The 57671-nt window shown below is 72.5% G+C and carries 47 protein-coding genes, 1 tRNA gene and 1 pseudogene (2 of these 49 cut by a window edge); 9 read left to right on the forward strand and 40 right to left on the reverse strand.

Translation table 11 applies throughout. The features are described from left to right. Both A3IG_RS0106475 and rpsA read right to left on the reverse strand, forming a co-directional pair. Nucleotides 1-1126: the 5' portion of a glucarate dehydratase family protein gene (locus A3IG_RS0106475; protein ID WP_018382733.1), read on the reverse strand. It extends 152 nt beyond the left edge of the window; only the first 1126 of its 1278 coding nucleotides appear in the window; the start codon lies at nucleotides 1124-1126; its stop codon lies beyond the left edge, outside the window. Between the two features lie 354 nt (nucleotides 1127-1480). Beyond that, nucleotides 1481-2965: a 30S ribosomal protein S1 gene (gene rpsA / locus A3IG_RS0106480; protein ID WP_018382734.1), complete on the reverse strand. Its 1485-nt coding sequence runs from the start codon at nucleotides 2963-2965 to the stop codon at nucleotides 1481-1483. A 332-nt stretch (nucleotides 2966-3297) separates the two neighbouring features. Here rpsA and A3IG_RS0106485 point away from each other — a divergent pair, with 332 nt between their 5' ends. Continuing rightward, nucleotides 3298-4110, forward strand: a complete 813-nt coding sequence (locus tag A3IG_RS0106485; RefSeq protein WP_018382735.1) for a class I SAM-dependent methyltransferase — start codon at nucleotides 3298-3300, stop codon at nucleotides 4108-4110. A 72-nt stretch (nucleotides 4111-4182) separates the two neighbouring features. Here A3IG_RS0106485 and A3IG_RS28755 read toward each other — a convergent pair whose 3' ends face one another. Continuing rightward, nucleotides 4183-5505: a lytic transglycosylase domain-containing protein gene (locus A3IG_RS28755; RefSeq protein ID WP_018382736.1), complete on the reverse strand. Its 1323-nt coding sequence runs from the start codon at nucleotides 5503-5505 to the stop codon at nucleotides 4183-4185. Between the two features lie 226 nt (nucleotides 5506-5731). On the opposite strand from A3IG_RS28755, the gene A3IG_RS28760 reads away from it, so the two are divergent. Continuing rightward, entirely contained in the window at nucleotides 5732-6544 is an 813-nt protein-coding gene (locus A3IG_RS28760; RefSeq protein WP_018382737.1) for a DUF4184 family protein, read from the forward strand. Nucleotides 6545-6584: 40 nt separating this feature from the next. Here the strand turns inward: A3IG_RS28760 and A3IG_RS0106500 are convergent, their stop codons facing one another. After that, nucleotides 6585-7151 (reverse strand): GNAT family N-acetyltransferase, encoded by a 567-nt coding sequence (locus tag A3IG_RS0106500; RefSeq protein ID WP_018382738.1) that lies wholly within the window; start codon nucleotides 7149-7151, stop codon nucleotides 6585-6587. 32 nt (nucleotides 7152-7183) lie between these two features. After that, a complete protein-coding gene (gene polA, locus A3IG_RS0106505; protein WP_018382739.1) occupies nucleotides 7184-9877 on the reverse strand; it encodes a DNA polymerase I in 2694 nt (897 codons plus the stop codon). A 107-nt stretch (nucleotides 9878-9984) separates the two neighbouring features. Here polA and A3IG_RS28765 point away from each other — a divergent pair, with 107 nt between their 5' ends. Both A3IG_RS28765 and A3IG_RS0106515 read left to right on the forward strand, forming a co-directional pair. Next, nucleotides 9985-12348, forward strand: coding sequence for an FdhF/YdeP family oxidoreductase (locus tag A3IG_RS28765; protein WP_018382740.1), 2364 nt, complete (start codon nucleotides 9985-9987; stop codon nucleotides 12346-12348). Nucleotides 12349-12472: 124 nt separating this feature from the next. Next, a complete protein-coding gene (locus A3IG_RS0106515; RefSeq protein WP_026219960.1) occupies nucleotides 12473-12943 on the forward strand; it encodes a hotdog fold thioesterase in 471 nt (156 codons plus the stop codon). Between the two features lie 86 nt (nucleotides 12944-13029). Here the strand turns inward: A3IG_RS0106515 and A3IG_RS0106520 are convergent, their stop codons facing one another. From A3IG_RS0106520 to A3IG_RS0106545, 6 genes are all read right to left on the reverse strand, one after another. Next, nucleotides 13030-13797, reverse strand: coding sequence for an ABC transporter ATP-binding protein (locus tag A3IG_RS0106520; protein ID WP_026219961.1), 768 nt, complete (start codon nucleotides 13795-13797; stop codon nucleotides 13030-13032). Then, complete coding sequence (locus A3IG_RS0106525; RefSeq protein WP_018382743.1) at nucleotides 13790-14692, reverse strand: ABC transporter ATP-binding protein; 903 nt, start codon at nucleotides 14690-14692, stop codon at nucleotides 13790-13792. The genes A3IG_RS0106520 and A3IG_RS0106525 overlap by 8 nt, the downstream gene beginning before the upstream one ends. Next, complete coding sequence (locus tag A3IG_RS0106530) at nucleotides 14689-16068, reverse strand: branched-chain amino acid ABC transporter permease (RefSeq protein WP_018382744.1); 1380 nt, start codon at nucleotides 16066-16068, stop codon at nucleotides 14689-14691. The genes A3IG_RS0106525 and A3IG_RS0106530 overlap by 4 nt, the downstream gene beginning before the upstream one ends. Further along, nucleotides 16065-16988 carry a branched-chain amino acid ABC transporter permease gene (locus A3IG_RS0106535; RefSeq protein ID WP_026219962.1) on the reverse strand — a complete coding sequence of 308 codons (924 nt, stop codon included), beginning with the start codon at nucleotides 16986-16988 and terminating at the stop codon, nucleotides 16065-16067. The genes A3IG_RS0106530 and A3IG_RS0106535 overlap by 4 nt, the downstream gene beginning before the upstream one ends. A gap of 185 nt (nucleotides 16989-17173) precedes the next feature. Then, the gene (locus A3IG_RS0106540) at nucleotides 17174-18343 is read right to left on the reverse strand and encodes a branched-chain amino acid ABC transporter substrate-binding protein (RefSeq protein WP_018382746.1); all 1170 of its coding nucleotides are present in this window, start codon (nucleotides 18341-18343) and stop codon (nucleotides 17174-17176) included. 436 nt (nucleotides 18344-18779) lie between these two features. Next, nucleotides 18780-19412 (reverse strand): ANTAR domain-containing response regulator, encoded by a 633-nt coding sequence (locus A3IG_RS0106545; RefSeq protein ID WP_018382747.1) that lies wholly within the window; start codon nucleotides 19410-19412, stop codon nucleotides 18780-18782. An 87-nt stretch (nucleotides 19413-19499) separates the two neighbouring features. Here A3IG_RS0106545 and A3IG_RS0106550 point away from each other — a divergent pair. Then, nucleotides 19500-19583: transfer RNA gene (locus A3IG_RS0106550), tRNA-Leu, on the forward strand. 236 nt (nucleotides 19584-19819) lie between these two features. Here the strand turns inward: A3IG_RS0106550 and pyk are convergent. From pyk to hisI, 18 genes are all read right to left on the reverse strand, one after another. Then, the gene (gene pyk / locus A3IG_RS0106555; RefSeq protein ID WP_026219963.1) at nucleotides 19820-21244 is read right to left on the reverse strand and encodes a pyruvate kinase; all 1425 of its coding nucleotides are present in this window, start codon (nucleotides 21242-21244) and stop codon (nucleotides 19820-19822) included. Nucleotides 21245-21354: 110 nt separating this feature from the next. Further along, on the reverse strand, nucleotides 21355-22155 hold the full coding sequence (locus tag A3IG_RS0106560; RefSeq protein WP_018382749.1) for an SIMPL domain-containing protein: 801 nt from the start codon (nucleotides 22153-22155) through the stop codon (nucleotides 21355-21357). Nucleotides 22156-22325: 170 nt separating this feature from the next. After that, nucleotides 22326-23720, reverse strand: a complete 1395-nt coding sequence (locus tag A3IG_RS0106565; RefSeq protein WP_018382750.1) for a lysine N(6)-hydroxylase/L-ornithine N(5)-oxygenase family protein — start codon at nucleotides 23718-23720, stop codon at nucleotides 22326-22328. Beyond that, nucleotides 23717-25252 (reverse strand): pyridoxal phosphate-dependent decarboxylase family protein, encoded by a 1536-nt coding sequence (locus tag A3IG_RS0106570; protein ID WP_040910952.1) that lies wholly within the window; start codon nucleotides 25250-25252, stop codon nucleotides 23717-23719. Before A3IG_RS0106570 ends, A3IG_RS0106565 begins: the two co-directional genes overlap by 4 nt. Nucleotides 25253-25451: 199 nt before the next feature. After that, the gene (gene pepN / locus A3IG_RS0106575; RefSeq protein ID WP_018382752.1) at nucleotides 25452-27926 is read right to left on the reverse strand and encodes an aminopeptidase N; all 2475 of its coding nucleotides are present in this window, start codon (nucleotides 27924-27926) and stop codon (nucleotides 25452-25454) included. Nucleotides 27927-28093: 167 nt separating this feature from the next. Beyond that, nucleotides 28094-29557 carry a glutamate synthase subunit beta gene (locus tag A3IG_RS0106580; protein ID WP_018382753.1) on the reverse strand — a complete coding sequence of 488 codons (1464 nt, stop codon included), beginning with the start codon at nucleotides 29555-29557 and terminating at the stop codon, nucleotides 28094-28096. Continuing rightward, nucleotides 29550-34142, reverse strand: a complete 4593-nt coding sequence (gltB, locus tag A3IG_RS0106585) for a glutamate synthase large subunit (RefSeq protein ID WP_018382754.1) — start codon at nucleotides 34140-34142, stop codon at nucleotides 29550-29552. The genes A3IG_RS0106580 and gltB overlap by 8 nt, the downstream gene beginning before the upstream one ends. A gap of 477 nt (nucleotides 34143-34619) precedes the next feature. Beyond that, nucleotides 34620-35813, reverse strand: a complete 1194-nt coding sequence (gene lgt / locus A3IG_RS28770) for a prolipoprotein diacylglyceryl transferase (RefSeq protein WP_018382755.1) — start codon at nucleotides 35811-35813, stop codon at nucleotides 34620-34622. Between the two features lie 272 nt (nucleotides 35814-36085). Beyond that, entirely contained in the window at nucleotides 36086-36877 is a 792-nt protein-coding gene (locus tag A3IG_RS0106595) for a DsbA family protein (protein WP_018382756.1), read from the reverse strand. A 138-nt stretch (nucleotides 36878-37015) separates the two neighbouring features. Continuing rightward, on the reverse strand, nucleotides 37016-37822 hold the full coding sequence (trpA, locus tag A3IG_RS0106600; protein WP_018382757.1) for a tryptophan synthase subunit alpha: 807 nt from the start codon (nucleotides 37820-37822) through the stop codon (nucleotides 37016-37018). Continuing rightward, the gene (gene trpB, locus A3IG_RS0106605; RefSeq protein WP_026219964.1) at nucleotides 37819-39084 is read right to left on the reverse strand and encodes a tryptophan synthase subunit beta; all 1266 of its coding nucleotides are present in this window, start codon (nucleotides 39082-39084) and stop codon (nucleotides 37819-37821) included. The genes trpA and trpB overlap by 4 nt, the downstream gene beginning before the upstream one ends. Nucleotides 39085-39146: 62 nt before the next feature. After that, entirely contained in the window at nucleotides 39147-39383 is a 237-nt protein-coding gene (gene trpM, locus A3IG_RS35935) for a tryptophan biosynthesis modulator TrpM (RefSeq protein ID WP_078500100.1), read from the reverse strand. Nucleotides 39384-39421: 38 nt separating this feature from the next. Next, nucleotides 39422-40231, reverse strand: coding sequence for an indole-3-glycerol phosphate synthase TrpC (trpC, locus tag A3IG_RS0106610; RefSeq protein WP_018382759.1), 810 nt, complete (start codon nucleotides 40229-40231; stop codon nucleotides 39422-39424). 165 nt (nucleotides 40232-40396) lie between these two features. Continuing rightward, nucleotides 40397-40831, reverse strand: coding sequence for a DUF2752 domain-containing protein (locus A3IG_RS0106615; RefSeq protein ID WP_018382760.1), 435 nt, complete (start codon nucleotides 40829-40831; stop codon nucleotides 40397-40399). 102 nt (nucleotides 40832-40933) lie between these two features. Then, on the reverse strand, nucleotides 40934-41251 hold the full coding sequence (locus A3IG_RS35940) for an HGxxPAAW family protein (protein ID WP_078500102.1): 318 nt from the start codon (nucleotides 41249-41251) through the stop codon (nucleotides 40934-40936). A gap of 88 nt (nucleotides 41252-41339) precedes the next feature. Continuing rightward, nucleotides 41340-41921 (reverse strand): TIGR02234 family membrane protein, encoded by a 582-nt coding sequence (locus tag A3IG_RS0106625; RefSeq protein ID WP_026219965.1) that lies wholly within the window; start codon nucleotides 41919-41921, stop codon nucleotides 41340-41342. A gap of 200 nt (nucleotides 41922-42121) precedes the next feature. Next, nucleotides 42122-43654 carry an anthranilate synthase component I gene (locus tag A3IG_RS0106630; protein WP_018382763.1) on the reverse strand — a complete coding sequence of 511 codons (1533 nt, stop codon included), beginning with the start codon at nucleotides 43652-43654 and terminating at the stop codon, nucleotides 42122-42124. A gap of 11 nt (nucleotides 43655-43665) precedes the next feature. Beyond that, nucleotides 43666-44031: a phosphoribosyl-AMP cyclohydrolase gene (gene hisI / locus A3IG_RS0106635; protein ID WP_018382764.1), complete on the reverse strand. Its 366-nt coding sequence runs from the start codon at nucleotides 44029-44031 to the stop codon at nucleotides 43666-43668. Nucleotides 44032-44174: 143 nt separating this feature from the next. Here hisI and A3IG_RS35665 point away from each other — a divergent pair, with 143 nt between their 5' ends. The 3 genes from A3IG_RS35665 (at nucleotide 44175) to A3IG_RS0106650 (ending at nucleotide 47879) form a co-directional block, all read left to right on the forward strand. After that, nucleotides 44175-45176 carry a septum formation family protein gene (locus A3IG_RS35665; protein WP_157862251.1) on the forward strand — a complete coding sequence of 334 codons (1002 nt, stop codon included), beginning with the start codon at nucleotides 44175-44177 and terminating at the stop codon, nucleotides 45174-45176. 52 nt (nucleotides 45177-45228) lie between these two features. Next, on the forward strand, nucleotides 45229-45864 hold the full coding sequence (locus A3IG_RS0106645) for a TIGR03085 family metal-binding protein (RefSeq protein ID WP_018382765.1): 636 nt from the start codon (nucleotides 45229-45231) through the stop codon (nucleotides 45862-45864). 71 nt (nucleotides 45865-45935) lie between these two features. Continuing rightward, on the forward strand, nucleotides 45936-47879 hold the full coding sequence (locus A3IG_RS0106650; RefSeq protein ID WP_104530679.1) for an ABC transporter ATP-binding protein: 1944 nt from the start codon (nucleotides 45936-45938) through the stop codon (nucleotides 47877-47879). Between the two features lie 207 nt (nucleotides 47880-48086). Here A3IG_RS0106650 and hisF read toward each other — a convergent pair whose 3' ends face one another. The 8 genes and pseudogenes from hisF to hisD form a co-directional block, all read right to left on the reverse strand. Then, complete coding sequence (hisF, locus tag A3IG_RS0106655) at nucleotides 48087-48857, reverse strand: imidazole glycerol phosphate synthase subunit HisF (RefSeq protein WP_018382767.1); 771 nt, start codon at nucleotides 48855-48857, stop codon at nucleotides 48087-48089. A 131-nt stretch (nucleotides 48858-48988) separates the two neighbouring features. Beyond that, a pseudogene (locus tag A3IG_RS28785) lies at nucleotides 48989-49375 on the reverse strand (RidA family protein); the annotation flags it as partial. Then, nucleotides 49372-50103 (reverse strand): bifunctional 1-(5-phosphoribosyl)-5-((5-phosphoribosylamino)methylideneamino)imidazole-4-carboxamide isomerase/phosphoribosylanthranilate isomerase PriA, encoded by a 732-nt coding sequence (gene priA / locus A3IG_RS0106665; RefSeq protein WP_018382769.1) that lies wholly within the window; start codon nucleotides 50101-50103, stop codon nucleotides 49372-49374. The pseudogene A3IG_RS28785 and the gene priA, both read right to left, overlap by 4 nt. 103 nt (nucleotides 50104-50206) lie before the next feature. Beyond that, on the reverse strand, nucleotides 50207-50839 hold the full coding sequence (hisH, locus tag A3IG_RS0106670) for an imidazole glycerol phosphate synthase subunit HisH (RefSeq protein WP_026219966.1): 633 nt from the start codon (nucleotides 50837-50839) through the stop codon (nucleotides 50207-50209). 55 nt (nucleotides 50840-50894) lie between these two features. Continuing rightward, nucleotides 50895-51047, reverse strand: a complete 153-nt coding sequence (locus A3IG_RS34500; protein ID WP_018382771.1) for a hypothetical protein — start codon at nucleotides 51045-51047, stop codon at nucleotides 50895-50897. Beyond that, entirely contained in the window at nucleotides 51044-51637 is a 594-nt protein-coding gene (gene hisB / locus A3IG_RS0106680) for an imidazoleglycerol-phosphate dehydratase HisB (protein ID WP_026219967.1), read from the reverse strand. The genes A3IG_RS34500 and hisB overlap by 4 nt, the downstream gene beginning before the upstream one ends. 6 nt (nucleotides 51638-51643) lie before the next feature. Next, the gene (locus A3IG_RS0106685; RefSeq protein WP_018382773.1) at nucleotides 51644-52744 is read right to left on the reverse strand and encodes a histidinol-phosphate transaminase; all 1101 of its coding nucleotides are present in this window, start codon (nucleotides 52742-52744) and stop codon (nucleotides 51644-51646) included. Next, nucleotides 52741-54051 carry a histidinol dehydrogenase gene (gene hisD, locus A3IG_RS0106690; protein ID WP_018382774.1) on the reverse strand — a complete coding sequence of 437 codons (1311 nt, stop codon included), beginning with the start codon at nucleotides 54049-54051 and terminating at the stop codon, nucleotides 52741-52743. Before hisD ends, A3IG_RS0106685 begins: the two co-directional genes overlap by 4 nt. A 213-nt stretch (nucleotides 54052-54264) precedes the next feature. On the opposite strand from hisD, the gene A3IG_RS0106695 reads away from it, so the two are divergent. Then, nucleotides 54265-55818, forward strand: coding sequence for a hypothetical protein (locus A3IG_RS0106695; RefSeq protein ID WP_018382775.1), 1554 nt, complete (start codon nucleotides 54265-54267; stop codon nucleotides 55816-55818). A gap of 222 nt (nucleotides 55819-56040) precedes the next feature. Here the strand turns inward: A3IG_RS0106695 and A3IG_RS0106700 are convergent, their stop codons facing one another. The 3 genes from A3IG_RS0106700 to A3IG_RS28790 form a co-directional block, all read right to left on the reverse strand. Further along, nucleotides 56041-57000 (reverse strand): class I SAM-dependent methyltransferase, encoded by a 960-nt coding sequence (locus A3IG_RS0106700; RefSeq protein WP_018382776.1) that lies wholly within the window; start codon nucleotides 56998-57000, stop codon nucleotides 56041-56043. A gap of 229 nt (nucleotides 57001-57229) precedes the next feature. Then, nucleotides 57230-57442, reverse strand: a complete 213-nt coding sequence (locus A3IG_RS0106705; protein ID WP_058032786.1) for a hypothetical protein — start codon at nucleotides 57440-57442, stop codon at nucleotides 57230-57232. A gap of 151 nt (nucleotides 57443-57593) precedes the next feature. Next, nucleotides 57594-57671, reverse strand: the final stretch of a protein-coding gene (locus tag A3IG_RS28790) for a LamG domain-containing protein (RefSeq protein ID WP_018382778.1). 1755 nt of this gene lie beyond the right edge of the window; only the last 78 of its 1833 coding nucleotides appear in the window; its start codon lies off the right edge, out of view; it ends in the stop codon at nucleotides 57594-57596.

Below are 57671 nucleotides of genomic sequence, written 5' to 3' on the forward strand. Positions count from 1 at the left end.
TGGGGACGGCCAGGGCACCGTCACAGAACGTCAGTTCGCCCGGTGCGATGACGTCCTCCCGCTGCCACGGCCTGTGCGTGTCACAGGCGTAGGTGAGGGAGGGGATCGCCGCGGCCACGTGGGTCATCGCGGCGAGGCTGACGCCCAGGTGGGTGTTGGAGTGCATGGACATCCCCAGGCCGAAGGTCTCGCAGACCGCCGCGAGCCGCTGGGTCGCCCGCAACCCGCCCCAGAAGTGATGGTCCGACAGCACGACGCGCACCGCGCCCTGCTCGATGCCTGGTGGCAGTTCCTCCATGCTGGTCACGCACATGTTGGTGGCCAACGGAAGGTCCGTGGCGCGGGCCACCTCCGCCATCTGGGGTATGCCGCCCACCGGGTCCTCCAGGTACTCCAGCACCCCGGACAGCCGTTCCGCGACCCGCAGGGCGACGGGCACGCTCCAGTTGGCGTTGGGGTCGATCCGCAGGGGGCGGCCGGGGAACGCCTCCCGCAGCGCGAACACCGTCTCCACTTCCTGGTCCGGCGGGAGGACGCCTCCCTTGAGCTTGAGGGAACCGAACCCGTAGCGGTCCACCATCCTCCTCGCCTGGGCGACGATGCCGTCGGGGTCCAGTGCCTCGCCCCAGTCGTCCTCCGGGTAGCCGGGGGCCACCGGATGCCCCGCCCAGCGGTAGAAGAGGTAGGCGCTGAAGGGCACCTCGGTGCGCGCCGGCCCGCCGAGCAGGTCCACCACCGGGCGGCCGACCGCCTTGCCCTGGAGGTCCAGGCAGGGCACCTCGAACGCCGCCACCGTCGCGGCCACGGCCTTGCCCTGGCTGCCCGCACCGACCAGGGGGGTCAGCACCTCGGTGGGCACGGCGGCGCCCAGCGCCCCGACGACCCGGCGGTGCAGGCTGTTGAGGTCGAAGACGTCGAGGCCGATCAGGGCGGGGGCCGCGCGGTGCAGGCGCTCCAGGGTGGGGTCGTCGCCGTACGCCTCACCGATGCCGGTGAGGCCGGCGTCGGTCTCCACCTCGAGCACCGAGCGCAGGGCGTAGGGCTGGTGCACCCCGATCGCGGTGAGCAGGGGTGGGTCCTGCACGGCGACCGGGGTGATCCGGACGCCGGTGATCTTCAGGCTCATGACGGCTCCTGGGACACGGGCTTGGTGATCTCGGTCGGGGGCCGGGCGCCGGAGGTGGACGCGGTGGCCCGGCGCCGCCGTCGAGCGGGCCGGGCGGACGGGCACTCCGGCGGCCCGGGAGTTCACATATGGAGATGACGTCTAATAGATGGAACGATGCGACCCTAGGGTCCCACCCCTGCCACGTCAAGATCGCACCGTCGCCGTCCGCGCCCCCGCGACCAGCCGAACCCGCCCCGAGCATGCGGAAGGCCCGCCTCCCGTCGGTACGGGAGGCGGGCCTGGTGTCCGTGCGGAGCCAGTTGGTCCCTCGGTGGGCGCTGCCGGGCCCACGGGCCCGGCAGCGCGCCGCAACTAGCTCTGGCCGCCGGCCAGCTTCTCGCGGAGCGCGGCCAGCGCCTCGTCCGAGGCCAGGGCGCCGGAGTTGTCCTCCGAGGCCGAGGAGTACGAACCACCGGAGGACGGAGCCGGGGCACCAGCCTCGGCCGCGGCCTCGGCGTCCGCCTCGCGGGCCTTGGTGACCTGCGCCTGGTGCTGCTCGAAGCGCTGCTGCGCCTCGGCGTACTGGCGCTCCCACTCCTCGCGCTGCTTCTCGTACCCGGGCAGCCAGTCGTTGGCCTCGGGGTCGAAGCCCTCGGGGTAGATGTAGTTGCCCTGGTCGTCGTAGGACGCGGCCATCCCGTACAGGGTCGGGTCGAACTCGACCGCGGACGGGTCGGCACCGAAGGCCTCGTTCGCCTGCTTCAGCGACAGGCTGATCCGACGACGCTCGAGGTCGATGTCGATGACCTTGACGAAGATCTCGTCGTTGACCTGGACGACCTGCTCCGGAATCTCCACGTGGCGCTCGGCGAGCTCGGAGATGTGGACCAGGCCCTCGATGCCCTCGTCCACCCGGACGAACGCACCGAACGGCACCAGCTTGGTGACCTTGCCCGGGACGACCTGGCCGATCTGGTGCGTCCTGGCGAACTGCTGCCACGGGTCCTCCTGCGTCGCCTTCAGCGACAGGGAGACCCGCTCGCGGTCCATGTCCACGTCGAGGACCTCGACGGTGACCTCCTGGCCCACCTCGACGACCTCGGACGGGTGGTCGATGTGCTTCCAGGACAGCTCGGAGACGTGCACCAGACCGTCGACGCCGCCGAGGTCGACGAACGCGCCGAAGTTGACGATCGAGGAGACGACACCGGAGCGCACCTGGCCCTTCTGGAGGGTGGTGAGGAAGGTCTGACGGACCTCGCTCTGGGTCTGCTCCAGCCAGGCACGGCGGGAAAGGACCACGTTGTTGCGGTTCTTGTCCAGCTCAATGATCTTGGCCTCGAGCTCCTTGCCCACGTAGGGCTGGAGGTCGCGGACCCGGCGCATCTCCACCAGGGAGGCCGGGAGGAAGCCGCGCAGGCCGATGTCGAGGATCAGGCCGCCCTTGACGACCTCGATGACGGTACCGGTGACGATGCCGTCCTCTTCCTTGATCTTCTCGATCGTGCCCCAGGCGCGCTCGTACTGGGCGCGCTTCTTGGACAGGATCAGCCGACCCTCCTTGTCCTCCTTCTGGAGGACAAGCGCCTCGATCTCGTCGCCCACGGCAACGACCTCGTTGGGGTCGACGTCGTGCTTGATCGACAGCTCGCGGGAAGGGATGACGCCTTCGGTCTTGTAACCAATGTCGAGCAGGACCTCGTCCCGGTCGACCTTCACGATGACGCCGTCGACGATGTCGCCGTCGTTGAAGTACTTGATCGTTTCGTCGATCGCGGCGAGGAAGGCTTCCTCGGAACCGATGTCGTTGACCGCCACCTGCGGGGTGGTTCGAGTGGCCTCGGTGCTGCTCGTCATGTGGGAAAGGGCTCCGGTACGGACAAAAGTCGTAGGTACTGCTACGCCGGAGCCTTAACCGCACTGCCGAAGCCGGACAGCCAAGAGGCGAGGGACCAAAGTCCGGAACCGCCCCCACAACCGAGGGGTCTACAACAGATGCGAGCGCAACCTGCTCCGTCTGAGGCGCGCAGGCCCGCAGCGCAACTTGTAGCATACGGGGGCAGCCGAGCAGGGTCAATGCGTCAAGAGGCACGCCTGGGCACGGAACCCGCCATACCGGGCACACGACCCTCGGTACCGGGCGGTCACCTGCCCACAGGTCAAGACCACAGACTACGACGATGGGCGCGATGAACCAAGAACCCGAGCCAGAGGCTACCCGGCGCAGGTCCTCGCCTGCGGAGAGCAGTCGGGCGAACCGCCGTTGGTGGGATCGTAACGCCGACGAGTACCAGGCCGAGCACGGGGAGTTCCTCGGCGACGACCGTTTCGTGTGGTGCCCCGAGGGGCTCGACGAGGAACGGGCGCGACTGCTCGGCACCGCCGCCGAGCTGCGGGGCAGGACCGTCCTCGAGGTGGGCGCGGGCGCCGCGCAGTGCTCCCGCTGGCTCGCCCGGCAGGGCGCGCGCCCGGTGGCCGTGGACCTGTCCCACCGACAGTTGCGGCACGCGGTGCGGATCGACGCCGGGGCGCCGTCGTTCCCCCTGGTCCAGGCGGACGCCACGGCGCTGCCCTTCCGCTCCGGCTCGTTCGACCTGGCCTGCTCCGCCTACGGGGCGGTGCCGTTCGTCGCCGACAGCGCCCGGGTGATGCGCGAGGTCCGACGGGTGCTGCGCCCGTCGGGGAAGTGGGTGTTCTCGGTGACCCACCCGGTGCGCTGGGCGTTCCCCGACGAGCCGGGCCCGGTCGGGTTGACCGCGCAGAACTCCTACTTCGACCGCCGTCCGTACGTGGAGCAGGACGCCGAGGGGCGGGCAGAGTACGTGGAGCACCACCGCACGCTCGGTGACCGGGTGCGGGAGCTCGTCACGGCCGGGTTCAGGCTGGTGGACCTGGTGGAACCCGAGTGGCCTGCTGACCTGGACCGGGAATGGGGCGCCTGGAGCCCGCTGCGGGGACGGCTGATCCCGGGAACGGCCATCTTCGTCTGCGTCAGCGACTGAGCCGCCGGGCCCGGAACGGTCGCGGGCCCCGCGCCGGCGTCGGCAGCGGGGCCCGCGAGGAGACCTGGTGGGTCACGGGGTGGGCAGCGGGATCAGCCCACCGCTCGGCTCGGACGAGTCCGAGCCCTCCTCCGGCTCCTCCGCGCAGGGGTCGGCGGAGGAACTGGAGGTGGCGTCGGTCCCGCTGCTCGAACTCGTCGAGCTGCTGGAGCCGGAGTCGGTGCTGGAACTGGAGGAGCTGCCCGAGTCGGTGGGGGTCGCCGAGTCGGTGTCACTGGGAGAGGGCGAGCAGCTCGGCGACTCGCTCGGCGACTCCGACGGGGACTCGCTGGGGGACTCGCTCGGCGACGCGGACCCCGTGTCAGTCGGGGACGGCTTGGGGCTGAGGGTGCCACCGCCGGTGACGGTCGGCTTCGGCTTCGGCTTGACGGTGCCTCCGGCGCTCGAGCTCGCCGTGGGCGAGGTGCTGGGACGCGTGGTCATGTCCCGGTCCCGGCCGCTGTCCTTGCCCTTCTCCTTGCCGCCGTCCGTGCTCCTGTCCCTGGGCGCCGGGGAGTCCGGGGACTCGGGCGTCGGGTTACCCGGACGGTCCGGCACCGCGTGGGCTCCGCCCTTGAAGTACTCGAACCACGACGTGACCGTGTTCAGGTAGTCCAGGGAGTGGTTGTAACCGAGGATCGCGGTGTCCCGGTCGTCCTGGCCCGACAGGTCCCTGTCCCCCGCGCACAGGTAGCCGCCGGCGGACAGGGCGGCGTCGAAGATGTTGTTCGGGTCGCTCCTGCCGTCGGCGTTGCCGTCCGCGCCCCAACGCGCCCAGGTGGACGGGATGAACTGCATGGGTCCCACGGCGCGGTCATGCGTGGTGTCGCCGTCGTACCGGCCGCCGTCGGTGTCCGGGATGTTGGCGAAGCCGTCCCCGTTGAGCTGGGGACCGAGGATCGGCGACAGGGTGGTGCCGTCCTCGTCCACGTTGCCGCCCCGGGCCTGGTTGGACTCCACCTGGCCGATCGCGGCGAGCAGTTGCCAGGGCAGGTGGCACCCGGGATCGCTCCGGGACAGCGCCTTCTCGGCCTTGATGTAGGCCGCCAGGACCGTCGCGGGTATGCCCCCACCGGTCGTCGGGACGGCGACACGGGGCGACGACGGGGTGGAGTCGGTCGGCGTGCTGGATCCGGTCGGCGTGTCGCCGGGCCGGTCCGTCGGGGGCAACTGGGTGTAGTAGGGGGAGTCACCGGAGACCGGGGGACCGGGAGGCGGGGTGAGCCGGTCCTCGTCGGCGGCCAGGGGAGCGGCCAGGCCGGGGGCCTGGGAGGCGGTCAGTGCCGCCATGGCCGCCGCCGCGATCGCGGTCCCCAACATTCCCCGGTGCATCCGGCCGAGCCGCCGTGGCGCCATGAGTCCCCTCCCGCGTTGGTTTCTCCGCCGCCGGGCGCGGTCCTGAACGGGCGTTCGCGCACCGGCAACCCGAGACCCTACGACAACTGTCCCGGGTTCCTCTACCGCGCCACGGCCACCGCCAGTGAGGAAGCGGTGAAGAAACCCGCAGGCCACACCGGGTTCCGGGCGATCAGAAACGGTAGGCTACGGAAGAGTTCCCGGTCCCGGCGGGGGGTGTGCCCAGGTGCCGTTCACCGTGAGCCACGCGGCGGCGGTCCTGCCCCTGGTCCGGGCGGACGGGACGGGACGCGGGCCCCTGCTCGCCTCGGCGCTCGTGGCCGGCTCCTTCGCCCCGGACGTGCCGTTCTACGCCGACACCCTGGTCGGCGGCGTGTACGGGTTCGGCTCCTTCACCCACACGCCGTGGGGTCTGCTGACCGTGGACGTGCTGCTCACCGCCGCGTTGCTGGCCCTGTGGTGGCTGCTGCGGGAGCCGCTGCTGGCCCTGGTGCCGGGGCGGTACCGGGGAGGGGTGGCGGCGTACCTGATCGGAACCGGCTGGCGGCAACGGTCCTGGCCCGCCCTGGCCGGGGCGTTCTGGCTGTCCGCGGTCGTCGGCGCGGCCACCCACGTGGGGTGGGACTCGTTCACCCACGAGGGCAGGGCCGGGGTGCGCGCGTTCCCGACGCTCGAGCGGACGGCGGTCGGCCACCCGCTGCACCGGTGGGCGCAGTACGGGGGGTCGGCCCTGGCCCTGGGGCTGATCGCGTGGTGCGGGGCGCGCGCGGTGCGCCGGCTGTCGCAGACCCCGGTCCCTGAGCGGGTGCCCCGGCTCTCCCCCGGTGGGTCTGCGCTGGCCTGCACCGGGGTGCTGGTACTGGCCGTGGCGGCGGCCGGGTACCGGTGCGTGACCGTGCCGCCGACCGGGGTGTTCGCCTGGGTGTCCACCGTGCTGTTCGGCGCGGGCGCCGGCCTCACCGCGGGCCTGGTCCTGTTCGCCCTGACGGTCCGGCTGCGGCGCGGGGAGCAGCGGTCCCGTTCGGCCCTCGGCCCCTGACTCCGTTGAGTCCGTTGACTCCGCCGGGGATTGTGCCCGCTCACCGGGGTCGCCGGGGTCGCCGGCCATCGGCCACGGGGGTCACCGGGCGTCCTGCGCGGCGCCGTCCCCGGGGGGGCGAAGGGCCCTCCAGGTCGCGCACGAAGCGCAGGCCCGGGCGACCGTCGAGCCTGGTCCCCCCGACGGGGATGAAGCCGTTGCGGGCCAGCACCGTCCGCGAGCCGGCGTTGTCCAGCGTGGCGGCGGCCCGCAGGGTGGTCAACCGGTACTCGGTGGCGGCGAGGACGCAGACCCGTCCCACGGCGGCGGTGGCCAGTCCTCGGCCCGCGGCCCGTTCGGCGATCCGGTACCCGAGGTCGGCGGAACCGTCCGCCAGGTCCACCAGGTTGACCCGTCCCAGCACCTCCCCCTGGGCGCCCACCAGGAGGTGGAAGGCGCACAGCCCCGCGTCCTGCTCGGCGAGCAGGTCCCGGTGCCGCTCGGCGAAGTGGGTGAAGTACCCGTCGCCGCGGTCCGGGACCGAGGCGGCGAAGTAGGCACGGTTCTCCCGCTCGAACGCCAGCACGGCCGGGGCGTGGTCGGGGCGGAGCCTTTGTAGCGTGAACACCCGCGCATGCTACGTCGGCCGCGGCCCGTGGGTCAGTGCGCGGCGGTCTCCCAGTCGGGGCCGACGCCGATGGAGACGTCAAGGGGGGCGCGCAACGGGTAGGCACCGGCCATCTCCGCTCGGACCAGGGCCTCCACGGCGTCGCGCTCGCCCGGCGCCAGCTCGAGGACGATCTCGTCGTGGACCTGGAGGAGCATCCTGGAACGCAGGCCCTGGCTGGTCAGGGCGCGGTCCACCCGAAGCATGGCGATCTTGACGATGTCCGCCGCCGACCCCTGGATGGGGGCGTTGAGCGCCATCCGCTCCGCCATCTCCCGGCGTTGCCGGTTGTCGCTGTTCAGGTCGGGGAGGTAACGACGCCGGCCGAGCAGGGTCTCGGTGTAACCCGTGGCCCTGGCCTCCGCCACCACGCGCTGGAGGAAGTCCCGGATGCCGCCGAAGCGCTCGAAGTAGGTGTCCATCAGCTTGCGGGCCTCGTCCGCGCCGATCCCGAGCTGCTGGGAGAGCCCGAAAGCGGACAGGCCGTAGGCCAGGCCGTAGGACATCGCCTTGATCTTGCGGCGCATCTCGGCGTCCACCTGCTCCGGAGGTACCCCGAAGACCTGGGAGCCGACCGTGGTGTGCAGGTCCTCACCGGAGGTGAACGCGGCGACCAACGAGTCGTCCTCGGAGAGGTGAGCCATGATCCGCAGCTCGATCTGGCTGTAGTCGGCCGTGAGCAGCGACTCGTGGCCCTCGCCCACCACGAAGGCACGGCGGATGCGCCGGCCCTCCTCGGTGCGGACCGGGATGTTCTGGAGGTTGGGGTCCACGGAGGACAGCCGCCCGGTGGCGGCGACCATCTGGTTGAACGTGGTGTGGATGCGCCCGTCCGGGGCCACCGACTTGATCAGGCCCTGCACGGTGGTGCGCAGCTTGGTCTGGTCGCGGTGACGCAGCAGGATCAGCGGCAGCTCGTGGTCGGTCTGGCCGGCGAGCCAGGTCAGGGAGTCGGCGTCGGTGGTGTACCCGGTCTTGATCCGCTTGGTCTTGGGCAGGGCCAGCTCGCCGAAGAGGACCTCCTGGAGCTGCTTGGGCGAACCGAGGTTGAAGTCGTGGCCCACCGCGTCGTGCGCGGCCTGCACCGCGCGCTGCACCTCCGCGCCGAACTGCGCCTCGAGTGCCTCCAGGGCGGCCCGGTCGGTGGCGATGCCGGTGCGCTCCATCCGGGCGAGGAGCGCGCTGATCGGCAGTTCGACGTCGTGCATCAGGGCGTAGGCGCCGTCCGCCTCCAGCCGGCCGGAGAACGTCTCGGCGAGGTCCAGGACGGTGCGGGCCTGCACCATCAGCGCATCGGTCTCGGCCTCCTCGTCGGCGAAGAGGTCCACCTGCCCGGGGGCCGCTGCGGCCCGCAGCTCCCGGCCCAGGTACTCCACCGCCAGGTCGTCCAGGGCGAAGGAGCGCCGGCCGGGCTTGATCAGGTAGGCGGCGAGCGCGGTGTCCATGGTGACGCCCTCCACCGTCCAACCGTGCTCGGCGAAGGCGCGCATCACGTGCTTGGCGATGTGCAGGGCCTTGGGCCGCGCCGGGTCGGCGAGCCAGGCCGCCCAGGCCCGTTCGTCGGCCTCGTCGAGCTGGGAGGGGTCGAACCAGGCTGCCGGGCCCGCGGCGGTGGCCAACGCCACCTCCCGCACGCTGCCCGCGCCCATGGCCCAGGTGTGCAGGGTGGCCACGCCGAGGACCTGGCCGGCGTGTTCGTCCAGCCAGGCGGCCAGCTCTCCGGCACCGAGCGCCCGCCCCTCGACGGCCACACCGGGCCCGAGGTCGGCCGCCTCCTCGACGGCCGCCGCCGGGTCCGCGGCGAAGATCCGCTCCCGGAAGTTGGGGTGGCGGAACTCCAGGGCGTCGAGCACCACGTTGAGCGTCGGGCGGTCGTAGGGCTGGCGGACCAGCGCCTCGGGGCCGCAGCCCAGCTCCACGTCCCGGACCAGCTCGGTCAGCCGGCGGTTGAGCTTGACCGTCTCCAGGTGGTCCCGGAGGTTCTGCCCGGCCTTGCCCTTGACCTCCTCGGCGCGGTCCACCAGCGCCGCGAACGAACCGAACTGCTTGACCCACTTCGCGGCCGTCTTCTCCCCCACCCCGGGGATGCCGGGGAGGTTGTCCGACGGGTCGCCGCGCAGCGCGGCGAAGTCGGGGTACTGGCCGGGGGTGAGGCCGTACTTCTCCTCCACCTTCGCCGGGGTGAACCGGGTCAGCTCGGACACGCCCCTGGTCGGGTACAGGACGGTGACGTCGTCGGTGACCAACTGGAGGGCGTCCCGGTCGCCGGTGACGATCAGCACCTCGAAGCCGTCGGCAGCCGCCGCCGTGGCCAGCGTGGCGATGATGTCGTCGGCCTCGAACCCGGCCACCGCGAAGCGCGGCACGCTCATCGCGTCGAGCAGCTCCCCGATCAGCTCCACCTGCCCCCGGAACTCGTCCGGCGACTCCTTGCGGTTCGCCTTGTAGTCCGGGAAGTGCTCGGTGCGGAACGTCGCCCGGGAGACGTCGAACGCCACCGCGAGGTGGGTGGGGGCCTCGTCACGCAGGGTGTTCGCCAGCATGGAGGTGAAGCCGTAGATGGCGTTCGTCGGCTGGCCGGTGGAGGTGGTGAAGTTCTCCGCGGGGAGCGCGTAGAACGCCCGGTACGCGAGGGAGTGCCCGTCCAGCAGGAGCAGGCGGGGTCGGTTCGATCCTTTTGCTGCCACGCAGGGAATCCTATGGCGCCCCACCGACAACGCGGGCGTACGCTTCAAGCTGAGCGCCGGACCACCACGGCCGGCACCGCAGCGGCGGAAGGGTGGGACAGGCAGCGATGGCGACCATGCCCCCGAGCGACGATCCCGTGCAGGACGCACCCGAGGTCACCTCCCCGCGCCGGTCCGCGGCCGGCCTGCCGGCGGTCGCCCACTCACTGAGGATCGCCCAGGCCCAGATGGGTCCGGCCAGGGCGGCGCGGACCCTGTTGCGGGTCAACCAGAAGGACGGTTTCGACTGCCCCGGCTGCGCCTGGCCGGAGGGCGGTCGGCGGCACCGCGCGGAGTTCTGTGAGAACGGCGCCAAGGCCGTCGCCGAGGAGGCCACCACCCGCCGGGTCACCGCGGAGTTCTTCGCCCGGCACCGGGTGGCGGACCTGGCGGAACGGTCCGGCTACTGGCTGGGGCAGCAGGGCAGGCTCACCGAGCCGATGCTGTTGGAGGAGGGGGCGGAGCACTACCGGCCGGTGTCCTGGGACCGCGCCTTCGACATCGTCGCCGAGGAGCTGGCGGCCCTGGACTCCCCGGACCAGGCGTTGTTCTACACCTCGGGCCGGACCAGCAACGAGGCCGCGTTCCTCTACCAGCTCTTCGCCCGCAAACTCGGCACCAACAACCTGCCGGACTGCTCCAACATGTGCCACGAGTCGTCCGGGAGCGCCCTGACCGAGACGTTGGGCGTGGGCAAGGGCAGCGTGTCCCTCGAGGACCTCTACCGGGCCGACCTGATCATCGTCGCCGGGCAGAACCCCGGCACCAACCACCCGCGGATGCTCACCGCCCTGGAGCGGGCCAAGGCCGGCGGCACCAGGATCATCACGGTCAACCCGCTGCCCGAGGCCGGGATGGAGCGGTTCAAGAACCCCCAGACGCTACGCGGCCTGGCCCGCGGCGGCACCCCGCTGACCGACCTCTTCCTGCACCTGCGCATCGGCGGGGACCAGGCCCTGTTCCGGGCCCTGAGCCATCTGGTGCTGACCACCGAGGGCGCGGTGGACACCGCGTTCGTCGAGGAGCACACCCACGGCTTCGAGGAGTTCGCCGCCGCTGCCCGCGAGCTGGACTGGGACCAGGTCCTGGCCGCCACCGGGCTCGACCGCCGCGCCATCGAGCGGGCCGCGGACATGGTCCTCCGAGCCAGGAGCGTCATCGTCTGCTGGGCGATGGGCCTCACCCAGCACAAGCACTCCGTGGCCACCATCCGCGAGGTGGTCAACTTCCTGCTGTTGCGCGGCAACGTGGGCCGGCCGGGAGCCGGTGTGTGCCCGGTGCGGGGCCACAGCAACGTCCAGGGCGACCGCACCATGGGGATCGTGGAGCGCCCCACCGAGGCGTTCCTCGACGCGCTCGGCGCGGAGTTCTCGTTCGAGCCGCCCCGGCACCACGGCCACGACACGGTGGCGGCGATCCGGGCGATGCGTGACGGCGACGCCAAGGTGTTCTTCGCCATGGGCGGCAACTTCGTCTCGGCCTCGCCGGACACCGACGTCACCGAGGCGGCGATGCGCCGCTGCCGGCTCACCGTGCAGGTCTCCACCAAACTCAACCGCTCGCACCTGGTCACCGGCGCCCGGGCGTTGATCCTGCCCACCCTGGGCCGCACGGAACGCGACGTCCAGGCCGGGGGCGAGCAGTTCGTCACCGTCGAGGACTCCATGGGCGAGGTGCACGCCTCCCGCGGCACCCTCCCCCCCGCCTCGGACCGGTTGCTCTCCGAGCCGGCGATCGTCTGCCGGCTCGCCCGCCGGGTCCTGGGCGCGGACGACCCGATACCGTGGGAGGACCTCGCCGCCTCCTACGACCTGGTGCGCGACTCCATCGAACGGGTCGTCCCCGGCTTCGCCGACTTCAACGCCCGGGTCCGCGTCCCCGGCGGGTTCACCCTCCCGCACGCCCCCCGCGACTCCCGTGCCTTCCCCACCACCACCGGCAAGGCCAACTTCACCGCGGCACCCCTGGAGTACCCCGAGGTGCCCCCGGGCAGGCTGTTGCTCCAGACGCTGCGCTCGCACGACCAGTTCAACACCACCATCTACGGTCTGGACGACCGCTACCGCGGCATCCGCGGCGGCCGCCGGGTGGTCCTGGTCAACCCCGACGACGCCCGGGAGCTCTCCCTCACCGCGGGCTGCTACGTGGACCTGGTCAGCGAGTGGACCGACGGCACCGAGCGGCGCGCCCCGGGGTTCAAGGTGGTCACCTACCCGACCGCCCGCGGCTGCGCCGCCGCCTACTACCCGGAGACCAACGTCCTGGTCCCTCTGGACGCCACCGCGGACACCAGCAACACCCCGGCGTCCAAGTCGGTGCTGGTGCGCCTGGAGCCCACCGGCTCCACCAGCCCGGCCACCGGACCGGGCGCCGGGCACGGCGCCCGGTCCACCGCGCAGGACACCGCGGACCCGTCCGGCCGGACCGTCTGACCGTCAACCTGGTAGACATCCCGTGACCCGACAGGTGCGGCGCCCGCCAGGTGCCGCACCTGTCGGCCGCGTCATCGCGGACGTCACCACCCCGACCTTCACCGGCACCGAGAGCGGGAGACCCATGGCCGAGAGCACCGGCACCATCCACTTCCCCGAGGAGATCAAACAGCGTTTCGCGGACGTCGGCATCGACCTGCCGGCGCTGTTCTCCGGCGGGCACCTCGGCAACCGCATGGGCATCGTGGTGCTCAAGGCCTCGCCGGACGAGATCATCGGCACCATGCCGGTGGAGGGGAACACCCAGCCCTACGGCCTGCTGCACGGCGGTGCGTCCGCGGTGCTTGCCGAGACCCTGGGCTCCATCGGCGCCATGCTGCACGCCGGCCCGGAGCGGATCGCGGTCGGCGTGGACCTCAACGCCACCCACCACCGCGGCCTCGCCTCGGGAACCGTCACCGGCACCGCCACCCCGCTCCACCGTGGCCGCACCACCGCCACCTACGACATCGCCATCACCGACGACAGGGACCGGCGGGTCTGCACCGCCCGCCTCACCTGCGCGCTGTTGGCCAAGCCGGCTCCGCGCGGCTGACGCCCCGCACACCACGGGGGGGCTCCCGGGTCGCTTCGCCCCGAGAGCCCCCCCGTCGACAACCAGCCTCGTCGACGACCAGCCGGTCAGGCGGCCCCTTCACCCAGGTAGGCGGCACGGACCCGGGGATCGGTGAGCAGGCCCTGAGCGTCGCCGGTCATGGCCACGGAACCGGTCTCGAGGACGTAGCCGCGGTTGGCCAGGGACAGCGCCTGGGCGGCGTTCTGCTCCACCAGGAGCACCGTGGTGCCCTGCTCGTTGATCTCCTTGATGATCTCGAAGATCTGCTGCACCACCAACGGGGCGAGACCCATCGACGGCTCGTCGAGCAGCAGCAGTTCCGGCCTGGCCATCAACGCCCTGCCGATCGCCAGCATCTGCTGCTCACCACCGGAGAGGGTGCCGCCGAGCTGGCCGCGCCGCTCCGCGAGCCGGGGGAACAGGGTGAAGACCCGGTCCAGGTCCGCCTGGTCCACCGAGGCGAACCGGTACGCCCCCATCTCGAGGTTCTCCAGCACCGTCATGGTGGCGAACACCCGGCGGCCCTCGGGCACGTGCCCGATCCCGAACTCCACCAGGTGGTGCGACTTGATGCCGTCGATGCGCTCCCCGCGCAGCATGATCTCGCCGTGCCGCGGCTGGAGCATCCCGGAGATGGTGCGCAGCGTGGTGGTCTTGCCGGCCCCGTTGGCTCCGAGCAGGGCCACCACCTCGCCCTCGCCCACGGTCAGGTCGATGCCCTTGAGGGCCTCGATGGCTCCGTAGAACACGCGCAGGTCGCGCAGTTCCAGCATCGCCGGGACCGAGGCCGCGGTGCTGCCCCGCTCCTTGTCCAGCGGCACCGTCTCACTCATTGGACGTCTCTCCCGACTCGTGCTGCTCGGCGATGATGTTCTCCACGGCGGCGGCGTCGTCGGCCGAGGTGCCGAGGTACGCCTCGATCACCGCGGGGTGGCGCTGCACCTCGGCCGGCGCCCCCTCGGCGATCTTCTTGCCGAAGCTGAGCACCAGCACCCGGTCCGCCACCGACATCACCAGGCGCATGTCGTGCTCGATCAGCAGCACGCTCACACCCAGTTCGCTGTTGATCCGGCGGATCAGCTGTTCCAGTTCCAGCTTCTCGGTCGGGTTGGTGCCGGCTGCCGGCTCGTCGAGCAGCAGCACCTGCGGCCGGGTGGCCAGCGCCCTGGCGATCTCCAGGCTGCGCTGGTCGCCGTAGCTGAGCGAGGCGGCGAGTTCGTTGAGCTTGTCCTCGATGCCCACGAACCGCAGCAGCTCGTGGGCCCGCTCGTCGCTCTCCCGTTCGGCGCGGCGGGCGTTGGGCAGTCCGCACATGACGGAGATCGGACCGGCCTTGAGTCGGGTCTCGGCCGCGATCTTGACGTTCTCCAGGGCGGTCAACGCGCCGAACAACCGGATGTTCTGGAAGGTGCGGGCCAGTCCCAGGCGGTTCACCACGTGCGGCTTGCGGCCCAGGAGCTGGTGTTCCCTGCCGTCCGTGGAACGGAAGGTGATCCGTCCCTCCTGCGGGGTGTACGCGCCGGTGAGGGAGTTGAACAGCGAGGTCTTGCCGGCGCCGTTGGGCCCGATCACCGCCAGGATCTCCCCGCGGCGCATCTCCAGGTCCACGTTGTCCAGGCAGGTCAGACCGCCGAACCGGAGGGTCACCCCGGAGGTCTCCAACACCGTGTCCCCGGCGGCGGCTCCGGGCACGGGGGTCCCGGACTCCTTGGTCACGTCGGTGGTCATGAGAACTTACCTCCCGCCGGCTCGGACATCGCGTCGGCGTCGCCCATGCCCTCCTCGGCCATCTTCAGCTCCCGCTGACGGCGGCGGGACGGCCAGACGCCCTGCGGCCGGTAGATCATCATGACCACGAGCAGCGCGCCGAGGTACATGTAACGGTCCTGCGGGTCCACGTAGTCCCGCAGCGCCTCGGGCAGCCACACCAGGAACGCGGCACCGATCAGCACGCCGGGGATGGAGCCCATCCCGCCGAAGATGACGTACGACAGCACCAGGATCGAGTACAGCAGCAGGAACGACTCCGGGTTGATGTACCCGACCTTGCTGGTGTAGACGACGCCGGCGATGCCCGAGGTGGACGCGCCGATGGCGAAGGCCATCAGCTTGTACTTCACGGTGTTCACGCCGTTGGCGGCGGCGGCCACCTCGTCCTCCCGGATCGCCGTCCAGGCCCGGCCGATCCTGGAGTGCTCCAGCCTGGCGAACAGGATGATCAGCAGCACGATGAAGCCGAGCATCAGGTACCAGTACGGGATCGGGTCCAGCGACCACTCGTAGCTGAAGCCGCCGATGTCGATGGAGAAGTCGGGGACCAGGCGCGCGCCCGACGGGCCGTTGGTGAACCCGTCGGCGTTCTTGGCGATCAGGTAGACGATCTCGTGGAACCCGAGGGTGACGATCGCCAGGTAGTCACCGCGCAGCCGCAGTGTGGGCGCACCCAGCAGCAGACCCGCCAGCAGGCAGGTGACCACCGCGATCGGGATCACCCAGAAGTTGTTCAGCTCCACCGGTGGCTCGACCGGGAGCCGCCCGGTCCAGTAGGCCGTGCTGTACGCGCCCACCGCGAAGAAGGCGAAGAACCCCAGGTCGAGGAGGCCGGCCCAGCCGATGACGATGTTCAGCCCGATGGCCAGCAGCGCGTACACCGCGATCTGGTCCACCAGGACCGTCTGCCAGTACCGCTCGAGGCCGGACGGGAGGAAGATCGCCACCGCGAGCACCAGGGCGATCAGGCCCCACCGGAGCCTGGGGTCCTTGCGCACCTGGGCGGAGACCTTGTTCGCCGGGCCGCCGACCCCGCTCCTGACCGACTCCCAGCCCCGGCGGACCGGCTCGTCGACGAACTCCCGCAGCGCCCACAGGCCGACGGTGATGGCCAGGCAGACCCACACGGTGGGGCCGGTGAAGTCGGCCTCGATCGCGCCGAACAGGTCGTCGGTGCTGCCCTGTTCCCCGGTGACCAGGGTGAGCAGCAGCCCGAGCGCCACCATGGCGCCGAGCCGCTGGTACCGGGGCTGCTGGTACCAGGCGCGGTGCCGCAGCTTGGCCGCGGCTGCCGCCGTGCGGTTCAGCCCCGCGGAGGTGTCCACACTGCTCATGCCGCCCTCCCCAGACGCTCGCCCAGGATGCCCGTCGGCCGGAACATCAGCACCAGGATCAGGACCACGAAGCCGGCCACGTAGCGCCACTCCTCACCGAACAGCGGCACGGTGAGGGTCTCGGTGATCCCCAGCAGCAGTCCGCCGAGCATCGCTCCGCGCACGTTGCCGATGCCGCCGACCACGGCCGCGGCGAACGCGGTGATGCCCGGCAGGAAGCCCATGTCGAACTTGACCTGGTTGAGGTTGGCGAACAGGAACCCGGCGACACCGCCGAGGACGCCGCCGATGACGAAGGTGCGCGAGATGACCTTGTCGATGTCCACGCCCATCAGCCCGGCGACCTCGGCGTCCTGGGCGACGGCGCGGATGGCCTTGCCCATCTTGGTGCGGTTCACCAGCAGGTCGAGGCCGATCATCATCACCACGGCCGCGCTGAGCTGCAACATCTCGGTGATGTTGATCTCCGCGCCGAGGACGCTGAAGAGGTTCTTGTTGTCGTACATGTCCGGCAGGGACTTCGGGTCGCGCCCGAAGAGCTTGCCGGCGAGGTTGTACAGGAAGAACGAGGCGCCGATGGCCGTGATCAGGAAGATCAGTCGGGAGGCACCACGTCTGCGCAGCGGCCGGTAGGCCACCTTCTCCAGGCCGTAGGCGGTCGCCCCGCCGAACAGCGCGCCGGCGAGCAGGGCAACCGTGACCAGCACAACACCCATCGCGACTGATGGGTTGTCCCCCGGATCGATGAGGGTCAGGACGATCAGGCTGCCGTAACCACCCATCATGAAGACCTCGCTGTGCGCGAAGTTGATGAGCTGGAGCACACCGTAGACCAGGGTGTACCCGATGGCGATGACGGCGTAGAGCGAGCCGAGCATCACCCCTAGGACGAGATAGTCCCAGAATTCACTTAGGGACATGGTGCTGATTCCTTGTCAGGGCTGAGGCGGGCCGCTGCCGGGTGCGGCGAGGGATGTCAGTCCTTCACGGCCCGCTGTCGGACGTGCGCTGGACGGCGCGGGAGGGTGACCCGCTTCGCGTCGAGGGCCGGGAGTAGATCCTGACTCCCGGCCCCTCGCGCGATGGTTGATCGCTCGGGTCCGGCTCAGCCGATCAGCGAGTTGACCTCGCCCATGTAGCCGATCTTGCCCGACTTGACCTGGTACAGGTACACGTTCTCGCCCTTGAACTCACCGTTCTCCTGGAAGGAGAACTCCTTGGTCAGTCCCTTGTAGGTGGCCTTGCGCAGCGCCTCGCGCAGCCCCTCGCGGTCCACCTCGCCCTCGAGCTTCTTGATCTCCTGGATGATCATGTTGGTGATGTCGTAGGACTCGGCGGAGTAGGTCCCCGGAGGCCGCTTGAACTTCTTCTGGTACGCGTCGGAGAACGCCTTGGTCGACTCCTCGACGGTGGCGTCGGTGCAGGCGCAGGTCAGGTACCAGTTCTCCGAGGAGTCGCCGGCGAGCTCGATGAACTTGTCGTCCTTGGAGCCGTCACCGGAGATGCCCACGCCCTTGTAGCCGGCCTCCTTCAGCTTCTTGGCGAACGGCGACAGGTCCTGGTAGTAACCCGCGTAGACCAAGCCGTCGGCCTTGGAGTTGACCACGTCCTGGGCGGTGGCGCTGTAGTCCGGGCTCTTCTGCGGAACGCTCTTGCGGACGACGCTGACGCCGGCGTCCTTCAGCCCCTTCTCGGTGACCTTGGCCAGGCCCTTGCCGTAGTCGGTCTTGTCGTCGATGACGTAGACCTTCTTGAGGCCCAGCTTCTTGCTGAGGTACTTGGCCCAGGCGGCGCCCTGCTGGTTGTCGTTGGCCACGCCCCGCAGGAAGCTGGTGTACTCGTTCTCCTCCTTGGTGATGTCCGGGTTGGTCGCCGAGGGCGACACGGTCACCAGGCCGGCCTCGGCGTACGCCGGGGACGAGGCGAACGTGGGTCCGGAGAACGCGGGACCGACCACGGCGACCACGCCCTCGTCGTCGATCACCTTCTGGGCGGCGGTGGTGGCCTTGTCCGGCAGGCCCTGGTCGTCCGCGGCGACGTACTCGAGCTTGAAGTCCAGGTCGCCCTTGGCGTTGGCCTCGTCTATCGCGAGCTGGACGCCCTCCTGCATGTTCTCGCCCAGGGCGACGTTGTCACCGGAGAGCGGTCCCTGGAAAGCGATCTTGTAGGTGCCGTCTTCGCCACCGGAGTCACTGCTGCACCCGGTCAGGGCCATGGCGCCGATGGCGCCGACGGCGAGTGGAGTGGCGAACTTCCTCATCATCTTGTTGCGCACGGGGAACTCCCTGATACCGCCCTGAACGTGTCGTCGCCACGCCGGTTCGATGGCGCGCCGACCGCCGCACGAACGTGCGGTGTGGCGGGAATCTATTGCGATGCTCGGGAGTCCAGATAGTCGGACGCTAGAGATGTGATCGGCCTGTGACCTGGGTCATGCGCCGGAAAGAGAACACTCCTTACCGGCTTCCGGACGCGGCCGGGGAATTCCAGGGAAAGCACCATTCGCCGGCCGACTATGTGATCTACATCTCGTCCCCATGTCGGACGGGTCATCCGGGGCCCAGATCCGGCGCCCGGAGCCCGGAACGGCCCCGCGGACCAACGCGGTCACGGCCCCCGGTCTCACGTCCTGGACGCCCTCGAGCACATGTCCACCGTTCCTCCAGCGCCCCCCGCCCCGGGGACACCGGGAGCCCGCGGGCGTGCCGCGGTCACTCCGTCCCGGAGCCCGACTGACCCTCGGCGATCACGGCCTCCGCGACGGCCTGCATGGTGAGCCTGCGGTCCATGGACGTCTTCTGGATCCACCGGAAGGCGGCGGGCTCGGTCAGTCCGTACCTGGTCTGGAGGACGCTCTTGGCCCGGTCCACCAGCTTGCGGGTCTCCAGTCGCTGGGCGAGGTCCGCGACCTCCGCCTCCAGCGCCGCCAGCTCGGTGTACCGGGACACCGCCATCTCGATCGCCGGCACCAGGTCGCTCTTGGTGAACGGCTTGACCAGGTACGCCATGGCGCCGGCGTCCCGCGCGCGCTCGACGAGCTCCCGCTGCGAGAAGGCGGTGAGCATCAGCACCGGCGCGACCCGCTCCCCGGCGATCCGCTCGGCCGCGGAGATCCCGTCCAACACCGGCATCTTCACGTCCAGGATGACCAGGTCCGGGCGGTGCTCCTCGGCGAGTTTGACCGCCGTCTCGCCGTCCCCGGCCTCACCGACGACGAGGTACCCCTCCTCCTCGAGCATCTCCTTCAGGTCCAGGCGGATCAGTGCCTCGTCCTCGGCGATGACGACGCGGGTGGTGTGCGGCGGGACGTGGCTCTGCGCGTCAGCTTGCTCGGCGGTGCTCACGGGTCTCCTCGTGCTGGCAGGTGCTGCATTCTGAGAGTACCGAGCAGCGCCGGAGGGCGCGCGCACGGTACGCTGTCTTTGCGACCGGCCCGGTTGGCGGAATAGGTTCACGCGCGGCCCTCAAAAGGCCGTGCCCTTCGGGGCATGTGGGTTCGAATCCCACACCGGGCACCTCGACTTCCTCATGATCCCCGCGGGCGCGTCGTTCGGTCGCGGGGATTCCTCGTGCGTCCCTGACCGCCTTCCCACCGCCCGCTCCCTTCCGTTCGGCGCGCTCCGGGCGCGTCCGCCCCGCCGCGGTCCCCGCCCTCCGGACGGGTCGCCAGGAGGCCGCCGACCCCGGTGCGGAGGGAGACGGCGGCCTTCGATCCGTTCGGCCCAGAACGCGGCCGGTGCCGAGGACCGGCTCAGTGCTCGGCGGCGATGCGGTGGACGCGGACCAGGTTGGTGGAGCCCGGTGCCCCCGGCGGCGATCCCGCCGTGATGATCACCAGGTCGCCCTCCCGGCAACGTCCGATCTTCAGCAGTTCGGCATCCACCTGTTCCACCATCTCGTCGGTGTGCGAGGCGAGCGGCCCGAGGAACGTCTCCACCCCCCAGGTCAGCGAGAGCTGGTTCCTGGTGGTGGGCTCCGGGCTGAACGCCAGCACCGGGATGGGCGAACGGTACCTGGAGAGCCGGCGGGCGGTGTCCCCCGACTTGGTGAACGCGATCAGGTACGTGGCCCCGAGGTAGTCACCCATCTCGGCGGCGGCGCGGGCCACGGCTCCGCCCTGGGTGCGGGGCTTGGTGCTCTCGATCAGTGGCGGCAGCCCCTTGGCCAACACCTCCTCCTCGGCCGCCGACACGATCCGGGCCATGGTCTTGACCGTCTCCACGGGGTACTTGCCGACCGACGTCTCCCCGGAGAGCATCACCGCGTCGGTGCCGTCCAGCACCGCGTTGGCGACGTCGGACGCCTCGGCGCGGGTGGGACGCGAGGAACCGATCATGGAGTCCAGCATCTGGGTGGCCACGATCACCGGTTTGGCGTTCCGTCGGGCCAGGCTGACGGCGCGCTTCTGCACCAGCGGCACCCGCTCCAGGGGCATCTCCACCCCGAGGTCGCCGCGGGCGACCATGATGCCGTCGAAGGCGTCCACGATCTCCGCCAGGTTCTCCACGGCCTGGGGCTTCTCGATCTTGGCGATGACGGGGACCCGGTACCCCTCCTCCCGCATGACGCGGTGGACGGGCTCCACGTCCACGGCGCTGCGGACGAAGGACAGGGCCACCATGTCCGCCCTGACCCGCAGGGCCCAGCGCAGGTCCTCGACGTCCTTGTCGGACAGGGCGGGGACGCTGACCGCGACCCCGGGGAGGTTGAGGCCCTTGTGGTCCGAGACCACGCCCCCCTCGATCACCACGGTGCGGACCTCCGGTCCGTCCACGTCGGTCACCTCGAGGCTGACCTTCCCGTCATCGACGAGGATGCGCTCGCCCCGGGAGACGTCACCGGGGAGACCGTGGTACGTGGTGCTGCAACGGTGTCGGTCCCCGGGAACGTCCTCCACGGTGATGGTGAACTCGTCACCGCGTTCAAGGAGTACAGGTCCTTCAGCAAATTGTCCCAGTCGAATCTTCGGACCTTGAAGGTCAACCAGGACTCCGACGCTTCGGCCTGATTCCTCCGCGGCCTTCCGTACGCGACGGTAACGCTCCTCGTGCTCGGCGTGGGAACCATGACTGAGATTGAATCTGGCCACGTCCATACCCGCCTCGACCAGGGCACGGATCTGGTCGTAGCTGTCGGTGGCGGGCCCAAGAGTACAAACGATCTTCACTCTGCGCATAAGTCGAGCCTAGGCGCTACTCGTTGGTACGGCCCAGGTGATGGCCATCCGCAACGTGGCGCTGCGGTAAAGACTTTGTCGCAAGTAGGACCCTGGGCGCCGCCCCGACGTCAGCTTCGACCGGCCCGGAGATCCGGCCGCGTCATGCTGAACGACGCCGTCACCTCGGCGGATACCCGCTGCAACTTCGGCTCGAGCTGGAGGGCGGGCGCGGCGCTCGCCCCGGGTGGACCCCCGGCACGCGCCCTGGCCTCTCCCCGGCCGAACCGGCCGTAGGGCATCGACGGGTCCCGGTCCAGCCCGGTGTCCGCGAGGTCGAGCAGCGCCTTCAGCTCGGCGCCGAGCGCCTCGGCGTACTCCCGGGCCCGCTGCACCGCCTCGTGCACGGCCTTCTGCCGGGCCTCACGGTGCACCGGGGAGTCGGGGCGCAGCGACCACCAGGGACCCGCCACACGGGTCAGCTCCAGGTCGGCGAGGCGGGTGGTGAGCTCGCCGAGCACGGTGAAGTCCGTGAGCGCCGCGCGGATCAGGACGCGGCCCTGGTAGGCCCGGACCTTCTCCCCCCGCCGGTCGTCGAGTTCCGGGGTGATGGAGAAGGCACCGCTGTCCACGGAGTCCACCGCCTCGGAACGGGTCTTCAGCAGGTCCAGGACGGCACTGTTGCGGCGGGTCAGCTCCTCCAGGGTGTGCCTGCGGTCCTTGCCCCGGGCGGTGACGGTGACGTGGATGGTGGCCAGCTCGGGCTGGGCCTCCACCATCGCCTCGCCGCGGACCCTGACCCGCGGCTCCTCGGCCGTACCGAACGGGGTCGGCAGGATCGGCGGCATGGGCAGCGGGGGAACCTGGGGGCGGCCCGGGGGCTCGGGCAGCGGTGGGGGCGCGGCGGGGAAGGGCGGCGGGGGGTTGGTCACGGTGCCTCCTTGACGCTCGCGTCTCCTGCTCGTCTCACAGGGGGTCATACCCACTGTGGCAGTGGCGGGTGCCGGTCGTTCAGCCGGGTCCCGGCCAAACGGCGCGGCCCGGCGGGGCGACCGCTCAGCGACGGAGGGACGGCGTTGGTCCGGAGCCGGACGGCGTTCGGTCAGGACGGGGGTTCGGAGCGGGGCGGGGGCTGGGGGCCGGGCGGGGGCTGCGGGTGGGCGAGGCCGAAGGTGGTGAAGGCGGTGCGCCCGGGCAACGGGTGGACGGTGCGCCCCGTCAGCGCGTTGAGGATGACGGCCGAGCGCCAGGCGGCGAGCCCCAGGTCGGGGGCGCCCACGCCGTGGGTGTGCCGCTCCGCGTTCTGGACGAAGACCGAGCCGGTGACCGCGGGGTCGAGCACCAGCCGGTACTCCGCGTCCACCTCCGGGCGGCCGGCCGGGTCCCGGGCGACGTGGTCGGCGAGCGGCTCCAGCAGCGCGTCCACCGGGCGTTCGGCGTAACCCGTGGCCAGGACGACCGCGTCGGCGGTCAGGTCGCCGCGCACGCGCTGTTCCCGGTGCTCCAGGTCGAGTCGGACCCGGGAGCCGACCCGACGGGCCGCCACCACCGTCACGCCGGGGGTGAGCACCACGTCCGGCCACGGGTGGTGCAGCGACCGCCGGTACAGCTCGTCGTGGATCAACCCGAGCGTCTCGGCGCTCACCGCCTTGTAGAGCTGCCACTGCGCCGGCACCAGCCGCTCCCTGACCTCGGGGGCCAGCCCGTGGAAGTAGCGGGAGTAGTCGGGGGTGAAGTGCTCGAGTCCCAGCTTCGAGTACTCCATGGGGGCGAACGCCGGTGTCCTGGCCAGCCAGGTCAGGCCCTCCCTGCCGGCGGGACGGTCCCGCAGCAGGTCCAGCAGCACCTCCGCCCCGGACTGCCCGGCGCCGACCACCACCACCCGCCCCGCGGCGCGCAGCCCGTCCCGGTGCCGCAGGTAGTCGGCGGAGTGCAGCACCAGCGCGCCGGGGTCCTCGACCAGGGGGCGCAGCGGCTCGGGGACGCTCGGTGCGGTGCCGACGCCGAGCACCAGGTTCCGGGCGGTCACCACGTGCTCGGTGTCGCCGCTGGTGACCGTCGCCTCGAACGCCTCCCGGGCCGGGTCCCACCGGACGGTGTCCACCTGGTGGCCGAAACGGCAGGACGGCAGCCCCTGGCTGGCCCAACGGCAGTAGGCGTCGTACTCGGCGCGGTCGATGTGGAAGCGTTCCGCGAGGTAGAACCGGAACAGCCGCTCGTGCTCCCGCAGGTAGTTGAGGAACGACCAGCGGCTGGTCGGCGCGACCAGGCTCACCAGGTCGGCGAGGAACGGCACCTGAAGGGTGGTGCCGTCGATGAGCAGCCCCGGGTGCCAACGGAAGCAGGGGCGCCGCTCCAGGAAGGCGGTGCGCAGTCCTGGGACGCCGTCGGCGAGGGCGGCCAGGGACAGGTTGAACGGGCCGAGTCCCACGCCGAGCAGGTCAAGCGGGGGGTGGGCCGGGCCGGTGGGGGGCGGTCCCGCGGCGCCGGCGGTCACCGGTGGGCTCCGGGGCGGGGCCGGTGCGCGCGGCCGGCCGGACCCGTGGCGGCGTCCCCGGGCTGCGCGGCGAGTTCCCGCAGGGCCGCGGGCACGGCGTCAGTGACCAGGGCCAGCAGGCGGTCCAGGTCCGCGCCGCGGACGTGCGGGTGCAGCAGCGTCGCCTTGAGCCACAGCCGGACCCGGCCGTCGGCGTCGGGCGCCCGGGAGCGGCCGAGCACCGCGCGTCCCTCGGTGAGCAGCCGTCGCCTGACCTCGGCGACCAGGGCGTCCCCCGCCGCGTCCGGGGCGGCGGCGACCGGACGGAACAGCACGGTGCTGATGCCGCAGGGACCGGGGCGGCGGCGCAGCGCGGGGTGCGCGTCGATCCGCCCGGCCAGCCGTTCCGCGGCGTCCACGCAGTCCTCCACGAGCCGGCCGAGGCCGGTGCGGCCCAGGGCCCGCAGGGTGACGGCCACCTTCAGCACGTCGGGGCGGCGGGAGGTGCGGGGGGACCTGCCCAGCAGGTCCGGCAGCCCGGCGTCGGTGTCGTCGGCGGCGTTGAGGTAGTCGGCACGGACGGCCAACGGGGCGAGGGTCGCGGCGTCGGCGACGGCGAGCGCCCCGGCGGCGATCGGCTGCCAACCCAGCTTGTGCAGGTCCAGGGCGACCGTGGCGGCCGAGGCGAGGCCGTCCAGGCGGCCGGCGAGGCGGCGGCTGAACAGCAGGGCGCCCCCGTAGGCGGCGTCCACGTGCAGTTCGGCCCGACGCGCGGCGGCGACCCGGGCCAGTTCGGGCAGGGGGTCGATCAGCCCCGCGTCGGTGGTTCCGGCGGTGGCCACCACCAGGGCGGGCCCGGGGACGTCGGCGAGCGCGCGGTCCACGGCGTCGGGGCCGAGCCTCCCGTCGGGGCAGTCCACGACGACCGGCGGGGCCAGGCCGAGCATCCAGGCGGCGCGGTGCACGCTGTGGTGGGCATTGGCCCCGCACACCACCTGGACGGGTGGGCCCTGCGGACGGCGGGCCCGTTCCCTGGCGAGCAGCAGCGCGACGAGGTTGGACTCGGTCCCGCCGCTGGTGATCAGCGCGTCCGGGGCGGTCCGGCCGGGGTAGACCAGCGCGGCCAGCGCCGCCGTGGTCTCCTCCTCCAACGCGCTCGCCGCCGGCGCCTGGTCCCAGGAGTCCAGCGACGGGTTGAGCGCGCAGGCCGCCAGTTCGGCCGCGACGGCGAGGGCCAGCGGCGGGCAGTGCAGGTGGCCGGCGCAGGCCGGGTCCGCTGGGTCGGCCGAGCCCTCGGTCACGGTTCGCACCAGGGTGCTCAACGCCGCCTCCGCTCCCACACCGTGGTCGGGCAGCACCGGGGCGCACCGGCGGCGGACCCGCCGGGCGACGGCGGCGGGTCCGCCGGGCGGCAGGGGTCCGCCCCGGGCCGCGGCCCCGGCGGCCAGCGCGTCGAGGGTGACCGCACCGAGCCGGCGCAGCTCCTCGATCCCGGCCGGGGTGGCCGCGAGAGCGGTGTCCGCCGGTTCGGGACGGGGAGCGGGGATCGACATGGTGGCGGTGCCCTTCACTGGGGAACGCGGCGAAAGTGAGGTTAACCTCACCTCACCTCGCCGCGGCAGACCGCCGAGGCCCCGCACGGCCACCACCCCAGCGACACCCGACCGCGATCACAGTCCGGCGCCCCGTTCCTCCGGTGGTGACGGACCGGTCGGCCCCGCGCGGTCCGGCGCGGAGCCGACCGGTCCGCGGTCAGCCCTCCGCGGACCGGCGGGCCCGCAGCGCCCGCCGGAGGTCGTCGAGCTGGTCCGCCAGGCCGCGGCGCAGCGACGGCGGCAGGTCCTCGGCGGCCAGGCACTCCTCGCCCGTCCGCAGCACCCCGGGGTCCACCGCGTGCTCCGGGAAGGCGTAGCGACTGAGGATCCGACCGATCGCCCCGCCCCTGCGGCGGGTCGCGGCCACCGCCTCGGGGAAGTAGCGGGGGACCCACGGGGCGAGGAGTTCGCCCTGTTCCGGCTGCCAGAAGCCCTGGGCGAGCGCGGTCATCAGGTAGTTGGACTGGGTGTCGTCGTGGAACAACGCCTCCCACGCCGCTGCCTTGGCGTCGGCGGCGGGCAGTGCCGCGCGGCAGCGGGCCGCGCCCTCCCGGCCCGTCGCGCTGGGGTCGCGTCCCAGCTCGGCGATGATCTCCTTCTCCCCCGCCTCGCCGAGCACGCACAGGCGCAGGGTGGCCTGCCAGCGCAGGGCGGGGTCAAGTCCCGGCCCGCCGGGCACCTCGTCGGCGTCCAGCCAGTCGGCGACCTCGGCACACGCGCGGGGGCCCTGGGCGCAGGAGATGAGGCCGCGCACCGCGGTCAGCCGCAGCCCCGGGTCGGAGCCGTCCTCGGTGCGCCGCAGGATCCGCCGGCACACCTCGGAGAGCACCGTGAGGGCCCCGGCCCGTTCCTCGCCCGGGAGGTAGCGGTCGGCCACCTGCTGGCGGGCGAACTCCAGCACCGCCTCGGTGATCGCCACCACCGGTTCGTCGGGCAACTGGCCGGCCACCAGGTCGATGAACGCCCCCGCGGGCAGTTCACCGTCCCGCACCAGGTCCCGCGCGGTGTTCCACAGCACGGCCCGGGACACCGGGTCCGGCACCGACCCCAGGCACTCCGTCGCCGTCCGCCAGGACGACGGCGACAGGCGCACCTTGGCGTAGGTCAGGTCCCCGTCGTTGAGCAGCACCAGGTCCGGACGGGGGGTGGGCAGGGCCAACGGTCCCTGCGGCCCCGGCGGCACGTCCAGCAGCAGCCGTTCCCGCGGCACCAGCGCGGCACCGGGCTCCGGCCGGTCGTACAGGCCCACGGCGATCCGGTGCGGGCGGGCCAGCTCCTGGCCCTCCGGCTCGGCGTGCAGGGTGTCCACGCCCGTGGTGCGCAGCCAGCGCCGGGCCCAGTCGTGGACGTCGCGCCCACTGGCGACGTTGATCGCGTCCAGGAAGTCGGCCAGCGTGGCGTTGGCGTAGCGGTGGCGGGCGAAGTACTCGTTGAGCCCGGCGAGGAACGCCTCCTCACCGACCCAGGCGACGAGCTGCCGCACCGCGGAGGCGCCCTTGGCGTAGGAGATCCCGTCGACGTTCTGCGTCGCCTCCGCCGTGTCCTCCACCCTCTCCGGGGCCACCGGGTGGGTGCTGGCCCGCTGGTCCGAGTCGTAGCCCCACGCCTTGCGGCGCGCCCCGAACCCGGCCCAGGTGTCGGTGTACCGGGTGACCTCGGCGGTCACCTGGTGCCCCATGTACTCGGCGAACGACTCGTTGAGCCACAGGTCGTCCCACCAGCGCATGGTCACCAGGTCGCCGAACCACATGTGCGCCATCTCGTGCGCCACCACGATGGCGCGCTCCTCGCGTTGCGCGTCGGTGACCGCGGAGCGGAACACGAAGTCGTCCCGGAAGGTCACGCAGCCCGGGTTCTCCATGGCACCGAAGTTCAGCTCCGGCACGAACGCCTGGTCGTAGGAGTCGAACGGGTACCGCTCGTCGAAGATCCGGTGGTAGTGGTCGAGGCAGCGCCGGGTGATGTCCAGGAGCTCCTCGGCGTCGTCCTCCAGGTACCGGGCGAGGGAGCGGCGACAGTGCAGCCCGAGCGGAATGCCGTCGTGCTCGGCGCTGATCGAGTGGTAGGGGCCGGCCACCACCACGGCGAGGTAGGTGCTGATCCGCGGGGTGGGCGGGAACCGCCAGCGGCCCGGCTCGGTCCGCTCCCCGGTGCTGTTGCTCAGCACCGTCCAGTGGCGCGGCGCGGTCACCGCGATCTCGAAGGTCGCCTTGAGGTCGGGCTGGTCGAACGCGGGGAACACCCGCTGGGCGTCGTCCAACGCGCCCTGGCTGTACAGGTACGCCTCGCCGTCTATCGGGTCGGTGAAGCGGTGCATGCCCTCGCCGGTGCGCGAGTACTCCATGTCGGCCTCGACCACCAGCTCGTTCTCCGCGGCCAGCCCCTCGAGCACCAGGCGGTTGTCCCGCAGGGCCGAAGGCGCGAGCTCCCGGCCGTTGAGCACCGCCCGGTGCAGGGTGTGCGGCTTGATCTCGACGAAGGTGTCCGCGCCGGGCTCGGTACAGGAGAACCGCACCGAGGTGGTACAGCCGAACACGACGTCGCCACGGGTGAGGTCAAGATCGATCGAGTAGGAAAGGACGTCGAGCAGGCGCGCCCGGGCCTCGGCCTCGGTACGGGTGAGTGCAGGCATGGGCACATGCTGCCCTATCACCGGAGGCGGCTCACGTGAGCGGGTCACGACCACCCGCGGTTGCCGGGTCCCTCCGCCACGGCCGGAGGGACCCGGCAACGGCCGGTGCCCGCTCCCCCCACCAGGGAGGGAACGGGCACCGCGGTGAACGGGGTCCCGCGCCCCGCTCAGACCGTCAACGGCCGGTCCGTGGGCCGCACCGGCGCGGGCAGCGTCGAGTCGCCCCCGGTGAGGTAGCGGTCCACCGCCGCGGCGGCCGAGCGGCCCTCGGCGATGGCCCAGACGATCAGGGACTGCCCACGGCCGGCGTCCCCGGCCACGAACACGCCGTCCACGTTGGTGGCGTAGTGGGCGTCCCTGGCCACGTTGCCGCGGCCGTCGAGCTCCAGTCCGAGCTGCTCGACCAGCCCGTTGCCGCGCTCAGGTCCGACGAAGCCCATGGCCAGGGTCACCAGCTCCGCCGGGATCGACCGCTCGCTGCCCGGCACCGGGACGAACCGGCCGTCCCGGAACTCCACCTCGACCAGGTGCAGCCGCCGCACCCGGCCCGCCTCGTCGCCCTCGAAGTGCGTGGTGGAGACCGCGTACTCGCGGCTCCCGCCCTCCTCGTGCGCCGAGGTGACCTTGTACGTCATCGGGTAGGTGGGCCACGGCTGGTGCTCCGGGCGCTCCTCGGAGGGCCGGGGCATGATCTCCAGCTGGGTCACCGAGGCCGCGCCCTGGCGGTGCGCGGTGCCCACGCAGTCCGCTCCGGTGTCGCCGCCGCCGATGACCACCACGTGCTTGCCCTCGGCGGTGATCGGCGGGGAGACGTAGTCGCCCTCCTGCACCTTGTTGGCGAGCGGGAGGTACTCCATGGCCTGGTGGACGCCGTCGAGGTCGCGGCCCGGCACCTTCAGGTCCCGCGGCTCCGTGGCACCGGCAGCGATCACTACCGCGTCGTAGCGCCGGCGCAGCGACGCCGCGTCGACGTCGGTGCCGACCTGCACCCCGGTGCGGAACTTGGTGCCCTCCGCGCGCATCTGCTCGATCCGCCGGTTCAGGTGGCGCTTCTCCATCTTGAACTCGGGGATGCCGTAGCGGAGCAGCCCGCCGATCCGGTCCGCCCGCTCGTACACCGCGACGGTGTGGCCGGCCCGGGTGAGCTGCTGGGCGGCGGCGAGGCCGGCGGGACCCGAGCCGATGACGGCCACCGTCCGGCCGGAGAGCCGGTCCGGGGGCTGTGGCGCGACGTACCCGCGCTCCCAGGCCCGGTCCACGATGGCCACCTCGACGTTCTTGATGGTCACCGGGTCCTGGTTGATGCCCAGCACGCAGGCGCTCTCACAGGGAGCGGGGCACAGCCTCCCGGTGAACTCGGGGAAGTTGTTGGTGGCGTGCAGGCGCTCGGCCGCGGCCTGCCAGTCGTCCCGCCACACCAGGTCGTTCCACTCGGGGATGATGTTGCCGAGCGGGCAGCCCTGGTGGCAGAACGGGATGCCGCAGTCCATGCAGCGACCCGCCTGCTTGCTGATGATCGGGAGCAGGCCCCCCGGGACGTACACCTCGTTCCAGTCCCGCACCCGCTCGGGCACCGGGCGTCGGGGGCCGAGCTGACGCCCGGTGGTCAGGAATCCCTTCGGGTCAGCCATGTGCCGCCTCCATCATCTTGGCAACGGTCTCGGACTCCGACAGTCCGGCCTGCTCGGCGGCGTCCTTGGCGGCGAGCACTGCTTTGTAGTCACTGGGGATGATCTTGGAGAACCGCCGCACCGCGGCCTCCCAGTCCGCGAGCAGCGCCCGGGCCACGGTGGAACCGGTCTCCTCGTGGTGCCGGCGCACGATCTCCCGCAGCCAGGCCGCGTCCGCGGCGTCCGGCTCCTCGACCCCGACCATGCCGTGGTTCACGTGCGTCGGCTCCAGGTCGATCACGTAGGCGACGCCACCGGACATGCCCGCGGCGAAGTTCCGGCCGGTGTCGCCGAGCACCACCGCCCGGCCGCCGGTCATGTACTCGCACCCGTGGTCCCCCACGCCCTCGGCGACCACGGTGGCCCCCGAGTTCCGCACGCAGAACCGCTCGCCCACCCGGCCGCGCAGGAAGATCTCCCCGCTGGTCGCCCCGTAGGCCAGGGTGTTGCCGGCGATCACCGAGTACTCCGCCAGGTGGTCGGCGCCCCGGTCGGGGCGGACCACGAGCCGCCCGCCGGACAGCCCCTTGCCCACGTAGTCGTTGGCGTCGCCCTCGAGCCGCAGGGTGATCCCGCGCGGCACGAACGCGCCGAACGACTGCCCGGCGGCACCGGTGAAGGTGATGTCGATGGTGTCGTCCGGCAGCCCGGAACCACCGAACTTCCGGGTCACCTCGTAGCCGAGCATGGTGCCCACGGTGCGGTTGATGTTCCGGATCGGGAGCTGGGCGCGGACCGGGGTGGCCTGCTCCGCGGACGGCGCGGCCAGCGCGTCGGCGGCCAGCTTGATCAGCTCGTTGTCCAGCGCCTTGGCCAGTCCGTGGTCCTGCTCGGTGGCACGGTGCCGCACCGCGCCCTCCGGCAGTTCGGGCACGTGCAGCAGCGGGGTCAGGTCCAGGCCCTGGGCCTTCCAGTGGTCCACGGCCCGGCTGGTGTCGATCAGCTCGACCCGGCCCACCGCCTCCTCGACCGACCGGAAGCCGAGCTCGGCCAGGAGCTCGCGCACCTCCTCGGCGACGAACTCGAAGAAGTTCACCACGAACTCCGCCTTACCGGCGAACCGTTCCCGCAGCACCGGGTTCTGGGTGGCGATCCCCACCGGGCAGGTGTCCAGGTGGCACACCCGCATCATCACGCAGCCGGAGACCACCAGCGGTGCGGTGGCGAACCCGAACTCCTCGGCACCGAGCAGCGCCGCGATCACCACGTCCCGACCGGTCTTGAGCTGCCCGTCGGTCTGCACCACGATCCGGTCCCGCAGCCCGTTGAGCAGCAGCGTCTGCTGGGTCTCGGCCAGGCCGAGCTCCCAGGGACCACCGGCGTGCTTCAGCGAGGTCAACGGTGACGCGCCGGTGCCGCCGTCGTGGCCGGAGATCAGCACCACGTCCGCGTGGGCCTTGGACACCCCCGCGGCGACCGTGCCCACCCCGACCTCGGAGACCAGCTTGACGTGGACCCGCGCCCGCGGGTTCGCGTTCTTCAGGTCGTGGATGAGCTGCGCCAGGTCCTCGATGGAGTAGATGTCGTGGTGCGGCGGCGGCGAGATCAGCCCGACCCCCGGGGTGGAGTGCCGGGTCCTGGCCACCCACGGGTACACCTTGTGCCCCGGGAGCTGGCCGCCCTCACCCGGCTTGGCCCCCTGGGCCATCTTGATCTGGATGTCGTCCGCGTTGACCAGGTACTCCGAGGTCACCCCGAACCGCCCGGACGCCACCTGCTTGATCGCGGAACGCCGGGCCGGGTCGTACAGGCGCTCGGGGTCCTCGCCGCCCTCACCGGTGTTGGACTTCCCACCGAGCTGGTTCATGGCGATGGCCAGCGTCTCGTGCGCCTCCTGGGAGATCGACCCGTACGACATGGCACCGGTGGAGAACCGCTTCACGATCTCGCTGACCGGCTCCACCTCCTCCAGCGGGACCGGGGGGCGCTCCCCGGCCCGCAGCCGGAACAGGCCGCGCAGCGTCATCAGCCGCTCGGACTGCTCGTCCACCCGGTGCGTGTACTGCTTGAAGACGTCGTAGCGCCGGGCGCGGGTGGCGTGTTGCAACCGGAACACCGTGTCCGGGTCGAACAGGTGCGGCTCGCCCTCCCTGCGCCACTGGTACTCGCCGCCGATCTCCAGCCGGCGGTGCGCCGGGGTGATCCCGCCCGACGGGTACGCCCTGGCGTGCCGGGCCGCGACCTCCTGGGCCACCACGTCGAGGCCGATGCCGCCGAGCTTGGTGACGGTGCCGTGGAAGTAGCGGTCCACGAACTGCTGGTCGAGACCGATCGCCTCGAAGACCTGGGCGCCCCGGTAGGAGGCCACGGTGGAGATGCCCATCTTGGACATGACCTTGAGCACGCCCTTGCCCAGCGCCTTGATCAGGTTGCGGATGGCCTGCTCGGGCTCCACGTCGGTGAGGAAGGTGCCCTCGCGGACCAGGTCCTCCACCGACTCCATCGCCAGGTACGGGTTGACCGCCGCGGCGCCGTAGCCCACGAGAAGCGCCACGTGGTGCACCTCGCGCACGTCGCCGGCCTCGACGATCAGCCCGACGTTGTCCCGCTGCTTGGTGCGGATCAGGTGGTGGTGCACCGCGGAGGTGAGCAGCAGCGAGGGGATCGGGGCGTGCTCGGCGTCGGAGTGCCGGTCGGAGAGCACGATCAGCCGGGCACCGCCGGCGATGGCGGCGTCCGCCTCGGCGCAGATCTCGTCCAGCCGGGCGGCCAGCTCGGCGCCGCCGCCGGAGACCCGGTAGAGCCCGGACAGGGTCACCGAGGTCAGCCCCGGCAGGTCGCCGTCGGCGTTGATGTGGATCAGCTTGGCCAGCTCGTCGTTGTCGATCACCGGGAAGGGCAGGGTAACCGTCCGGCAGGACGCCGGGGTGGGGCGCAGCAGGTTGCCCTGCGGCCCCAGCACGGACACCAGCGAGGTGATCAGTTCCTCTCGGATGGCGTCCAGCGGGGGGTTGGTGACCTGCGCGAAGAGCTGGGTGAAGTAGTCGAACAGCAGCCGGGGCCGGGCGGACAGCGCGGCCAGCGGGGTGTCCGACCCCATGGAGCCGATCGACTCGGTGCCCTGCCGCGCCATCGGCGCCAGCAGGACCCGCAGCTCCTCCTCGGTGTAGCCGAAGGTCTGCTGCCTGCGGGTGACCGAGGCGTGGGTGTGCACGACGTGCTCGCGCTCGGGCAGCTCGCCCAGGCGGATCATGCCGGTGTCCAGCCACTCCTGGTAGGGGTGCTCGGCGGCCAGCTCCGCCTTGATCTCGTCGTCCTCCACGATCCGGTGCTGCACGGTGTCCACCAGGAACATCCGGCCCGGCTGGAGCCGGCCCTTGCGCACCACCCGCGCCGGGTCGATGTCCAGCACGCCGACCTCGGAGGAGAGCACCACGAGACCGTCGTCCGTCACCCAGTACCTGCCGGGGCGCAGCCCGTTGCGGTCGAGCACGGCACCGGCCACGGTGCCGTCGGTGAACGTGACGCAGGCCGGGCCGTCCCAGGGCTCCATCAACGTCGAGTGGTACTCGTAGAACGCGCGCCTGGCCGGGTCCATGGACTCGTGGTTCTCCCACGCCTCCGGGATCATCATCAGCACGCTGTGCGGCAGCGTCCGGCCACCGAGGTGCAGCAGCTCGAGCACCTCGTCGAAGGACGCCGAGTCGGACGCGCCCGGGGTGCAGACGGGGAAGACCCGCTCCAGGTCACCGGGGATGAGGTCGGTGGCGAGCTGCGACTCGCGGGTGCGCATCCAGTTGCGGTTGCCGATGACGGTGTTGATCTCGCCGTTGTGCGCCACGAACCGGTAGGGGTGGGCCAGCGGCCAGCTCGGGAAGGTGTTGGTGGAGAACCGCGAGTGGACCAGGGCCAACGCGGTCGCGAACCGCCGGTCGGACAGGTCCGGATAGAACGGCTCGAGCTGCCCGGTGGTGAGCATGCCCTTGTAGCACAGGGTGCGCGAGGACAGCGAGGCGAAGTAGACGTCCGCCTCCCGCTCGGCGCGCTTGCGCAGGACGAACGCGAGCCGGTCCAGCTCGAGACCGCGCAGGCCCGCGTCCGCGCGGACGAAGAGCTGCGCGAACCTCGGCATGGTGCCGCGGGCGGTGACGCCCAGCAGCTCGGGGGCCGTGGGCACCTGCCGCCATCCCAGGACGACGAGGTTCTCCTCGCCGGCGATCTGCTCGATGGCACGACGCGCCGCGGCGTCCTCCTCGTCCCCCACCGGGAGGAACGCGATGCCGACGGCGTAGCCACCGGCCTCGGGCAGGGCGAAGTCCACGACCTCGCGCAGGAACGCGTCGGGGACCTGCACCAGGATGCCGGCGCCGTCACCGGTGTCGGGGTCCGAGCCCGTGGCCCCCCGGTGCTCCAGGTTCCGCAGGACGGTGAGGGCCTGCTCGACGAGGGCGTGGCTGGGCACGCCGTCCAGGTGGGCCACCAGGCCCACTCCGCAGGCGTCGTGCTCGTTGCGGGGGTCGTACATTCCCTGGGGGGCGGGGCGCCCGTCCATGTGGGCCCGGCCGGGGAACGCGTCGGGCGTGGAGCGCGTGGACGCGGAACGCATCGGCTCTCCCGTCGTCATGGCATATGCCTTGGTTAGTAAGACATGCGCATATGGGACGACGTTGGCCCTCTGCGATTTCGTGCAGGTTACATCATGACCGCGTACCGGGAAGCCGGATATACGGTCCAGCATATGGACAAATCGGGGGCGCGGGGCGGGCGACGGTGCCCGGGGCGCCCCATCTTCATGCCCTCGGCGGCACCGGTTGAAACGACCACGAAACAAGCAGCGCGAGACGGGGTGACGAGCGGGACTCCACCGAGGGTTCACCTCCAACGATACGAGATGCCCGCGCGTACCCCGCTGCCCCCGGTGACCGTCACCGCGGGTGACCGTCACCGCGGGTGGCCGGAACGGGCACCGGAACGGGCACCGGAACGGGCACCGGAACGGGCACCGGAACGGGCACGGCCCGCGCGGGGACCGCGCGGGCCGTACTCGGAAGGGGGCGTCCCGGTCGGGCCGGGCCGGGTGCGGCTAGCCGCGCTGACCGGCCCGGGAGCCGGAGGTCGGATTCTTCCCGGCCGGTCCCTCGTCGGCCGGGGCCGTCTTGGCGGTGGTGTCCGCAGTGGCGGCTTCGGCAGGGGTGGCCCCCGCGGGCGTGACCTCGGCGGGGGTGGCCTTGGTGGAGGCGGCCTTGGTGAGGGTGGCCTTGGTGAGGGTGGCCTTGGTGGGGGCAGCCGCCCCGTCGGCGGGGGGCTCGTCCGTGACGAGGACGCCCCCGGGCCCGTCCGTCCCGCCGGCCGTCCCCTCAGTGCCGGCCCCGGCGACATCGCCGTCCCGGTCCGCGACAGCCGGCTCTGCCTGCTCGGCCTGTTCTGCCTGTTCGGCCGCGCGGGCGGCCACCGCCGCTGGCTCGACCGTCTCCTCCCGACCGGGGTGCTTCTTCGCCGAGACCACCAGGGCGGCCACCGCGACGAGGAAGACCGCCACCGAGGTCCAGTTGTTCAGGCGCATGCCCAGGAACTCGTGGGCGTCGTCGATGCGCATGTACTCGATCCAGAACCGGCCGGCGGTGTACCCGGCGACGTACAGCGCGAACGCCCTGCCGTGCCCCAGCCGGAACCTGCGGTCGGCCCAGAGGACCAGCAGGGCCACCCCGACGCACCACAGGAACTCGTAGAGGAACGTCGGGTGGTACGTGGCCACGTCCAGGCTGTCGGCCGGACGCTTGTCCTCGGAGATCTCCAGCGCCCAGGGGACGTCGGTGGCCTTGCCGTAGAGCTCCTGGTTGAACCAGTTCCCCCAGCGGCCCACCCCCTGGGCGAGCACGACCCCGGGCGCGGCCGCGTCGGCGTAGGCCGCCAGGGAGATCCCGCGACGGCGACAGCCGATCCACGCACCCAGCGCACCCAGCGCGATCCCGCCCCAGATGCCCAGGCCGCCCTCCCAGATCTTGAAGGCGTCCATGGGGCGACCGCCGTCCCCGAAGTACGGCTCCGGGGTGGTCAGCACGTGGTAGAGCCGCGCGCCGACCAGGCCGAACGGAACCGCCCAGACGGCGACGTCGGCGACCGTGCCGTTGAGGCCGCCACGGGCGACCCAGCGGCGGTTGCCGAGCCAGATCGCCACGAAGAGGCCGAGCAGGATGCAGAAGGCGTAGCCGCGGAGCGGTACCTCTCCGAGGTAGATCACACCGCGATCGGGACTGGGGATGTATGCGAGGTCCATGTCACGGACGACGGTACCTTGCGCGGCGGCCCATGTCCCAGGACGGGCGGGCGATCCGGGTGACGCGCCGCCGGTTGTGGACCCTGCGTCCCCGCCCCGACACCGTCCGTGGGGCAACTCCGGATGGACCGGGCCCGGCGGCCGGGGCCCGGGAGCTGACGGCCACGCTCGCCCTGCTGGGGCCTGTTATCAGTTGGGGGCAGTGGCGTGGCTGCCCGTTGCCCCTGCGGCATCCGTGGCCCCGCCCGTCCGGGGGCCGCACGGCCAGCCGCTCAGCCGGCATCCGAACTGTCGTTGGCCTTCGCCACCAGCTCCTCGAGGCGGCGCGGGGTCAGCTCCTCCCCCGCTGGGTGGATCTTCTTCCCGTTGAGCAGCACGGTCGGGGTGGAGGTGAACGAGGACTTGGTGAACTCCTTCTGCACCCGGGCCACCCACTTCCGGAAGTGGTCGTCGTCCACGCAGCGCCGGAAGCCGCGGTCGCCCTTCAGCTTCGGCACCTCGTCGGCCAGGTCGATCAGGTGGGCTTTGTTCCCGAAGGCGTCGTCGGTCTCCGGCGGCTGGTTGGCGTACAGCACCCGGTGGTAGTCCTCGAAGGCGCCGGCGTCCTGCGCGCAGGCGGCGGCGTTGGCCGCCTTCTTCGAGCCGCTGCCCCCGACGTGGCTGTCGATGAACGAGACGATGGAGTACTCCGCGCGTGCCTTGCCGTCGTCGGTGAGGTTCCTGATCGTCTTGCCGAAGGCCTTCTCGAACTGTCCGCAGGCCGGGCAGCGGAAGTCCTCGAAGACGGAGATCGTCGCCTTGGCGTCCCTGGAACCGACCGGGATGATCGTCTTGTGCTTGCCGACGGCCCCCTTGGGGACGGCCACCGGCCCGCCGGAGTCGGTGTTCCCGCCACCCTGGTTCACCACCAGGGCGCCCACCGCCCCGATCACCCCGGCCACGCCCACGGCCACCCCGACGGCGGCGACGGTGCGCCTGCGCCGGGCCCGGTCCTCGTCCTGCTGTCGCTGCTGACGAATCCGCTCACGTGCGGTGCGCTTGCGCTCTCGCTTCTCCTCGCTCACCCCGTACCCAACGAGCCGGGCCGGGCGGCGTTCGTGTCGCGGGGGCCACTCCCCCCCGAACGGGGGAAACGCGGGAGGTCCCGGGGTGGACCGGGTCCCGACGGGGACACCGGCCCACCCCGGCTCCGCGGGCCGGGGCTACCCCGCCCGGACGCCCTTGGCCAGGTCCGCGGCGAGGTCGCGCACCCCGGCCAGCCCCGCGTCGAGGTCCTCCGCGTCCAGCAGGCGCTTGACGAAGGCGGAGCCGACGATCACCCCGTCGGCGAACCCCGCGACCTCGGCTGCCTGCTCGGCGGTGGACACCCCCAGTCCCACACAGACCGGCAGCTCGGTGCTGGCCCGGGTGCGCCGCACCAGGTCGGCGGCGTCGGCGCTGACGGCGGCCCGGGTGCCGGTCACCCCCATCAACGAGGCGGCGTAGACGAACCCGGTCCCGGCCGCGGTGATCTTCGCCAGGCGCTCGTCGCGGCTGCTCGGGGCGACCACGAAGACGGTGGCCAGCCCGTGCCGCTCGGCGGCGGCACGCCACGGGTCGGACTCCTCCACCGGCAGGTCGGGCAGGATGCAGCCGGCGCCCCCGGCGCCGGCCAGGTCGGCGGCGAACCGCTCCACCCCGTACCGGTCCACCGGGTTCCAGTAGGTCATCACCAACACCGGCGCCCCGGTCGCCCTGGTCACCGCCTCCACGGTGGCCAGCACATCGGTGATCCGCACCCCCTGGCGCAGCGCGATGTCGTCGGCGGCCTGGATCACGGGCCCGTCCAGCACCGGGTCGCTGTGCGGCAGCCCCACCTCGACCACGTCACAGCCACCCTCGATCATGGCGGTCAGCGCCCGCACCGCGCCGTCCACCGAGGGGAAGCCCGCGGGCAGGTACCCGACGAGGGCAGCCCGGCGCTCGGCCCTGGCCTCGGCCAGCACGTCGCTGAGTCGTTGCGCGCTCATCGGTCGCCCTCCTGGGACGGGTCCTGCTCGGGGGAGGAGTCATACAGGCCGAAGTACCGGGCGGCGGTGTCCATGTCCTTGTCGCCGCGGCCGGAGAGGTTCACCACCAGCAGCCCCTCGGGGCCGAGCTCGGCCCCGAGGACCAGTGCCCCCGCCAGGGCGTGGGCGCTCTCGATGGCCGGGATGACGCCCTCGGTGCGGGACAGCAGCCGCAGCGCCTCCATCGCCTCGGCGTCGGTCACCGGTCGGTACTCGGCGCGCCCGGTCTCCTTGAGCCAGGCGTGCTCCGGACCGATGCCGGGGTAGTCCAGGCCGGCGGAGATCGAGTACGGCTCGGTGATCTGGCCGTCCTCGTCCTGCAGGACGTAGGACCGCGAGCCGTGCAGCACCCCGGGATCGCCCACGGTGAGCGTCGCGGCGTGCTCGCCGCTGTCGATGCCGTGGCCGCCCGCCTCGAGGCCGACCAGGCGCACCCCCGGGTCCGGGATGAACGCGTGGAACAGCCCGATGGCGTTGGAGCCGCCCCCCACGCAGGCCACCACGGCGTCCGGCAGGCGCCCGGCGCGTTCCAGGACCTGCCGGCGGGCCTCGACCCCGATGACCCGGTGGAAGTCCCGGACCATGACGGGGAACGGGTGCGGTCCCGCGACGGTGCCGAGCAGGTAGTGGGTGGTGTCCACGTTGGCCACCCAGTCGCGGAACGCCTCGTTGATGGCGTCCTTCAGGGTGCGGCTGCCGGACCGCACCGGGATCACCTCGGCGCCGAGGATGCGCATCCGGGCGACGTTGAGCGCCTGCCGCCGGGTGTCCACCTCGCCCATGTAGACGACGCACTCCAGGCCCAGCAGGGCGCAGGCGGTGGCCGTGGCGACGCCGTGCTGGCCGGCCCCCGTCTCGGCGATCACCCGGGTCTTGCCCATCCGCTGGGTGAGCAGGGCCTGGCCCAGCACGTTGTTGATCTTGTGTGAACCGGTGTGGTTGAGGTCCTCGCGCTTGAGGAAGATCCGGGCGCCGCCGGCGTGCTCGGCGAACCGGGGCACCTCGGTGAGCGGGCTGGGCCGCCCGGTGTAGTGGGCGAGCAGGTCGTTCAGCCGGGCCGCGAACGCGGGATCGGCCTTGGCCTTGTCGTACTCCGTGGCCACCTGGTCGATGGCGGCCACCAGGGCCTCCGGGACGAAGGCGCCGCCGAAGGAGCCGAAGTACCCCCGTGCGGTCGGCATCTGCCCGTCCGGATCAGGCAGGAAGAAGTTATCTGTGGACATGTCAGGTCCCCTGAGAAACGGCGCGACGGCGGACGTCGCGGCGGGATGGGTGGTCCGCTGGGTCAGCGGAGACGCCATCGCCTGCCCTGGACCTGCCCCGGCTCGGGACCGAACACGTACCGGACCCGACGGCCGAGCACCCGGCGTGCGGGAGCACGGCAACCACGGGGACGGCAGCCGGGACGCAGCGCGGCCCAGGGGTCGCGGCTCGCGTGGGACCGGCTGGAACGGGCGCGGGGGTGCCCCGACCGGGCCGGGACGGTGCCCGGCCGGTGGTGCGGGGAGGCCCAGGTGCGCATGGGCGCAGCTTAGCGTCGTCCGGGGCGGCGCGTCGCGGTCAGTCGCGACCGGGCCGCAGCGCGGGGTGGGCGCCGGCCGCGACCAGGTCCGCCACGGCCGCCCTGGGGTCCCTGCCGGTGACCAGGGACTCGCCGACCAGCACGGCGTCCGCGCCCTCGTTGGCGTAGGCGATCAGGTCGTGCGGGCCGCGCACCCCGGACTCGGCGACCTTGACCACGCCGTCGGGCAGGACGGGGGCGACCCGGGCGAAGTTGCCGCGGTCCACCTCCAACGTCCGCAGGTCCCGGGCATTGATCCCGATGACCCTGGCGCCGGCGTCCAGCGCGCGCTTCGCCTCGTCCTCGTCGTGGACCTCGACCAGGGGGGTGAGTCCGATCGACTCGGCGCGTTCGATCAGGGAGACCAGCGCGGGCTGCTCCAGCGCGGCCACGATGAGCAGCGCGAGGTCGGCGCCGTGCGCCCTGGCCTCCCAGAGCTGGTAGGAGGTGACGATGAAGTCCTTGCGCAGCACGGGGATGTCCACCCGGCCCCGCACCGCCTCGAGGTCGGCCAACGAACCGCCGAACCTGCGGCGCTCGGTCAGCACGCTGATCACTGCGGCGCCGCCCGCCTCGTAGTCCGCGGCGAGGCCGGCCGGGTCGGCGATGGCCGCCAGCGCGCCCTTGGACGGGCTGGACCGCTTGACCTCGCAGATGACCTTGACGCCGTCCCCGCTGAGCGCGGCCACCGCGTCCTTGGCGGGGGCCGCCGACGCGGCCCTGGCCTTGAGCTCGTCGATCCCGACCTGGGCCTGGCGCTCGGCGAGGTCGGCGCGGACTCCGTCGATGATCTCGTCGAGCACGCTCACGCGAGGGACCCCTTCTGTGGAAGACACGGGGCGCTTCCGGTACCGAACCGCGTCGACGGACGGTTCCGGTCACGCAAGGCGATGGTATCCACCTCCGGTCGAGGGTCGCTCATCGGGCACCGCGGGTCCCGCGGGGTGGACAACTCCGGACAAGTGCAGGAACCGCTATGGGGCCAGCCCCGCCCCGAACGGCAGATTCCGGACGATCATGAAACTCAGGGCGACGGCGCCCAGCAGCCAGGCGTACAACGGCCGGAAACGTACCTCCGTCTCCCGCCCGCGCACCGCGTTGACCAGCCACGCGGTCCACAGCGCGGCGCCGCCGGCCAGGGCGAGCGGCACCAGGGCGTTGTCCCCGAACGCCGCCGCGGGGTCACCGTGCGCCAGGGCGTGGACGGCGCGCAGCCCGCCGCAGGCGAAGCAGGAGATCCCGGTGGCCCTGAAGAGGGGGCAGACCGGGTAGTGGCCGGGTTCGTGCGGGTCCACCACGCCGACCAGGGCGACCGCGGCCGCCGCCGCGGCCAGGACACCGAGCGGGGGCCACACCCGGTGGGCCGGGGTGGCCCGCCCGGCGAGGGGGTCGGCCGACGTTCGGGTCACCTGGTGATTGTCCCCCGGTGTCCCGCGCCGGGCACCCCCTGGACGCGTCGGGCGCGGCACCCGCCATGGGTACCGCGCCCGGGGTGGTGCCTGGTCCGGGGGTCAGCGCACCGAGGACTCGTCGCGTGACTCCCCCGCGGAACGCTCCTCGTCCGCGTGCTCCCGGTCCCCGCCGGACGGGCTCGCGGACCCTCCGGCAGGGGCCTGCGCGCGCAGCGGCGCGTTCGGCGGGGTCTTGCCCATCCCCGCCATCTGCATGGCCTTGCCGACGACACCCCCGAGCAGGACCACTCCGAAACCGGCCCACATCAGCGGCAGGTTGGTCATCACCACGGCGCCGCCCGCGACGCAGAAACCGATGAAGGCGATGGTCACACCGGTCCATGCGGCGGGGGTGTGTCCATGGGCGCTTGCCGACATGACTGCTCCTTGTCGTTCCTTCGGTGGCCCGGTGGGGCCCGTCTTCATTGTCCTCCGGACGGCGGTGCGCCGTCACCCGGGGGGCGGATCACTGGTCGGTGGGGTCCTCGCCCCGGTCCAGGGCCCGCCACAGGTCCGCGGAACGGTCCTGGCCCTCGGCACGGGCGGCCCGGCGGGGGGCCCGCGCACCACCGGGCGCCTCGTAGCGGCTGGACATCCCGGGCCAGTCCCTGCCCTTGGCGAGCGCCAGCAGGCCGGCGAGGAGCAGCAGCGCCCCGCCGGCGGCGGCCACCCAGGGCCAGGCGGTGTGGGTGACCTCCACGGCGGTGGCGTCGGAGAGCCCGGAGGCCTGGGCGGCGTCGTCGTCCAGGGCGGAGGAGTCGGCGGCGCCGAGCACCGCGGTGGCGACGGTGACCGCGCCGGAGAGGGCGAGCAGCGCGGACACCAGCACCCGGCCGGTGCGCCGCACCGCGAACACGGCCACCAGCGCGGCGAGGCCCACCAGGGCCAGTGCGCCGGGGACCGCGGTGACGTCGCTGCCCCGTGCGGACACCGACAGCAGGGTCTGCTGCCCGAACCGCACCGCCACCTCGCCCTCGGCCCAGGTCCGGCTGACCGCGTACAGCACCAGCGCCGCCCCGCTGACGCCCAGCAGCAGCGCGGCGGCGATGGTGCGGCGGGGGGCGGGGGGCCGAAGCGGCTCCTGGGCCGCGGCCTGGTCACGGCCGGTGTCGGGGCCGGTGGCCCCGCCGTCGGGGCGCCCGGGGTCGGGTCCGCCGCGCGGCACCACGGTGGCGGTGGCCGTCGGCGCGGCGTCGGGCGCGCCGTCCTCCCCGGTGTCCCGCGGGGCTGGGGGCTGGGTCATGGGGCTCACCTGGTCTCCGTCGTGGTCGCCGGCGCGAAGGTGGATGCCCGGGCGACCGCCCCGAGCACCGCCGCCGCCTTGTTCCGGCACTCGGTGTCCTCGGCGACGGGGTCGGAGTCCGCCACCACCCCCGCGCCGGCCTGGACGTACGCGGTGCCGTCACGGAGCAGGGCGGTGCGGATGGCGATGGCCGTGTCCGAGTCGCCGGCGAAGTCCAGGTAGCCGACGCAGCCTCCGTAGAGGCCGCGGCGGGTCGGCTCCAGTTCCTCGATGATCTGCATGGCCCGCGGCTTGGGCGCGCCGGACAGGGTCCCGGCGGGGAAACAGGCGGTGAGCACGTCGAACGCGGTCCGACCGGCGGCGACCTGGCCGACGACGGTGGAGACGATGTGCATCACGTGGCTGTAGCGCTCGACCGACATGAAGTCGACCACTTCGACGGTGCCGGGGGCGCAGACCCGGCCCAGGTCGTTGCGGCCCAGGTCCACCAGCATCAGGTGCTCGGCGCGTTCCTTGGGGTCGGCCAGCAGCTCGGTGGCGAGGTCGGCGTCCTCCTGGGGGGTGGCCCCACGGCGCCGGGTGCCCGCGATGGGGTGCAGCAGCGCGCGGCCGTCCTCGACCTTGACCAGCGCCTCGGGACTCGAGCCCACCACGTCGAAGCCGTCCAGGCGCAGCAGGTACATGTAGGGGCTGGGGTTGGTGGTGCGCAGCACCCGGTAGACGTCGAGGGCGCTGGCCGAGCAGGGCGTCTGGAACCGCTGTGAGGGCACCACCTGGAACGCCTCGCCGGCCCTGATCCGCTCCTTGACCTGTTCCACGGCGGCCTGGTAGGCGGGGCCGCCCCAGCGGACGGTGCACTCGGCGACGTGGTCGGCGTCGAACACCGTGGGGGTGGTGTCGGCGGGCCTGGCCAGGTCGGCGGTCATGGCGTCGAGCCGGGCCACCGCGTCGGCGTGGGCGGCGTCCACGCCGGTGTCCAGGTCGTTGTGGTTGATGGCGTTGGCGATCAGCAGCACCGTGCCGTCCACGTGGTCGAGGACCGCGAGGTCGGAGGCGAGCAGCATGGTCAGCTCGGGGATCGCCAGGTCGTCGTCGGCCAGGTCGGGCAGCCGTTCGAGACGGCGCACCACGTCGTAGCCGAGGTAACCCACGAGGCCACCGGTGAAGGGCGGCAGCTTGAGAAGCCCGTCCAGGTCACGGGGGGTGTGCAGGGCCTCCAGGGTGGCGCGCAGCGCGGCCAGCGGGTCGCCGCCGGTGGGCACGCCCACCGGCGGGGTGCCCAGCCAGTGCGCCTGGCCGTCGCGTTCCACCAGGGTGGCCGAGCTGCGGACGCCCACGAAGGAGTAGCGCGACCACGAACGGCCGTTCTCCGCCGACTCCAGGAGGAAGGTGCCGCTGCGTTCCCCGGCGAGCTTGCGGTACAGGCCGACCGGGGTGTCGCCGTCCGCGAGGAAACGCCGGGTGACCGGGATGACCCGCCGGTCGCGGGCCAGCTTGCGGAAGGACTCGAGGTCGGGGGTGACGTTGCCCGTGGTCATGGCCGGCCAGCCTAGTCCGCGGCGCCCAGCGTGAGCTGGTCCGCGTCGAAACAGGTCCGGTCGCCGGTGTGGCAGGCGCCGCCCACCTGGTCCACCTTGACCAGTACGGTGTCCCCGTCGCAGTCCAGCGCGACCGACCTCACCCGCTGGACGTGCCCCGAGGTGTCCCCCTTGACCCAGTACTCCTGGCGGCTGCGGCTGTAGTAGGTGCACCGCCCGGTGGTGAGGGTACGGTGCAGTGCCTCGTCGTCCATCCAGCCGACCATCAGCACCTCACCGGTGTCGTACTGCTGGGCGACGGCGGGGAACAGGCCCTGGGCGTCGCGCTTGAGGCGGGCGGCGACGGACGGGTCAAGCGATGAGGGACGCGCAGGCATGACCCCATTGTGCCGGTCCGGGGAACGGTCCCGGCCGGGGGGCTCTCCGCCCGGCAACCGGGCTCTGCAACAATTGTTCGCACTGCGTCACGAGTTGGTTCCACACCGCCGTCACCGTCACCCGTTAGGTGCAAACTTCGACCATGAGTTCTCCCCCGCCCGCACCGGGCCCCTTCTCGGGTGACCAGCCCCCGACCGGCCAGCCGCCGGGGGGTCAGACCCCGCCGCCGCCCTCCGGGGGCGGGGCGTTCGGGCCGCCCCCGGAGGGCTTCGGCCCGGCAGCGGACGGGATACCGGGGCAGCACCCGACGGCGCCCCCGCCGGTCGGCGGCTACGGCGGCCAGCCCCCGGGGGGCTACGGCGGACCGGGCGGGTACGGGGGACCGGGCGGCTACGGGGGGTACGGCGGGCCCGGTGGACCGGGCGGGCCCCCGCCGGGCGGGAACGGCCGCGGACGGGGCAGGGCCGTGGCGGTCGCCGTGACCGCCGTCGTGGTCGTCGCCCTGGCCGTGGGCGGGGTGGTCGCGTTCGCCGGGAGCGACGACGATGACGGGGGCGAGACGACCTCCAGCCCCTCGCCGTCGTCCTCCGCCTCCTCCTCCCCGTCGGCCTCGGCGTCGTCCTCCGCGTCCCCGGACTGGACTCCGACGCTTGACCCGTCGATGTTCCCCACCTATCCGGTGCCCAGCGTGGACATCAGCGACCTGCCGACCTTCAGCTTCGACCCGGACATCCTCGACGACCTCGAGGACCTGACGCGGAGCCCCGAGCCGAGCACGGACACCAGCTCGATCCCGTACGTCTCGCTCAAGAAGGGCGAGTGCTTCAACACGCCCAGCCTCACCACGGGCATCGACACGATCAAGAAGGTCTCCTGCAACCAGCGCCACGACGCCGAAGTGATCGGCACCGTCGCTCTTTCGGGTGCTTTCTCCTCGGACAAGGCAGTGACCACCAAGGCCACCAAGCTCTGCCAGACCCAGTGGAACAACGCCGCAAACCGGCAGGGGGACGGGCGGAGCTACTACACCTACGTCCTCAGTCCCGTGCTGTCCACCTACGACACCGGCGTGCGCTCGGCGTCGTGCTCGCTCACCCTCAGCGACAAGCCCGGCGGGAAGAAACTCACCGCACCGCTCAAGTGATCCTGGGGTGGCTCTATGGGGTAGGTCGGCGACCGGCCGTACGCTGGAACACATGTCGACTCATGCCCAGCGTGAACGCCTGCTCCTCGCCGACCTGCTGGAGAGTGCCGGGCCCGACGCGCCCACCCTGTGCGACGGCTGGCGGACCCGTGACCTCGCCGCGCACGTCGTCGTGCGTGAGCGTCGCAGCGACGTCATGGGCGGGGTGCTGGTCAAGGCCCTCGCCCCGCGGATGGCCCGGGTCCAGGCCGAGTACGCCGCCCGCCCGTACGACGAGTTGCTCCAGCTCATCCGCAGCGGACCGCCGCGCCTCTCGCCGTTCGCCCTGAAGCAGGTGGACGAGGCCGCGAACACCGGCGAGTTCTTCGTGCACAGCGAGGACGTCCGGCGCGCCCAACCGGACTGGACGCCCCGGGAGATCGACCCGGTCTTCGCCGACGCCCTGTGGAAGCGGCTGGAGAGCACCGCCCGCATCCTCGCCCGCAAGACACCGGTCGGCCTGGTGCTGCGCCGCACCAACGGGCAGACCGCGGTCGCCCACAAGGGCGCCCCTGTGGTCACGGTCGTCGGGGAGCCCGGCGAGCTGCTGCTCTTCGCCTTCGGGCGGACCTCTCACGCCGACGTGAAGACCGAGGGCGACAAGGAGACCATCGCCAGACTGCTGGCGGCGCCGATGTTGGGCATGTGACCAGCACGGCGAGCGGCACCGACGGGGGCCGGCACGAGGTTGGGCGACCCGCCGCGTCGCAGCACTCCCCCGTGCCGGCCGAGCCCCAGCACCCCGCGGAACTGCGCCGGATCGCCCGGCTCTTCACCCCCTACCGCGGCCGGCTGGGGCTCGTGCTCGTCCTCATCGGGGTCACCTCGCTGGTCTCGTTGGCGTCCCCCTTCATGCTGCGGGAGATCCTGGACACCGCCATCCCCCAGGGCCGCACCGGGCTGCTGTCCGCCCTGGCCCTGGGCATGATCGCCGTCTCGGTGGTGAGCAACGCGCTCACCGTGGTGCAGACGCTGATCTCCACCACCGTCGGCCAGCGGGTGATGCACGACCTGCGGGTGCGGGTGTACAGCCACCTCCAGTCGTTGTCGCTGGGCTTCTTCACCCGCACCAGGACCGGTGAGATCCAGTCCCGGATCGCCAACGACATCGGCGGCATGCAGGCGTTCGTCACCAACACCGCCACCACCGTCGTCTCCTCGGCCACCACCGTCGTCGCCACGGTGGTGGCGATGTTCGCCCTGGACTGGCGGCTCTCCCTGATCACCCTCGTGCTGTTCCCCGGCTTCGTGTGGATCAGCCGCAGCGTGGGGAGGGAACGCCGCAGGATCACCCGCCGGCGCCAGGAGAAGGTGGCGCTGCTCACCGCGAGCGTGGAGGAGTCGCTGTCGATCAGCGGCATCCTGCTGGGCCGCACCATGGGACGGGGCCCGGGGCTGGTCGAGGAGTTCACCCGGCAGTCGCACGAGCTGGCCGAGTTGGAGGTCCGCTCCTCGATGGCGGGGCGCTGGCGGCACGCGTCCATCCAGATGGTGATGTCGGTGATCCCGTCCGCCATCTACTGGGGTGCCGGGCTGACCGTGGCCGGTGGGGACGCGTTGATCTCGGTGGGCACCATCGTCGCCTTCGTCACCCTCCAGAACGCCCTCTTCGGACCGACCATGGCGCTGCTGCGGATGCAGGTGCAGGTCCAGAGCAGCCTGGCGTTGTTCGCCCGGGTCTTCGAGTACCTGGACCAGCGGCCGGAACTGACCGAGAGGCCCGACGCCCGACGGGTGCCGCGCGACGGCATCCGCGGTGAGCTCGCCTTCGAGCACGTGGTCTTCCGGCACGGCCCGGACGACCCACCGGTCCTCAACGACGTCACCCTGCGGGTCCCCCCGGGCAGCAGCCTCGCCCTGGTGGGCACCACCGGCGCCGGCAAGTCCACCCTGGCGCTGCTCGCCGCCCGGCTCCACGACCCGACCAGCGGCAGGGTCACCCTGGACGGCACGGACCTGCGCGACCTGTCCTTCGACACCGTCGCCGACGCGGTGGGCGTGGTGTCCCAGGAGACGTACCTGCTGCACGCCTCGATCGCCGACAACCTGCGCTTCGCCAAGCCTGACGCCACCCACGAGGAACTGGTCGCGGCGTGCCGGGCCGCCCAGGTGCACGACCGGATCGCGGAGCTGCCGCAGGGGTACGACACGGTGGTGGGCGAGCGCGGCCACCGTTTCTCCGGCGGGGAGAAGCAGCGGCTGGCCATCGCCAGGACCCTGCTGCGGGACCCGCCGGTGCTGGTGCTCGACGAGGCGACCAGCGCGCTGGACAACCAGACGGAACAACAGGTCCAGCAGGCCCTGGACGCCCTGGCCCGGGGCCGCACCACGGTGACCATCGCCCACCGGTTGTCCACGGTGCGGGGGGCGGACCGGATAGCGGTCCTTGACCGGGGGCGCGTGGTGGAGTGCGGCACCCACGAGGAACTGCTGGCCCTGGGCGGCCACTACGCCAGGCTGTGGAGCAGGGGCGACGGCCGGCCGGCAGCCGGCCCCACGGACGCGGCCGGCGCGGACCCGTGGAACGGGGAGCAGGAGCCGGGGCCCACACCGGAGCCAGCCGCCCCGGAGCCCGCCGCCGCGGACCCCGCCCCGACCGACGCCGGGCGGCCGGCCGGCCCGCGGCCTGAGCTGGCCGGCCCCGCGGCGGCCCCGGGGGGCTGACCCCCGACACCGTTGTGGGGGCTGGCTGGCTAGGGCCTGTCTGATGAATCCCGCCTGGGTCGTGACGCCTGGCACGCACGCTCGCTGCGTTGTCGGGATCGTCCATGTACGGCCCAGTACGAGGACGACCCCCCGCCTTGCGATCGCACGCACCAGACGCCGCGACCCCCGCCCTCCGGGCGGACGGCGCCACTCATCAGACAGGCCCTAGCGGACCAGGTACCCGGTCTGCCGCAGCGCGTCCTTGACCTGGGTGATCCGCAGCTCCCCGAAGTGGAACACGCTGGCGGCCAGCACCGCGTCGGCGCCGGCGGCCACCGCCGGGCCGAAGTGCTCGAGCCGCCCGGCACCCCCGGAGGCGACCACCGGCACGCCGACCTCCGCCCGCACGGCCTTGATCATCTCGGTGTCGTACCCGTCCTTGGTGCCGTCCGCGTCCATGGAGTTCAGCAGGATCTCCCCCGCGCCGAGCCCCGCGGCGCGGGCCGCCCACTCGACCGCGTCCAGGCCGGTCCCCCGACGCCCGCCGTGGGTGGTGACCTCGAACCCGGAGGGGGTCACCGTGCCCGGCGGACAGCGCCGTGCGTCCACCGAGAGCACCAGCACCTGGCGCCCGAACCGCTCGGCGATCTCCCGGACCAGCTCGGGGCGGGCGATGGCGGCGGTGTTCACCCCGACCTTGTCCGCGCCGGCCCGCAACAGCCGGTCCACGTCCTCGGCGGTGCGCACCCCGCCGCCCACGGTGAGCGGGATGAACACCTGTTCGGCGGTGCGGCGCACCACGTCGTAGGTGGTCTCCCGGTCGCCGGAGGAGGCGGTGATGTCCAGGAAGACCAGTTCGTCGGCGCCCTCGGCGTCGTAGACCTTCGCCATCTCCACCGGGTCGCCGGCGTCCCGCAGGTTCTGGAAGTTGACGCCCTTGACCACCCGGCCGCCGTCCACGTCCAGGCAGGGGATGACCCGCACGGCCACGCTCATGTCCGGTCTCCTGGTTCCGCCCGGTCCCCCGGGCCGGCCGTGTCGGCCTGGCCTGCTGTGTCGGCCGTGTCGGCCTGGCCTGCTGTGTCGGCCTGGCCCGCCGGCACCGGCTCCGGCCGCCCGCCGCTGGGGCGCACGGCCTCCAGCTCGACTTCCACCAGCACGCGGGGGTCCACGAAACCCGAGACCACCAGCAGGGTGGCCGCCGGGCGCTGCGCCCCGAACTGCTCCAGGTGGGCCCGGCCGACCGCCTCGAGATCGCGGGCGTGGGTGAGGTACATCCGGGTCCTGACCACGTCACCCACCCCGAGGCCGAACTCCCGCAGCGCGTCGAGCCCCACCCCGAAGGCCGTCCTGGCCTGCCAGTAGGGGTCCCCCTCGTGCTGCACCCCGCCCCCGGTCAGGGCCGTGCAGCCGGAGACGAACACGAAGTCGCCCGCCTCGACCGCCCGCGAGGCACCGTAGGCGTCCCCCCAGGGCGGTTCTGCCGGGACCCGGCGTCCGGGGCTCGTGGTCATCGCGACACCGCCTCCAGGGCCTCGGTGAGGGTGAACGCCTGGTCGTACAGCGCCTTGCCGGTGATGGCGCCCTCCACGCCCAGCGGCACCAGCTCGGCCAGCGCCCGCAGGTCGTCGAGGCTGGAGACGCCTCCGCTGGCCACCACGGGACGGTCGGTGGCGGCGCACACGTCGCGCAGCAGGCCCAGGTTGGGGCCGGTCATGGTGCCGTCCCTGGCCACGTCGGTGACCACGTAACGGGCGCAGCCGTCGGCGTCCAGCCGGGCGAGCGTCTCGTACAGGTCGCCGCCGGCCCTGGTCCAGCCCCTGCCGCGCAGCGTGGTGCCGCGCACGTCGAGGCCGACGGCGATCCGGTCGCCGTACTCCGCGATGGCCCCGCGCACCCAGTCCGGGGACTCCAGCGCCGCCGTGCCCAGGTTGACCCGGGCGCAGCCGGTGGCGAGCGCCGCCTTGAGCGAGTCGTCGTCGCGGATGCCGCCGGACAGCTCGACCCGCACGTCGAGCCGGCCCACCACCTCGGCGAGCTGTTCGCGGTTGTCCCCGGTGCCGAACGCGGCGTCGAGGTCCACCAGGTGGACCCACTCGGCGCCCGCGGACTGCCAGGCGAGGGCGGCCTCGAGCGGGTCCCCGTACCCGGTCTCGGTGCCGGACTCGCCCTGGACGAGTCGCACGGCCTGGCCGTCGCGGACGTCGACGGCGGGCAGGAGGATGAGGCGGTTGCTGCTCATGGGCAAGGTCTCCGGGGGCTGGGGCGGTGCTTGCGGGTGGTGGGTCTCGCCCAGGACCCGGACTCGTTCCGGGACCCGGGCTGCCGTTCGGGGTCGGACCGGGTCAGAGGGTGTCGAGCCAGTTGCGCAGCAACTGGGCTCCGGCGGAGCCGGACTTCTCGGGGTGGAACTGGGTGGCCCACAGCGGCCCGTTCTCCACCGCCGCGACGAACGGCTCGCCGTGGGTGCTCCAGGTCACCAGTGGCGGGCGGAGGTGCTCGGAGGGCTCCAGCTCCCAGGAGCGGACTCCGTAGGAGTGGACGAAGTAGTACCGGGTGTCCGCGTCGAGACCGGCGAAGAGACGGGAGCCCTCGGGGGCCTTGACCGTGTTCCAGCCCATGTGCGGGACGACCGGGGCACGCAGCGGTTCCACCGTGCCCGGCCACTGGTCGCAGCCCGGGGTCTCCACCCCGTGCTCCACCCCGCGGGTGAACAGGACCTGCATGCCCACGCAGATGCCGAGCACCGGGCGCCCACCGGACAGCCGCCGGCCGACGATCCAGTCCCCGCGGGCCTCGGTGAGCCCGCGCATGCACGCGGCGAACGCCCCCACCCCGGGGACCAGCAGTCCGTCCGCGTCCATCGCCGCGTCGAAGTCAGAGGTGATCTCCACGTCGGCGCCGACGTGGGCCACGGCCCGCTCGGCGGAGCGGACGTTTCCGAAACCGTAGTCGAACACGACTACCCGTTTGCTCATCTTCTCCGGCCCCCTCGGGAACGAAAGGACCCCGCCGGAACGGGGACGGGCAGGGCTACAGCCACATCGCGCCGGCGCCCAGGGCCATCGCGGCGCCGATGCCGAGCAGCACGATCAGGCTCTTCGGCATCTTCTGCTTGGCGAAGGAGACCACCCCGCCGGTGAGGAAGAGGCCCAACGCGATCAGGACGACACCGCCGCCGCTCATGACAGGGAACCCTTCGTCGACGGGATGGCGGTCTGCCGCGGGTCCGGCTCGGCGGCCTGGCGCAGCGCCCTAGCGAGCGCCTTGAACTGGCACTCGACGATGTGGTGGGCGTTGCGTCCGTAGGGGACGTGGACGTGCAGGGCGACCTGGGCCTGCGCCACGAACGACTCCAGGATGTGCCGGGTCATGGTGGTGTCGTAGGCGCCGATCATCGGGGCCATGCCGTCCGGCTCGCGGTGCACCAGGTAGGGGCGGCCCGAGAGGTCCACCGTGACCTGGGCCAGCGACTCGTCCAGCGGCACCGAGGCGTCGCCGAACCTCCGGATGCCCCGCTTGTCACCCAGCGCCTGGCGGAACGCGGCACCGAGCGCCAACGCGGTGTCCTCGATCGTGTGGTGGGTGTCGATGTGCAGGTCGCCGTCGGTCTTCACGGTCAGGTCGAACAGACCGTGCCGACCGAGCTGGTCCAGCATGTGGTCGAAGAAGCCGACGCCGGTCGAGACGTCGACCCGCCCGGTGCCGTCCAGGCCGATCTCAACCAGGACCGAGGTCTCCTTGGTGGTGCGTTCCACCCGGCCCACGCGCGTCACGGTCGCTCAACTCTCCTTCTTCAGGGCGCGTACCGCTTCGAGGAACGCGTCGTTCTCGGACGGGGTGCCGGTGGACACCCGCAGCCAACCCGGAACGCCGTTGTCCCGGACCAGGACACCGTGGTCCAGCAGGGTCCGCCAGGCCGCGTGGCTGTCGTCGAACCGGCCGAACTGGACGAAGTTCGCATCCGAGTCTGTCACCTCGCAGCCGAGCGCCCGCAACTCGGTGACCAGCCGGTCCCGCTCCTCCTTGAGCTGCTCCACGTACCCCAGCAGGGTGTCGGTGTGCTCCAGCGCGGCCAGCGCCGTGGCCTGGGTCACCGCGGACAGGTGGTACGGCAGGCGCACCAACTGGACGGCGTCCACCACGGCCGGGTCGGCGGCGAGGTAGCCCAGGCGCAGCCCGGCGGCGCCGAACGCCTTCGACATCGTACGGGAGACCACCAGGTGCGGCCGGTCGGCCAGCAGCGGCACCAGCGAGTCCTGGTGGGAGAACTCCACGTACGCCTCGTCCACCACCACCAGCGACGGCTTGGCCGCCTGCGCCGCGTCGTACAGGGCCAGGACCGTCCCGACCTCCACCGCGGTGCCCGTGGGGTTGTTCGGGGAGCAGACGAACACCACGTCGGGTCGTCGCTCGGCGATCATCTCGGTGGCGGCGGCCAGGTCCAGGGTGAAGTCGGGCCGGCGGGGCCCGGACAGCCACCCGGTGCCGGTGGACCTGGAGATCAGCGCGTGCATGGAGTAGGAGGGCTCGAAGCCGAGCGCGGTCCTGCCGGGGCCGCCGAACGCCTGGAGGAGCTGCTGGATCACCTCGTTGGAGCCGTTCGCCGCCCAGACGTTCTCCCTGGCGACCGGGTGACCCGTGGTCCGGGTCAGGTAGCCGGCGAGCGCCTCGCGCAGTTCGACGGCGTCCCGGTCGGGGTAGCGGTTGAGGCCGCGGGCCGCCTCGGTGACCCGCTCGACGATCCTGGCGACCAGCGGCTCCGGAAGCGGGTAGGGGTTCTCGTTGGTGTTCAGCCGCACCGGGACGTCGAGCTGGGGGGCTCCGTACGGGGCCTTGCCGCGGAGCTCGTCACGGATGGGCAGGTCGTCCATGCGGGTCACCGGCCGGACACCTCGCCGCTGCCGGTCCGGGCCGTGACCGCGGCGCCGTGCGCCGGCAGGTCCTCCGCCTCGGCGAGGGTGACGACGTGGTGGGCGACCTCGGCCAGGGCCTCGCGGGTGTAGTCCACGACGTGGATGCCGCGCAGGAAGGACTGCACGGACAGGCCGGAGGAGTGGCAGGCGCAGCCGCCGGTGGGCAGCACGTGGTTGGACCCCGCGGCGTAGTCGCCGAGCGACACCGGGGCGTGCGGGCCGACGAAGATCGCCCCCGCGTTGCGCACCCGGGCGGCGACCCCGGCCGCGTCGGCGGTCATCACCTCGAGGTGCTCCGCGGCGTAGGCGTCCACCACGGTCAGGCCGTGCTCGACGTCGTCCACCAGCACGATCCCGGACTGCCGCCCGGCCAGCGCCTCGGTGATCCGCCCGCTGTGCCTGGCCACCGCCACCTGCTCCTTCAGCTCGGCCTCGACCGCGTCGGCGAGGGCCGGCGAGTCGGTGACGAGCACGGCGGCGGCCAGGGTGTCGTGCTCGGCCTGGCTGATCAGGTCGGCGGCCACGTACCGGGGGTCCGCGGTGTGGTCGGCGAGGATGGCGATCTCGGTGGGCCCGGCCTCGGAGTCGATGCCGATGCGCCCCTTGAGCAGGCGCTTGGCCGCGGCGACGTAGATGTTCCCCGGGCCGGTGACCAGGTTGACCGGGGGGCACTCGGCGGTGCCGTAGGCGAACATCGCCACGGCCTGGGCGCCGCCGACGGCGTAGACCTCGTCCACCCCCAGCAGGGCGCAGGCGGCCAGGATCGTCGGGTGCGGCAGCCCGCCGAACGCGCGCTGCGGCGGGGAGGCCACGGCCATGGAGGCGACCCCGGCCTCCTGCGCCGGGACCACGTTCATCACCACCGACGACGGGTAGACCGCCTGGCCGCCGGGTACATAAAGACCAACCCGGGTAACCGGAACCCAACGCTCGGTGACCGTGCCGCCGGGCACCACCGTGGTGGTGGTGTCGGTGCGCCGCTGGTCCCGGTGGACCAGCCGGGCCCGCCTGACGGACTCCTCGAGCGCGGCCCGCACCTTCGGGTCGAGCTCGTCCAGCGCCGAGGTGAGGGCCCGACGCGGAACGCGGACCTCGGTCAGTCGGACGCCGTCGAACCTCTCCGCGTACTCGATCAGCGCCGCGGTGCCGCGATGGCGCACGTCATCGCAGATCGGCCGCACCCTCTCCAGGGCGGCCTCGACGTCGAGCTCGGCACGGGGCAGCAGGTCACGCGGGTCCTGGGTGGAACCACGCAGATCGATTCGGGAGATCACTCTGTTAAGTGTAGAGAGCCGACCTCAGTGCGGCGGCGCATCACCACTCCGTGAGACGACACCCACACCGGCGGCCCCGCCGGAACCACCGCCCCGGTCCGTCCCGGCAGAACCAGGGAAACCGCCCCACGGGCGGTGCCGTGCCGGTACTCTCGCGGGCGCAGACACCGCTCCAGCCACCGTCGGGGGCCGGCCAGGAGGGAGGCGTCGTCCATGACCGAGCCGCCGAGCGACTTCACCGCCACTGAGGGCCGGTTGTGGCAGGCGTTCCGCCACGGCGACGTCTGCGACCTGCGCACCGGTGTCCCCGAACTGGACAACCCGAACACCAGCCGCGTCTGGGGTCCCGAGCGGACCGTGCGGGCAAGCGCGGTGGCCCGGCTGCTCCTCGACGGCCCCCAGCCGGTCCCGGGAACGGTCTGCGCCCTGAAGCTGTCCGGCGCCCGGATCTCCGGTTCGCTCAGCCTCGCGGGCGGCACCGTCTCCCCCTACGTGGAGCTGCACGACTGCCAGTTCGAGGAGCAGCTCCTGATGCCCGAGTGCAGCTTCACCACGCTGCGGATGGTCCGTTGCGCCATCCCCCGGATCGAGGCCGCGCGCATGTCCACCCAGGGCGACCTGCACCTGCCGCAGTGCACGGTGCCCGGGGGCATCCGCATCACCGACGCCAGCATCGGCACCGACCTGCTGCTCAACCAGCTCGTGGTCCACTCCGACCGGCACGGCCGGGCCATCTCCGCGGACGGCCTCACCGTCACCCAGGACGTCGAGGCCGAGCTGATCAGGGCCGTCGGGGAGATCAGCCTGCGCAGCGCCCGGATCGGCGGGCGGCTCAGCCTGCGGGGCAGCTCGCTGCGGAACCCCACCGGACGCCAGGCCCTCAACGCCGCGCGGATCGCCATCGAGCACACCCTCTACCTCAGCTCGGGGTGGGAGAGCGACACCCTCAGCGGCACCGGCACCCCGCCGCGCGGGGTCCGCACCCGGAACTTCACCTGCGACGGCGGGATCCGGCTCGACGACGGCCGGTTCGGCAACGCGCTGGTGATCAACCGCGCCCGCTTCCGGCTCACCGCCGGCCAACAGCTCTCCCTGCGCCGGATCCAGACCCCGGAGCTGCGGTTCACCCCGCAGGCCCCGCCCACCGGGCGGATCGTGCTGTCCAGCGCCAGGGTGGGCAACCTGGCCACCGAGGCCGCCTGCTGGCCCGGGGCCGGCATGATCGACATATCCGACTTCAGCTACGTCTCGCTCCGCCCCACCGGCCCGTTCCCGCTGCGGGCCCGCCTGGAGTGGCTGGCCAACGCCACCCCCGAGTACAGCCCCGAGCCGTACGAGCAGCTCGCGGCGGCGCTGCGGGCCGACGGCATGGACGAGGAGGCCCGCGAGGTGCTGCTGGCCAAGCAGCGCCGCCGCCGGGAGACCCTCCCCCTGGCCACCCGCATGTGGGGGTACGCCCAGGACCTCACCGTCGCCTACGGCTACCGCCCCGGCCGGGCCGCGGTGTGGATGGCGGTGCTGTGGGCGATCGGCTCGGTGTACTTCACCCGGAACCCGCCCGAGCCGCTGAAGGACGGCGAGGGCCCCACCTGGCAGCCCCTGCTGTACGCCCTGGACCTGCTGTTACCCGTGATCGACCTGGGCCAGGACAACGCCTGGCGGACCTCCGGCCTCCAGCAGTGGGCGGCCACCGCGATGGTGCTCGCGGGCTGGGTCCTGGCCACCACGGTGGCGGCGGGCGCCTCCCGCCTGCTCCGGCGGAACTAGCGGTTCCTGGTGCCGCCGGCCCACGGGTGCGTGGGCCGGCTGGGTTGGGGGGCGCCTGGGCGGGGGCTGCTGGGCCGTGCCCCCGGGCGTCGGGACCGGGGGCTGCTGGGCCGTGGGCTTTCTGGGCCGGGCGGCTTTCTGGGCGTGGCCCGTGCCCGAGGGGGCGGGCCGTGGCCCTTCAGGCGCCGGGGCCCGGGGCCCCCGCTCCGTTCGCCGTGGCCCTCACGCCCCCCGGGCCCGCAGGAACGCGCTGGTCGAGCAGACCCCCACCAGCTCGAGCAGGTCGCTGTCGGCCAGGTGCCGGTCCGCGGCCTCCTTCACCCCCGGCCAGTTGCGGTCCCCGTAGTCGTCCACCACCACGATCCCGCCCGGCGCCACGATCTCCTCCACCCAGGCCAGGTCGTCCGCCACGCCCTCCGCGGAGTGGTCCCCGTCCACGACCACCACGCCGTAGGACCGGTCGGAGACGGCGTCGCGGACCTCCGGGTCGCCGGAGAACCCCGGGCGCACCCGCACCCGCTCCGGGTCCACCCCGGCCAGCGCCAGGTTGGCCCGCAGCACCTGCTCGCTGACCGGTGAACCGGACGGGTCCCTGCCGTTGCGGGTGCCCGGCTGGAGCTGCACGTCCGCCAGCGGGTCCACGATCGTCAACGAGCAGGTGAGCCCGAACCGGGAGAGCTGCCGGGCCAGCGCCCCGGAGAACAGCCCGAACAGCGTCCCGATCTCCAGCACCTCCGCGTTGGGCGGCCCCAGCAGCGGGGTGGCGGTGAGCTTCCCCAGGATGTTGGCGGTCCCCCCGGCCATCCGGCCGACCCCGCGCATCTCCACCTCCACCAGGGTGCGGTACGCCGCGACCACCTGCGCCCGGGCGTCCTTCGCCCCGGTGGTCGCGGCCACCTCCCCCGACAGGGTGTCGATCAGGCCCTTGGTGGGCAGCCGGGACGCCGGCCGGCCCCCCTCCTTGCCGAGCAGCAACTCCAGCGCGTACCGCGGCACCCTGGCCTCGTCGAGCTCCCGGCGGGCCTCGGCCAACTCGGCGGACAGCGCGTCCACCCGCGCCCGCAGCTCCCGGGCCTCACCGGCACTCCCCCGGCGGACGCCCCGCTCGATCCGGCGGTCAAGCTCACTGATGATCGGCCGCAGCGCCCTGCGGGCCACCTGCGACGTCAAGACGGATCCCATACCCGCACCCCAGCAGAGCCGCCCCCCGCCCACCAGCACCTCCCGCCGGGTTTCGCCCGCCGTACGCCGACTGTTCACCCACGGGTCGGCGGCCGGTGGGACGGGGTCAGGCGGCCCCGTCCCGGAGAGGTGAGTCGGGCTCGTTCACCGGCCGCCCAGGTGGACGACGCGGACAGCGGGGTGGCGCGGTAGTCGCCCCCGCCCTGCTTGGCCTCGGCGGTGATGCGACTCAGACTTGCTGACTGCTGGTCCCTGCGGGCCCGCTCCGCCGCGATCTCGTCGGCCGCCCGGTCCGGCGCACCAGCTCGGCGATCTCACGATCGGCCTCCGGTGACAGCGGCACCACCTTGTCCGCCCGGTACGCGGGGAGCTCGGGCTTCCCCAGCGGTTCGGCGACGGCCTGGATCGTGACCGGCGACAGCAGGGCCGGGACGAGCGGCATGGCCACGATCGCCGCGTCGCAGCCACCGCGCCCGGCCCTGGTGCACCCCGCTGACGAACTCGCTGTGGGTTCCCCGCTGTCCCCTCCACGTCTGTGCCGAAGGAGTCACCGTCGGCGAACGGGAACACCGGCTACTGGGCACACCGGCCACCTATCCATCAGCCAGCACATGGGTGCTGACCTGGTTCGGTGTCATCCCACCGACCCACACGCGTACTTCCGCCAAGGT

The organism is Wenjunlia vitaminophila DSM 41686 (assembly GCF_000380165.1).
In the GTDB taxonomy this organism is placed as follows: Bacteria; Actinomycetota; Actinomycetes; order Streptomycetales; family Streptomycetaceae; genus Wenjunlia; species Wenjunlia vitaminophila.

Excerpts from the sequence above, each read along its gene's own strand:
- A3IG_RS0106645 (WP_018382765.1), top strand. The coding sequence starts at position 45,229 with ATGTCGACTCATGCCCAGCGTGAACGCCTGCTCCTCGCCGACCTGCTG.
- trpB (WP_026219964.1), bottom strand. The coding sequence starts at position 39,084 with ATGTCCACAGATAACTTCTTCCTGCCTGATCCGGACGGGCAGATGCCG.
- A3IG_RS0106520 (WP_026219961.1), bottom strand. The coding sequence starts at position 13,797 with ATGAGTGAGACGGTGCCGCTGGACAAGGAGCGGGGCAGCACCGCGGCC.
- A3IG_RS0106695 (WP_018382775.1), top strand. The coding sequence starts at position 54,265 with ATGACCGAGCCGCCGAGCGACTTCACCGCCACTGAGGGCCGGTTGTGG.
- hisF (WP_018382767.1), bottom strand. The coding sequence starts at position 48,857 with ATGAGCGTGGCCGTGCGGGTCATCCCCTGCCTGGACGTGGACGGCGGC.
- A3IG_RS35665 (WP_157862251.1), top strand. The coding sequence starts at position 44,175 with ATGAGTTCTCCCCCGCCCGCACCGGGCCCCTTCTCGGGTGACCAGCCC.
- trpA (WP_018382757.1), bottom strand. The coding sequence starts at position 37,822 with ATGAGCGCGCAACGACTCAGCGACGTGCTGGCCGAGGCCAGGGCCGAG.
- hisI (WP_018382764.1), bottom strand. The coding sequence starts at position 44,031 with ATGCCTGCGCGTCCCTCATCGCTTGACCCGTCCGTCGCCGCCCGCCTC.
- trpM (WP_078500100.1), bottom strand. The coding sequence starts at position 39,383 with ATGCGCACCTGGGCCTCCCCGCACCACCGGCCGGGCACCGTCCCGGCC.
- A3IG_RS0106580 (WP_018382753.1), bottom strand. The coding sequence starts at position 29,557 with ATGGCTGACCCGAAGGGATTCCTGACCACCGGGCGTCAGCTCGGCCCC.
- A3IG_RS0106630 (WP_018382763.1), bottom strand. The coding sequence starts at position 43,654 with ATGACCACGGGCAACGTCACCCCCGACCTCGAGTCCTTCCGCAAGCTG.
- A3IG_RS0106700 (WP_018382776.1), bottom strand. The coding sequence starts at position 57,000 with ATGGGATCCGTCTTGACGTCGCAGGTGGCCCGCAGGGCGCTGCGGCCG.
- A3IG_RS34500 (WP_018382771.1), bottom strand. The coding sequence starts at position 51,047 with ATGAGCGGCGGCGGTGTCGTCCTGATCGCGTTGGGCCTCTTCCTCACC.
- lgt (WP_018382755.1), bottom strand. The coding sequence starts at position 35,813 with ATGGACCTCGCATACATCCCCAGTCCCGATCGCGGTGTGATCTACCTC.
- A3IG_RS28755 (WP_018382736.1), bottom strand. The coding sequence starts at position 5,505 with ATGGCGCCACGGCGGCTCGGCCGGATGCACCGGGGAATGTTGGGGACC.
- pepN (WP_018382752.1), bottom strand. The coding sequence starts at position 27,926 with ATGCCTGCACTCACCCGTACCGAGGCCGAGGCCCGGGCGCGCCTGCTC.
- hisH (WP_026219966.1), bottom strand. The coding sequence starts at position 50,839 with ATGAGCAAACGGGTAGTCGTGTTCGACTACGGTTTCGGAAACGTCCGC.
- A3IG_RS0106515 (WP_026219960.1), top strand. The coding sequence starts at position 12,473 with ATGGCCGAGAGCACCGGCACCATCCACTTCCCCGAGGAGATCAAACAG.
- A3IG_RS0106535 (WP_026219962.1), bottom strand. The coding sequence starts at position 16,988 with ATGTCCCTAAGTGAATTCTGGGACTATCTCGTCCTAGGGGTGATGCTC.
- A3IG_RS0106485 (WP_018382735.1), top strand. The coding sequence starts at position 3,298 with ATGAACCAAGAACCCGAGCCAGAGGCTACCCGGCGCAGGTCCTCGCCT.
- A3IG_RS0106530 (WP_018382744.1), bottom strand. The coding sequence starts at position 16,068 with ATGAGCAGTGTGGACACCTCCGCGGGGCTGAACCGCACGGCGGCAGCC.
- pyk (WP_026219963.1), bottom strand. The coding sequence starts at position 21,244 with ATGCGCAGAGTGAAGATCGTTTGTACTCTTGGGCCCGCCACCGACAGC.
- rpsA (WP_018382734.1), bottom strand. The coding sequence starts at position 2,965 with ATGACGAGCAGCACCGAGGCCACTCGAACCACCCCGCAGGTGGCGGTC.
- A3IG_RS28765 (WP_018382740.1), top strand. The coding sequence starts at position 9,985 with ATGGCGACCATGCCCCCGAGCGACGATCCCGTGCAGGACGCACCCGAG.
- A3IG_RS35940 (WP_078500102.1), bottom strand. The coding sequence starts at position 41,251 with ATGTCGGCAAGCGCCCATGGACACACCCCCGCCGCATGGACCGGTGTG.
- priA (WP_018382769.1), bottom strand. The coding sequence starts at position 50,103 with ATGAGCAGCAACCGCCTCATCCTCCTGCCCGCCGTCGACGTCCGCGAC.
- A3IG_RS0106705 (WP_058032786.1), bottom strand. The coding sequence starts at position 57,442 with ATGCCGCTCGTCCCGGCCCTGCTGTCGCCGGTCACGATCCAGGCCGTC.
- gltB (WP_018382754.1), bottom strand. The coding sequence starts at position 34,142 with ATGCGTTCCGCGTCCACGCGCTCCACGCCCGACGCGTTCCCCGGCCGG.
- A3IG_RS0106570 (WP_040910952.1), bottom strand. The coding sequence starts at position 25,252 with ATGTCGATCCCCGCTCCCCGTCCCGAACCGGCGGACACCGCTCTCGCG.
- A3IG_RS0106525 (WP_018382743.1), bottom strand. The coding sequence starts at position 14,692 with ATGACCACCGACGTGACCAAGGAGTCCGGGACCCCCGTGCCCGGAGCC.